We start from the raw sequence: 56,328 nt of genomic DNA on the forward strand, positions 1-56,328 counted from the left end.
GGTGCCCCGCTGGCACATGAAAGCTTACGCCACGCAGGATCTCGCGGTCCGGGTGGTAACTGAAATGCACGTCCTCGAAACGGATATCGGCGGCGGGAGCCTCGTCCAGTCTGGCAGGCAGGGAGATGGCCCCTTCGGAATCGGTAATGTCCGCCTGCTCATCCATCAGGGCGAACATATGTTCCAGATCGACCAGCGAATTGCGTAGCGAGGAATAGACGCTGCCCAGAAAGTTCAGCGGCAGGTAAAGCTGCGTGAGGTAGGTATTGACCAGCACGAAGCGCCCCACCGTCATACGTCCGGTTTCCACATCATGTCCGGCCATGAGCATGACGGTAATCAGGGCGATGGCGATGATCGCGGCCTGACCGAAATTCAGCCCATTGAGTGAAATCTGGGTCCGGACGGCCGCGCGTTCGTAACGGCGCTGGGCGTCCTCATACCGTTTGCGTTCGTGCTCCTCGTTACCGAAATACTTTACCGTCTCATAGTTCAGCAGGCTGTCCAGCGCCTTCCAGCCTGCTTCGCTGCTGATGGCGTTCATCCGGCGGCGCAGCCCGATCCGCCATGATGTGAACTGGATGGTAAACACCACATACGCCGCCACCGCCGCCAGCATCACAACGGCATACCGCCAGTCGAACAGCCGCCAGATCACGACGATGACCATGAGCGCCTCGATCATGGTGGGCACCACGTTGAACACGCCCACGCGCAGCACCGTCTCGATCGCTTCCGTTCCCCGCGCGATCGCCTGCGTGACACCGCCCGACTGGCGATTGAGATGAAACCGCAGCGAGAGCTGGTGCATGTGGGTAAAGCTGCGCATGGCCGCGATCCGGCTGATCCGGTAGCGTAGCGGGGCGAACAGGGCATCACGCAGCTCACCCAGCGCCGCCGCTGCCATGCGCAGAAGCCCGTATCCGACGATCAGCACAAGCGGCATCATCGCCGCCTTCCCCACTACGGGCTGGAGCGCATCAATCACGCGGCTGTAGGCGTAGGGCACGCCGATCGTCGCGATCTTGGCCAGCACGAGCAGGACGCAGACGCACACCACCCGCAGGCGCGTGCGCGGATCGTTTCGGGGCCAGAGATAGGGGAACAGGCCGCGCAGGGTCGCGGCGGCGGAACGCTCCGGCGTGTTGGGCCGGGTCATGTCGGTAGCAGCCATATGCACGGCATGGGGCATGTGCCCGGCATTTTGCAACCCATATTCCCTGCGCCCATAAGTACGGGGGCAGGATTGTCAGCCTACCGGGCAGCCGGTATGCCAGCCATGGCCCAGAGGACAGGGATGGATCATGTCACGCAGCCTTGATGGTTTTTTTCGTCATATCGCCGCCTGCAACACGGCGGTCCTGCCCGGTGGACGGCTGGAATTCCGCCTTGGCGACACGCCTGCGGGATGGGTCAGTCCCGCCCTGCTGCCCGCGCTGCTGCGCCATGGCATGACCGCTGCGGGTGATACCGTCACGCTGGATGATCCCTCCCGCCTGGAACAGGTGGGCGAGGCCATGGCGCGTGAAGGGGTCTATCGCTCCCATCACGAACTGTTCGATGTCTGGACCGATATGGCCCGGCCACCCGTGGCGCGTATCGATCGTGGGGCGCTGCCGCTGTTCGGCCTTATGGCTGCGGGCGTGCACCTTAATGGTGTCGTTCGCCTTGCGGATGGACTGCACCTATGGATCGCGCGACGCTCGATGACCAAGCGGCTTGATCCGGGCAAGCTCGATCATCTGGTGGCAGGCGGCATTCCGGCGGGACATACGGTATGGCAGGCACTGATTAAGGAAGCGGCGGAGGAAGCCAGCCTGCCAGAGGAACTGGTAAGCCGCGCCCGCCCCACAACCGAAATACGCTACGCGCTGGACAGACCCGAAGGGTTGCGCCGCGATGTGCTGCACTGTTTCGAGCTGGAACTGCCCCCTGATTTCGTACCCACCCCCGCGGATGGGGAGGTGGAGGAATTCCGCCTGATCCCGATACAGGAAGCCTTCATGCTGGTGCGCGATACCGATGCGTTCAAGTTCAATGTCAACCTTGTGCTGATCGATCTGTTCCTGCGCACGGGCATGATTGACGCCACCAGTCCGGAAGGCCAGCGCCTGCGCCGTGGCCTGACAGGCTGGTCCACGCCGGAAATGGCCTGATTTTCTGGCCACACACGCAGCCCGCTCCAACCTGGCCCAATCGCGGAAGGACCATGCGATGACCATCCCCCCGACACCCCGCAAGATACCCCGCACCATCACGCAGCTTGGCCGCACCCGGCAGGATGAATATGCGTGGATGAAGGATGACAACTGGCAGAACGTCCTGCGCGATCCCACCCTGCTGCGGGCGGATATTGCTGAACACCTGCATGCGGAAAATGCCTATACGGATTCCATCCTGTCGGGCACGCAGGTGTTGCAGGCGCAGCTTGTGGAAGAAATGAAGGGGCGCATCCAGCAGGATGATACCTATCCCGCCATGCCGCATGGCCCGTTTTTCTACCAGACCGCCTATACGGCCGGTGCGCAGTATCCGGTCTATAAACGCCATCCCGCAGCCCAGCCGCAGGCGGAACAGGTTCTGCTGGATGTCAACGCGGCGGCGCAGGGGCATGAATATTATGCCATCGCCACCGCCGGTCACAGCCCGGACCACGCCCTGTTCGCCCATGCGGAAGATACGCAGGGGTCCGAAATCTACCGCATCCGCATCCGCCGCATCGGGGAGGGAGCCGAAACTCTGCCTCCGGTGGAAAACTGTAGCGGCGCATTCATCTTTTCACCCGACAGCCAGTTCATATTCTGGGTATGGCGTGATGAACATGGCCGCCCTGCCCGTGTCTACCGCCGCAGGATCGGCACACAGGAAGACACCCTTGTTTACGAGGAAGCCGATCCCGGCTTTTTCGTCGGCGTCGACGCCACGCGCAGCGGCGGGTGGATCATCATTTCCAGCGGCAATCACGACACGTCCGAATCCTGGCTGGTGCCGGGGCATGACCCGCTTGCTTCCCCCATCTGCGCAGCCCCGCGCCAGACCGGGCTGATGTACAGCCTGTACCATCAGGGTGAGCGGTTCATCATCCTGACCAATGCCGATGGTGCGTATGATTTCAAGCTCATGACCACACCGGATACGGCACCCGGTCGCGATAACTGGCGTAACCTGATCGACCATGAACCGGGTCGTTACATTACGGATTGCATGGTGTGGTCGGGACATATTGCATGGCGGGAACGCCGCGATGCCAATACGCGCATCGTAACCCGCGACCTGCATGGCGCCACCTGCGCGCTGGAACCCGATGAGGCCGCCTACGACCTGACCTTCGCAGGGGGCTACGAATACGACACCACCGAACTGCGCTACGTCTACCAGTCCCCCACCACCCCACGCGCATGGCATGCACGCGACATGGTTACGGGCAATGACCGGCTGCTCAAGCAGCAGGCCGTGCCTTCGGGTCATGACCCCGCGCAATACCGCTGCTGGCGTCTGATGGCGACCGCCCCGGATGGTGAGCAGGTGCCCGTTACCGTGCTGGGACGACATGATACGCCCATTGATGGATCGGCCCCGCTTCTCCTGTATGGCTACGGCGCTTACGGGCATGCCATCGACCCGGTCTTTTCCACCCGCGTCCTCAGTCTGGTTGACCGGGGATGGTTCTACGCCATCGCCCATATACGCGGCGGATCGGAAAAGGGATGGAACTGGTTCCTTGGTGGCCGTGGCCGCAACAAACCCAATACGTTCAGCGATTTCATCGCCTGTGCGCTCTCCCTGATCGACGCGGGTTTCGGCAGGGCGGGCCGTATCGTGGCGGATGGACGTTCGGCGGGCGGCATGGTGATGGGCGCGATCGCCAACATGCGTCCCGACCTGTTTGCCGGGATCGTGGCTGTCGTGCCGTTTGTGGACGAACTGAACACCATGTCCGATGCCTCCCTGCCGCTGACACCGCCGGAATGGCCCGAATGGGGCAATCCGCTGGAGGATGCGCAGGCCTATGACCTGATCGCCAGCTATGCAGCCTATGAACAGGTCGCCCCACGTGCCTACCCTGCCATACTGGCGATGGGTGGGCTGACCGATCCGCGCGTGACCTACTGGGAACCGGCAAAATGGGTGGCGCGCCTGCGCGACCATAACCGTTCGGACCGCCCTGTCATGTTGCGCACGAACATGGAAGCCGGGCATCGTGGCGCGACAGGACGTTTCGATTCCCTTAAGGAAGCGGCCCTGATTCATGCTTTTTCCCTATGGGCCGTTGAAACGGCCGCCCCGACATAGGATTAATGCCTTCGCGGGTCTGTTCCCGTTCCACCCCGCGCCCGTACAGGCCCCGGCCAGCTTTCCAGAGGAATGACCATGACGGATCCCCACAACGCGGATCAGGATCGTCTCAAGCCCCCCGTGGGGGACAACAGGACCGATCCCGCATCCACGATGCGCATCTTCCGTTCATTCCATGAAACCCAGCGCACCCAACGGATCGCGCGGGCCATACTGGCGCTGTTTTTTGTCCTGCTGGCGCTGTACACGGTGCGGGGCTTCCTGCCATCGCTGATCTGGGGCTGCATCTTCGCCATCGCTTCATGGCCGCTTTACGCCCGCGCGCGACGGCGGTGGCCATCACGCGCCCATCAGATCATGCTGCCGATCGTGTTCACGCTGGTCATCGCGCTGATCTTCATCGGCCCACTGGCCCTGTTCGCGCTTGAGGCCGGACGGGAAGCGGAAGGGGTGTTCAGGCTGCTTAATGACGCGCGCCGTTCCGGCATTCCCGCGCCACAATGGCTTGCCCACCTGCCCTATGGACGGCAGGCCGTGGAAGCATGGTGGAATGACCACCTGAAGGAGCCTGCCGATGTTTCGGTCCTGCTTGGCTCGCTCAATATCGGGCATGGCGTCAAGATGACACAGCAGGTCGGATCGCAGGTGCTGCATCGGGTGCTGCTGTTCGCCTTCGCCATCCTGACCCTGTTTTTCCTGCTCAAGGATGGCGATTCCGTCATCCGTCAGTCGCTTAATGTCTCCCGCCGCGCCTTTGGCAAACGGGGGGAACGGATCGCGCTGCAGATCATCGCCTCCGTCCACGGTTCGGTATCAGGGCTCGTTCTGGTGGGAATCGGTGAAGGGATGCTGATGGGGCTGGCCTACCTGGTTGCGGGTGCGCCCCATCCCTTCCTGTTCGGGGTCGTGACCGCCGTGGCCGCCATGGTACCTTTCTGCGCCATCATCGCCATCGGCGCGGTTGCCCTTCTGCTGCTTATCAATACCGGCGCAATGCTGCCCGCCGTGGCGATCGTGCTGTTTGGTATTGCCGTGATCTTTCTGGCCGACCATCTGGTCCGTCCCGCCCTGATCGGCGGGTCCACGCAGCTTCCCTTCCTCTGGGTGCTGACCGGCATTCTGGGCGGCGCGGAAAGCTGGAGCATTCTGGGGCTGTTCGTCGGGCCTGCCATCATGGCCGTGCTGCACATGCTGTGGCTGAACTGGAGCCGTGCCCGCGAATAGACGACCGGAAGCATTGCAGGCACAAAAAAAGCATCCTTTTTCAAGGATGCTTCGGTAAGCTTTTGCTTGGAATCTTTATCGCAGACAGGGATATCGGGCAGGCGGGATTCGAACCCACGACCCCCAGTCCCCCAGACTGATGCGCTACCAGGCTGCGCTACTGCCCGCCTGTCTGCGATGGGCAGGGTGTAGCAGTCCATCGGGGGGACCGCAAGGCATGTTCTGCCCCAAAACTGAAAAAAACCTGATTAAATCAGGCAGGCACCATTGCGCGCAGGGCCTGCAGTTCCACCAGCACGCCACGCAGGCTTTCACGCAGCATGGTATTTTCCGCCTGCATGCGCTCAAGCTCGATCATGACGATCTGTTCCAGCGGGATTTCGGCCTCGGCAGATTCCTGCCCCTGCGCCGCCGGTGCAGCGTCCTTTCCCGCGGCTACAGTCTCGTCGGCGGCATCGGCGTCCGGCTGCGCGGATACATACGTAACCGTTTCCTCGACGACCACTTCCTCGACGCCTGTTTCCTGATCGGCCACGACCACGGATTCGATATATGCCGGTTCCACAGATGGTGCAGGCGTATCGACGTTTTCCGGGGCAGGCGATACCGCCTGTTCAGAGAAACCTTCATCCGATGCGGCAGCAGCCTGCGGCGCGTCCAGCGCGGCTTCTTCAACGCCCGGCGCGGCACCTGCCAGCACGTCCTGCGCCTCGGCAATCGACAGCTTGCGGACGTACAGCAGATCGGCAATTTCGCGCAGCACCGCAATATCCTGCGGGCGATAATACCGCCGACCGCCCTGACCACGCAGTGGGTTGAGCTGTGGAAACCGGGATTCCCACATGCGCATGACATGCTGGGCCAGCCCGAGTTCCCGGGCGACATCATAGATCGGCAGTCCGTCCATGATACCGGCTACGTCCTGATGTGCCGCGTCCGGCACCTGCGGGTCGTCATCCGCATTCATGCCTCGTCTCCTTCTGCTTCACCCGCTTCAGCGGCCTGCCCGTTAACATGGGCACGAAGTAGCTGGCTGGGGCGAAAGACGAGAACGGAGCGGGGGAGAATCGGCACCTCCACGCCCGTTTTCGGATTACGACCCGTACGCTGTCCCTTCTGCCGGACAGAGAACGTGCCAAATCCGCTTATTTTCAAGCTGTCGCCGGCTTCAAGTGTCCGTGCCATCCGCTCCAGAATATCTTCCAGAATATCGGCGGATTCATGGCGGGACAGGCCGACCTGATCATATATCTGTTCTGCCAGAGTGGCGCGCGTCACGGTGCTCATACGCAAACGTTATGCATGCGCGCCACTATCGTCAATTGAATGTCGTGGGGGGATAGAGGCTTTTATCGACTATTCGTTGCAATTTTGCATCGAAATGACATTACAGCCGCGCCAGCGCCGAACCCCATGTCAGACCACCGCCCAGCGCTTCCATCAGCACAAGGTCGCCTTTCTGGATACGCCCGTCCCGCACGGCCTCGTTCAGGGCAAGCGGGATGGATGCAGCGGAAGTGTTCGCATGCCGGTCCACCGTAACCACCACCCGTTCCGCGGGCAGGGCCAGCTTGCGGGCCACACCATCGATAATGCGCAGGTTGGCCTGATGCGGCACCAGCCATTTGACATCCGCATGGGTCAGATTGTTGGCGGCCAGCGCCTCATCAACCGAAGCGGACAGCTTGCCCACGGCATGCCGGAACACCTCGCGCCCCTGCATGCGCAGGTGGGCGGGCATGTCGTGCCTGCCGGTCGCTCCGTCTACATACAGCAGATCACCATACTGCCCGTCGGAATGCAGATGTGTGGACAGGATGCCCGTGCCCTCACCTGCGTCTTGCGTCGCGGTCAGGAACACCGCACCGGCCCCGTCACCGAACAGCACGCAGGTGCCCCGGTCGGACCAGTCAAGAATGCGTGAATAAACTTCGCTACCGATCACCAGCGCGGAACGGGCCTGTCCACTGCGGATCAGCGAATCGGCCATCGACAGCGCGTAGATGAAACCCGAGCACGCGGCGGCCAGATCGAATCCGAAGCCGGAGGTAGCACCCAGTTCCGCCTGCACACGTACTGCCGTGGAGGGGAAAGCCTGATCCGGCGTGCTGGTGGCGACGATTATGGCGTCAACATCGTCCGGCGTGGCGCCCGCGTAATCCAGCGCCTGCCGTGCGGCCTGCACCGCCATAGACACCGCCGTGTCCCCTTCGCCTGCAACATGACGCTGACCGATACCGGTGCGACCGCGAATCCAGTCATCGGATGTATCGAGCCGGGAGGCCAGTTCATCGTTGGTAACGATCCGCTCAGGCAGATAACCGCCGAACCCGGACAGAAGCGAGCGTTTCGCCGTCATGCCTGTTTTTCCACCAATATCAACTCACATGCACAGGTGGGAACAGACATTGCGACCTGCCCGCCACACCGGATGCTACAGCGTCAGGATGCAGGAACCGCCTGCGGCTGATCGGGACTGGCCTTTACCGTGGTCAGGCTTCCCATACGGGCCAGCCGGTCACGGATGCCATCGTTAAAGCGGTGTGTGACCATGTCGATCGCCACGTCAACGGCTGCGGCGAAACCTTCCGCGTCCGTGCCGCCATGCGACTTGACCACGACACCGTTCAGACCCACGAAAACCGCGCCATTATAGCGCCGCGGATCAAGCCATTCCTTCATACGTTCCAGACCGGGACGCACCAGAAGATAACCGATCCGGCCAAGGAGGCTGGACGTAAAGACCTGCCGCAAAAGGGTAAACGCCATTTTCAGCGCCCCTTCCCCGGTTTTCAGGGCCACATTGCCGGTAAAGCCGTCCGTCACCACCACATCGGTCGTGCCTGCGGTAATGTCGTGCCCTTCCACAAAACCGTGAAACTGTTTGGCCAGCGAACTGCCACGCAGCACTTCGGCGGCCTGACGCAGCCGTTCGTCGCCCTTCAGCTCCTCCGAGCCGACATTGAGCAGGCCGATCGTAGGGGCAGGAAGGCCAAGCACGGCCTTGGCGAAGGCTTCACCCATCACGGCGAATTCGACAAGGTTGCGCCAGTCGCAGGCGACATTGGCCCCGAGATCGAGCATCACCACATCGCCGCGCGTGGTGGGGCTTATGGCCGCCATCGCAGGGCGGGTGATACCGGGAAGGGTTTTGACCACGATCTTGGCCAGCGCCAGCATCGCCCCGCTATTGCCAGCGGATACGACACCCTGCGCCTCGCCCTGGGCTACGGCGTCCATGGCAAGGCGCATGGACGAATCGCGCACGCGCAATGCCGCCGTGGGTTTCATGTCCATGGAAATGGCCGAACCGGCCGGACGGATTGTACAGATGGCGGCCGCACGTGGGTAGCGGCTCAGAAGGTCGGTCAACTTTGCCTCATCCCCGACCAGAAGGATTCTGGCTGAAGGATGTCGGTCTGCCGCAATCGCCAGTCCGGCCACTACAACTTCCGATCCGCCATCCCCGCCCATACCGTCCACGGCAAGGGTGTAGGACCCAGTCTCGGAAAAGGAGGAACCTGTCTCGCTCATGCTCGTCTTGTGCCGGGTAAGAAAGAAACGCGCAAGATACGGGACAGACACATTGGAATGACCGTAACCCGCGCGCAACCCGGCTGGGCGGCATCATGACCGCCCGCCGGCGTGATCCGCATGGATCGCGCCGTTACCGGGTAATGACGCCAGTGGCGCGTTCGTATCAGGCGCGGACCGCCGTCTTCAGCGCCTTGCCTGCGGACGCGACTTCGCGGCCGTCATAATGTCCGCAGTGGCTGCAGACGTGGTGCGGACGCTTCAGTTCGCCGCAGTTCGAGCATTCCGCGTGCGCCGGAACAGTCAGCGCAGCATGGCTGCGACGCATGCCACGACGGGACGGCGAGGTTTTTCTCTTGGGTACAGCCATGGGCCCGGGCCCCTCCGATCTGGATCACAACCGGCAGGCACACCCTCGTGGCGTTACACCGGTCAGTTATCAATAATTGAGGGGGGCGCTCTAGCAGACCCTTAAGCCTTACGCAAGACATGATGCGCAGACAGTCTGCCGGGCGCCCCCGCTTCTGCCCCTTCCTTTGCGTCAGTTCTGCTTTTTTTTCAACTCGGCCAGAGCCGAAAAAGGCTGCCTGCGCACGGTTTCTTCCGGCTCGCCTTCTTCAACGGCCATAAATTCCTCCGGAATCGCACTCCCCGGCTTGTGGGGATAGGGATCAAGGGCGAGAGAAAGTTCTTCCGTCGCCAGTTCACCCAGATCGATGCTGTCGCGCTCATAAGGAACTTCATCGACGGAAAAGGGGTCGATCTCGTCATCCTCACGGAAGCGTTCCGACGGAATGCAGCGCACGGTGAACGATTCCGCCAGCACATCCTCGAACGGTTCCAGGCTTACGACGCATTCCTGGGTCACATGCGCGGTCAGCCAGCCTTCTGCCAGTACCTCCCCATCGCGCCCCGGCGCCAGCCGGTAGCGGCACGACAGGTTGCGCAGGGCCGGAATTCCCAGCCGTTTCGCCAGCCTGCGGCATTCATCATCCGAAGCCTCGATCACGGTTTCCATGCCGCGGACGGGGATGCGCCCCACGGCAACCGGGCGGGAAAATTCAGCATCCATGTGTCTTGCTCCTGCGCGTGTGTTCACGGGCCATGCCCGCATGCGGTTGTGGGGGAAATATTGTCCTGCATCCGTGTTTTTCCACCGGCAGGGCGATCTGCGATTGACTTCATTTTCCCAATCGGGCACCGGAAGACGAACCGCATCATGCGCCATGCCCTTATTGCAGGATATTTTCCCGACCATGAGGTCACCCAAGGACAACCAGCCCCGCTCCCGTTCATTACGCCTGTTTTCATGCGCTGTCATCGGGGCTGGGATCGGACTGTCGGGCTGTGCGCTCTTCAAGCCGGGGGTCGTGCAGCGTGGTTCGCTGGTTGAAGCGGATGACTACAACAAGCTCAAGACCGGCGTCACCACGCGATCGGACGTGATGGATGCCCTTGGCTCCCCCACCGCCCATGCCACGTTTGATGACAATACCTGGGTCTATGCGTCCATGACGCAGGTGCTCGCCCCCATCAGCTTTCCGCGCGTGCGCAGGCAGGACGCCGTGGTCCTGACCTTCGATCAGGACGGCATCCTGCGCAATCTGCGCGTGCTGCACAAAAATGACGCCCGTTACGTCAGCATGGCATCGGGGCGCACGCCAACGCCGGGCACCAAGATCAACATCATGCAGCAGATCCTGGGCAACGTGGGCCGCTACAACCCGCTAAGCCAGATGAGCAGCACCTATGGCGGCAGCACAGGCCCGATGAACAGCATGAATGGCGGTCCGGGCCATGGTGGTGCGGGCAACAGCCTGCCCTGACGTAGCGACGCGCTGGCGGCCTATTCCGGCAGCACGATCCTGACCCGCGCCCCGCCCAGCGGGCCTGCTTCCAGCCCGATATGCCCACCATGGGCGTGAATGATGTCACGCGCGATGGCAAGACCGAGGCCCGTTCCGCCCTCCTCCCCGCTTTCAAAGGGACGGAATACGCTTTCGCGCCGGGATTCCTCCACCCCGCAGCCATCATCATCGACATACAGGACAACCTGCCTGCGCCCGCGTTCGGCCGACAGTTCGATGCGGTCTGCGTGCCTGCGCGCGTTTTCGATCACATTGCTCAATACACGCCGCAGGGCGTTACTGCGCCCCGTGATGGTCAGTTCCGATGGCCTGACCGCACGGATGGCGACATGCGCGCCCACACGGCGCATGGCGGTCACGATCTCCTCGAACATGTCCTCAACACGGATGACGGTGGGGATTTCCGCCCCCTCCCCCCGCGCGAAGGACAGGTAGCCTTCGATCATGTGTTCCATTTCCACGATATCGCCAATCATGTCGGCAATATCGGGCTGAAGGCTCTCCGCCCGGACCATGCCCGTACGTGGGAACATGGCCAGTGAGAGCCGCAGGCGTGTAAGCGGCGTGCGCAGGTCATGCGACACGCCCGCCAGAACGGTCGTGCGCTGTTCCACAAAGCGGTTGATCCGGTCACGCATACGATTGAAGGAAATGGCGGCCTTGCGGATTTCCTGCGCGCCATCGGGCACGATGGGCACCGTATCCCGCCCCAGCCCGAACAGTTCAGCCGCCCGGGCCAGCCGCCTTATGGCGCGGACCTGATTACGCATGAATACCGCCGCGATCAGGAACAGCAGCAGCGCACTGCCTGATGCCCACGCCACGAACAGCCATACCGGAGCCACGTCCAGCCTTTTACGCGGAGCCACGACCTGCAGCACGCCTTCGGGCAGTTGTACAAGAATTACCAGACGCCGATGGGGCTGCTTCCAATCCACAAAAGTCGGCCAGCGCACTGTGCCGCGCAGGTCACGCACCAGATCGTCGTCAATCGGCCCCAGGACGTGGTTGGTGCCGCTTCGTTGCAGGCTTTCGCCTTCACGCAACGTCATGATCAGGCCCGCGCGCCTGCCCACGTCATCAAGAATCCACCGCCGGTCGGCAGGCGACGGATAGCGTTCGAGCATGTCCAGTGTCAGTGAAATGGTGGTTGCCATGTCCCCTGACAGCCGGCGCGAGACGATCTGGAGATAATTGCCGTAAAACAGTTCCAGCGAGATACCCTGCGTCACCAGCAGCGGGATGAAGCCGATCAGCAGCATGCGCCCCAGCAGGGAACGCGGCAGGATACGCCGGACCAGACGTTCATGCAGCCTGCGCCACCGGCCGGGCGGGGGTGTATTCTCGGTGCTGTGGGGGAACTCCATGGCCAAGGCTGTACTCTCCGGACACAAAAAAACCGGCTCCTTTGCGGAAGCCGGCTTTTTCGCGGGTCAGACCCGAATCCCGATAACGGTCAGGCTTAGAAGCCTTCACGCTCCAGACGCTTGCGCTCCATCTTGCGGGCGCGACGCACGGCTTCGGCAGCCTCACGCGCCTTGCGCTCGGACGGCTTTTCGTAATGACGGCGCAGCTTCATTTCGCGGAAGATGCCTTCACGCTGCATTTTTTTCTTGAGGGCCTTGAGGGCCTGATCAACATTGTTGTCACGAACGAGAACCTGCACTGGGTCATCAACTCCTGATCGGCCATCCGGTATGGGCGGCGCATGAAACTGAAACTTGGGGAACATCCGCCCGAGGCTATTCCCTTCGTGCGATTCCCAAACGGGCCGCACCTATATCACACTCACTTCCCGCAACACAAATCATTCCCGCACGCGGCGGCAATGAATTTCACGCTCCGTTTTGGGCGGGAAGGCTGTCATACACATCCGGTCATAAACATCAAAGGCGTTACCCCGTCATGACGCTGCTCAAGATCGCCCGTATGGGCCATCCCGTTCTGCTCCAGCACGCACAGCCCGTGCCTGTCCCGTCCTCCCCCGCCATCCGCACGCTGGTGGCGGACATGATCGACACCATGCTGGATGCGGGCGGCGTGGGACTGGCCGCCCCGCAGGTCCATCACAGCCTGCGCCTGTTCGTGTATCACCTGCCCGCCAGCCGCGCGACCGGGCCGGATGAAACGCCGCTGCCGCCTTCCGCCCTGATCAACCCGGTGCTGGAGCCGGTGGACGATGAAATGGTGGACCGGATGGAGGGCTGCCTGTCCATTCCGGACCTGCGGGGGTGGGTGCCGCGCTACCAGCGCATCGCCTATCGCGGGCTGGATGCCGACGGGCAGGAAATTCATGGCATTGCATCGGGCTTTTTGGCCAATGTATTCCAGCATGAATATGATCATCTGAATGGTATCCTGTACCCCATGCGCATGACCGACCTGGGCCGGATGGGATTCGATACGGAAATGACGCGTTACGGAGAACCCGCATGAATCTTTCAGTCCTGCTCGCCGCCGCAACGTCGTCGCTGGTGCCGCCCGACCTCCCCCACTCACCGCAAAGTGATTCGCTGCTGCGCCGGTTTCTGGCGGACCCGCGCGCGGGCAGCCAGCCATGGACCATCACCCTGCTGAAACAGTGCGTGGATGAAAACGCGGATATCCTTTTCCCCGATGGCATGGCGCAGGTGGCCGAAGCCTGTTTCGACATGATGGACCGGGAAATGCTGGCGGCCACCAACAGCTTCCGCAGCCGCAAGATCAGCCGGCGGGTGCGTGCGGCCATCATGTTCCGGCTGGAACACGCAGCCCCACACCGCGCCGCCATACGGCAGGCTCTGGCCACACTGCTGGTCCCCACACATGGCCGTATCCTTGCGCGGACACTGGGGCGAATCGTGAACGCGATATGGCAGGCAGCGGGCGATACATCCACCGGCTTCACATATGTGACCAAACGCATCACGCTCAGCGGTGTCTATATCTCCACGCTCCTGTTCTGGCTTACGCGCGGAGGCAATCCGGCTTCGGTTGAGGCATTCCTCGACCGTCGCCTGGCCGAGGTCGGACGTATCACACGCCTGCGCAACCGCCTGACCGGTCGCATCGCCTGAACCGGTTCCTGACGTGACGGCGCCTTCCCGCCCGCCATCCCCTACCCGTCCCACGCAGGCGGGTGCGGGGGTGGAACTCCTGTTCCTGCGTGATGAGGACATGCGGCAGGCACAGGATCTGCTGATGGTGGCCTGCCGCGCCTTTACAGGGGTGATCGATTCGGCCCTGCAGGAATACGGGCTGGGACATGCGCATCACCGCATCATGCAGGCCGTGGCGCTCCAACCGGGCATAGCCGTGGGCGCGTTGCTGGACGTTCTGGGCATTACCAAACAGAGCATGAGCCGCGCGCTGGGCGAACTTCTGGCCATGGGCGCGCTGCGGCAGGAAACCGCGCCGGAGGACAGGCGCAAACGCAGGCTTTACCTCAGCCCGCATGGGGCGGAGATTGAAAGCCACCTGTTTTCCCTGCAGCGTGAAGTGCTGTTACGCGTATACCGCAAGGCGGGTGGCAAGGCGGTTGATGGCTTTCGCCGCGTCATGCGTGGCCTGATAGACGAATCGGATATGCCCGGCGTATCCACCGATTCCTTTTCTTCTCCCGACCGGAGTTCCCGATGATCCAGACAGCGTGCGACACATCCCTGCCCCATGACAGCATGATCGTGGATGCGCATGTGGTGGTGGTTGATGATGATCCACGCCTGCGTCGCCTGCTGCAACGGTATCTGAGCGAACAGGGGTTTCGTGTCAGCGCCGCCTCCTCCGCGCAGGAAGCACGGCAGGTTCTGGGCTTCATGCAGCCTGACGCGCTTGTGCTCGACATCACTATGCCGGGGGAAAACGGGCTGGAACTGACGCGCGAACTGCGGCGCGAGAATCTGGATTTCCCCATCCTGCTGCTGACCGCGCGTGGTGAACCGGAAGACAGGATCATCGGGCTGGAAGCAGGCGCTGATGATTATCTGGCCAAACCGTTCGAGCCGCGTGAACTGCTGCTGCGGCTGAAGGCGCATCTGCGCCGTTTCGTGCCGCCCGCACCCAGCAGCAACCTGCGTATCGTGCGGCTGGGAGATCTGGAATTCGATCCGGTGCGTGGCCTGTTATCCAGTGCGGGCAATGTCGTCCATCTGACGGGCGGCGAATCGGCATTACTGTCCGTTCTGGCACGGCATCCGAACGAGATCCTGTCCCGCACGGACATCGCCACAACGCTGGATATGGAAGAAATTGGCGAACGCGCTGTGGACGTGCAGGTGACGCGGCTGCGTCGCCGGATCGAACCCGACCCGCGCGAACCCCGCTTCCTGCAGACAGTCCGGGGCAAGGGCTACGTCCTGAAGCCCGGCCTGTAAAAACACAATGGGCTGGCACGGTATTCCGTGCCAGCCCGTTTCATTTCCACCTTGTGGCAGGAAGCCGTGTCAGGCCGCGTTCAGGCGTTCAAGTTCCGCGACTACCGCCGTACCCATGCCTGCCGTATTCACTTCCGTCCGACCGGCACTCATGATGTCGGGCGTGCGCAGCCCCTTGTCCAGCACGCTGGAGACGGCCGTCTCGATCATGGCCGCATCTTCCTGCATGTCGAAGGAATAACGCAGCAGCATCGCAAACGACAGGATCTGCGCCAGCGGGTTGGCCTTGCCCTGCCCCGCGATATCCGGCGCGCTGCCGTGGATCGGTTCATACAGCGCAGGCATGCGCCCGTCTTCGCCCCGCGCGCCCAGCGTTGCCGACGGCAGCATGCCAAGGCTGCCCGTCAGCATGGACGCAAGGTCGGACAGCAGGTCGCCAAACAGGTTGCCCGTCACGATCACGTCGAACTGGCGCGGGTTACGCACCATCTGCATGGCGCAGTTATCGGCCAGCATATGGGTCAGTTCCACATCCGCGTATTCACGGGCATGCAGGTCGGTCACGACTTCCTTCCACAGCAGGCCGCTTTCCATCACGTTGCACTTCTCGACCGAACACACGCGGTTGTCGCGCTTGCGGGCCAGATCGAAGGCGACGCGGGCCACACGCTCGATTTCCGCCGTGGTGTAGACTTCAGTGTTGATCCCGCGACGCGAACCATCCGGCAGGGTCTCGATCCCGCGCGGCGTACCGAAATAGATGCCGCCCACCGTTTCGCGCACGATCATGATGTCCAGTCCACGCACGACATCGGGCTTGAGCGTGCTAGCATCAACCAGCGAATCGAACACCTTGGCGGGGCGCAGGTTGGCGAACAGGCCCAGTTCCTGCCGCAGCTTGAGAATCGCGATCTCCGGCCTGCGGTCAAACCCGGCGGATGCCCATTTCGGGTCCCCCACCGAACCGAACAGCACCGCATCCGCCGCACGCGCCGCGTCGATGACTTCCTGCGTGATGGGCTGGCCATGCACCGCAAGCGACGCGCCGCCCACGACATCCTCACTCACATCGAAACGGATGCCACGCGCCTGCGCCATCCAGTCCATGATGCGCCGGACTTCGTGCATGATTTCAGGGCCGATGCCATCTCCGGGCAGGATCAGGAGCTTCTTGGGTGCGGACATGACGTTTCCCATCCGAATAATCTGTCTGTTAATTGATCAGTCCCGTATACGGGCGGCCACGGCCACCCGGTCCCTTAATCAAGGACGATACCGGGAATCCATGGCTGTGCCTGCGCACGGCGTTTTTCAAAGGTCTCGATAGACTGTTCATGCTGCAGGGTCTGGCCGATATCATCCAGCCCTTCCAGCAGCAGGTGCTTGCGCAGCGGATCAACATCAAACGGCACTTCGCTGCCATCAGGACGGACAACCACCTGACGCGGCAGGTCAATCGTGATCCGGGCATTGCCGCCCATGCGGGCGTCTTCCATCAGTTCCTCGCACACCGCGCGCGGCAGCACGATGGGAAGGATGCCGTTCTTGAAACAGTTGTTATGGAAAATATCGGCAAAGGACGGCGCGATCACGCAGCGGATGCCAAAATCCAGCAGCGCCCATGGCGCGTGTTCACGCGACGAACCACAGCCCAGATTATCAAGGGTAATCAGGATTTCCGACTTGCGATACGGCTCCTGATTCAGCACGAAATCCGGGTTTTCCGATCCATCGGGCAGATAGCGCATGCTGTCGAACGCATGCTCGCCCAGTCCCGAACGCTTGGTCGTCTTGAGAAAGCGCGCCGGAATGATCTTGTCGGTATCGATATTCTCTTCGGGCAGAGGCGCCGCGATACCGGTCAGAACCGTGAATTTATCCATGTCAGATCAGCTCCCGCACATCGGTCAGGCACCCGGTCACGGCTGCCGCCGCGGCCATGGCGGGCGAGAGCAGATGCGTCCGTCCACCGGGGCCCTGCCTGCCCTCAAAATTACGATTGGATGTGGCCGCGCAACGCTGCCCCGGCGTCAGCCGGTCGGGATTCATGCCAAGGCACATCGAACATCCCGCCTCACGCCATTCAAATCCGGCATCGAGGAAGATCTTATCCAGCCCTTCTTCTTCCGCCTGCGCCTTCACGATGCCCGAACCGGGCACGATCATCGCACGCACGCCCTCGGCCACCTTGCGACCCGACGCGATTACCGCCGCGGCACGCAGGTCCTCGATCCGGCTGTTGGTGCATGACCCGATGAACACGACATCGACAGGCGTGCCCGCGATCTTCTGGCCGGCCTCAAGCCCCATATAGTCCAGCATGCGCTGCATCTGCGCGCGACGTGACGGATCGGCTTCCGCCGCCGGATCGGGCACGTTCCCGGTGACTGAAATGACCGTTTCAGGGCTGGTGCCCCAGGTCAGGACCGGCGTGATGTCCTCGGCCCGCAGTTCGACCACGCGGTCGTAATGCGCGCCTTCGTCGGCAGCCAGCGTCTTCCAGTAGGCGACCGCCTCATCAAACGCTTCACCCTTCGGTGCGAAGGGACGGCCACGCACATATTCAAACGTGGTTTCGTCGGGCGCCACCAGACCCGCGCGCGCACCGGCCTCAATGGACATGTTGCACACCGTCATGCGGCCCGCCATGTCGAGGTCGCGGATGGCGGAACCCGCGAATTCGATCACATGCCCCGTACCGCCCGCAGTGCCGATGTGCCCGATGATGGCGAGCATGATGTCCTTGGCGGTCACGCCGGGGCCAACCTGCCCCTCGACCACCACCTTCATGTTCTTCGCAGGCTTCTGCAGGATGGTCTGGGTCGCCATCACATGTTCGACTTCGGACGTGCCGATACCGAATGCCAGCGCCCCCAGCGCGCCATGGGTGGATGTATGGCTGTCACCGCACACGATGGTCATGCCCGGCAGGGAAATGCCCTGCTCCGGTCCGACCACATGCACGATCCCCTGCCGCGCGGACAGCAGCGGGAAATACGGTACGCCGAATTCCTTCACGTTGCGCTCCAGCGTTTCGATCTGGTTGCGGCTGTCGGCTTCGGCAATCGGCAGGGTCCGGTCGGATGTGGGAACATTATGATCCACAACCGCAATCGTCGCCTCGGGGTGACGCAGCCTGCGGCCGCTCAGGCGCAATCCCTCGAATGCCTGCGGACTTGTGACCTCGTGCAGGAGATGACGGTCGATATAAAGAATGGCCGTCCTGTCCGGGAGCGTTTCGACCACATGGCTGTCCCATATCTTGTCGAACAATGTACGCGGGGCCATTCTATTTTCCTCTCCCGGACGGAAACAGGCCGCCATCACGCACGCGATACGCACGCAACAGGCAGCCGCAAATTCTCAGGCAAAAAGCTTCGCCCGCTTCCGCCATAAGGCATGAAACGGGCGAAGGGTCGGCATATTACTCGGCAGCGGCGGTCGCGGCGGGTGCTGCAACCTCACGCTTGCGCTCGGCGATACGGGCGGACTTGCCGCGACGGCCGCGCAGGTAATACAGCTTCGCGCGACGGACAACGCCACGACGCACGACGTGGATTTCCGCGATGGTGGGGGAATACAGCGGGAACACACGCTCCACGCCTTCACCGTTGGAAATCTTGCGCACGGTGAAGTTGCTGTTCAGGCCCTTGTTGGAGCGTGCGATCACAACGCCCTCATAGGCCTGAACGCGCTTGCGGGTGCCTTCGACAACCTCGACGCCAACGCGCACGGTGTCACCCGGCGCGAATTCCGGCACCGCGCGGATAGCTGTCAGGCGGGCGATCTCTTCCGCCTCATACTTCTGGATAATGTTCATGATCCGGTCCTCGTTCGATAGGATTTCATGTTCAGTTCAGCCGGTCCGCATCGGCACGGATGCCTGCGACCCGGGGAATGTCTTGACCTGCGCCCGCCTGATAGGCGGCCCACAGATCCGGCCGACGCGCCTGCGTCACCGTCTCGGATGCCGCGCGGCGCCACCGGGCGATCGCGGCATGATGACCGGACAGCAGGACCTCGGGCACGTCGCGCCCGTCCCATTGTGCCGGCTTGGTATAAAGCGGATATTCAAGCAGACCGTCGGCAAAGCTTTCCTCGACCGCACTTTCGCCCGATCCCATCACGCCCGGCAGCAGCCGCACGCAGGCATCCAGCAGCACCGTCGCCGCCACTTCCCCGCCCGACAGGATATAATCCCCGATCGAGACCTGTTCCGCGCCGGAGGCTTCGAGCACGCGCTCATCCACCCCTTCATAGCGACCGCACAGCACCACAACACCCGGACCCGCCGCATAACGACGGATATCCGCCTGTTTCAGCGGTCGTCCGCGTGGCGTAGGATACACCAGCGGCCGCCCGGCCAGATCGATACCGGCAATGGCCGCCGCCACGACATCGGGACGCATGACCATGCCAGCCCCGCCGCCGAATGGCGTATCGTCCACTACCCGATGCCGTCCCAGCCCGTATTCACGCATGTCGCGCGCATCCAGCGACCAGATGCCACGTTCCAGCGCGCGCCCGGCCAGCGACTGCCCCAGCGTACCGGGAAACATGTCGGGAAACAGCGTCAGCGCCGTCGCCTGCCATGTCATGTCGCGTCTCCGTGCGTATCGGTGCCCGGAAAACATTCGACCGGAACCTCGATCTCATCAGGCAGGCAGACGACGATATGTCCCGCCCGCACATTCACCACCGGCACGCAGGCCCGGGTGAACGGCAGCAGGAGATTGCCTCCCGCCCCATCGATTTCGAGACTGGTGCCCGCACCGTAATCATGCACGGCGGCCACGCGGCCGATCACCCGCTCCGTTCCCTGCTCGCGCACGTCCAGCCCGACCAGATCGGCGAAATAGAATTCGTCCTCATCGGGTTCGGGCAGGCTGGTGCGCGGCACGTACAGCTTGCGGTTGACCATCTGCTGCGCGGCTTCGCGGCTATCAATGGCGTTGCCTGCCGCGTCATGCAGCCGGGCGATGCCGTTGCCATGCCACGACAGCCGCCACGGGCGACCCAGATCATCAACCAGCCCGTCATAGCCGGACAGGTCTTCCGCCACGGCGGTATAGCTGTGCACGTGCACAAGCCCCCGCACGCCATGCGGACGACCCACCACACCCATCAGGACATGATCGCGGTTCATGGGATGACTGCCCTGCCTTTCCTGCCTGTCTACCGTTACCGCGACTTAGGCTGCCGCAGCGGCAGCAGCGGCGGCACGTTCCTGCGCACGCTTCTTGGGCGCGGACTTCTTGGGCTGCTCGTTCCAGGTCGGCTTCGGCGCCAGACCGGCATTGCCCAGGAAGCGGGCGACACGGTCGGTCGGCTGCGCGCCGTTGGACAGCCAGTGGGTGATGCGCTCGGCAACCAGACGCACGCGCTCGGCATGGTCAGACGGCAGCATCGGGTTGTAGGAACCAACGCGCTCGATGAAGCGGCCATCACGCGGGGAACGGCTGTCAGCCACGACGATGTGGTAGTACGGACGCTTCTTCGCACCGGCGCGGGCGAGACGGATCTTGAGGCTCATTAAGACTTCTCCAGACAGTAAAAAGACAAAAGAAAAACGGGAACGACGTTCAGGGTCAGCCGAAAGGCGGACGCCCGCCGCCGCCGGGGGGACGCCCCCCCTTTGGCATGAGTGCGGACAGACCCTGACGCATCAGTCCCTTCACTCCCAACTTGCTGAACCGCTTCATCATGGAGGCCATCGCGTCATACTGTTTGAGCAGACGGTTGATCTCCTGCACGGTCGTACCGGACCCGGCGGCGATGCGCTTCTTGCGCGACGCCTTGATGATGGAGGGCTGACGCCGCTCCGCCCGGGTCATGGATGAAATGATGGCCTGATGACGGGTCAGGACGGAGGTATCAAGCTCCTTGTCCCCCAGCGCATCCTTCAGCTTGCCCATGCCCGGCAGCATGCCGAGGATACCGGAAATGGACCCCATCTTGTTGATCTGGCGGATCTGGGCCGCGTAATCGTCCAGATCGAACTTGCCCTGCATCATCTTGAGGGCAAGCTTTTCGCTCTCCTCATGATCCAGGGTATCGGCAGCTTTTTCCACCAGCCCGGCGATATCGCCCAGACCAAGGATACGGCCTGCAACACGCTCGGGGTGGAATTCTTCCAGCGCGTCAAGCTTTTCGCCCGACCCGGTCAGCTTGATCGGTGCGCCGGTAATCGCACGCATGGACAGGGCCGCGCCACCACGGGCATCGCCATCCATACGGGTCATGACGACACCGGTAACGCCAACGGCCTCGTTAAACGCCTTGGCGGTATTGACCGCGTCCTGCCCGGTCATCGCATCGACCACCAGCAGCGTTTCCGCCGGGCTGGTTTCGGCGCGGATGGCGCGGACCTCGTCCATCAGGGCTTCGTCGATGGACAGACGACCGGCGGTATCGAGGATGACGATGTCATATCCCTCGCGCCGCCCGACTTCCATCGCGCGCTGCGCGATCTCGACCGGGGTCTGGCCCGCGATGATGGGCAGCGAGGCGACACCCGCGCGCTCGGCAAGCTGGGCGAGCTGCAACTGGGCGGCGGGGCGCTGCGTGTCAAGGCTGGCCAGCAGGACCTTCTTGCGCTCACGCTGCGCCAGACGGCGGGCGATCTTGCCCGATGTGGTGGTCTTGCCCGATCCCTGCAAACCGACCATCAGGATCGGCACCGGCGGGACGGCGTTCAGGTTGAGCGGAACCGCGCCCGCGCCACCCAGCGCGTCGATCAGCGCGTCATTGACGATCTTGGCGACAGCCTGACCGGGAGAGATGCTGTCCAGCACCTCGTGCCCTACGGCGCGTTCACGGACCTTGTTGACGAAATCCTTGACGACAGGCAGCGCCACGTCGGCGTCCAGCATGGCCAGACGCACTTCGCGCATGGCTTCCGTAACATCTGCTTCCGACAGCGCCCCGCGCTTGGCGAGACCATCGAACACACCGGAAAGCTTGCCTGAGAGCGTCTCGAACAACGTTTTTCCCCAAAAGAGGACGCGTCACTGCGCGAACCCTCGCGAAGTGACGTGCCTGATTGTCGGGCGGATTTATCCCGCGCACCCTGCCCTGTCAAGCATTGTGCGCTTTTCCCATGAAAAACGGCTGCCCGGACGTACCGGACAGCCGTATCGACCCTGACCGCGCGGGGCGGCGGAAGGGTGGTTACTTACTTCTTGTCATCTTCCGGCGGCGGCGGCGCGGTCAGGGCGCGCAACTGCTCGTGCAGGCTGTCAACCTTCTCCTCGGTCTCACGGATCTGGTTAAGCTGGTCCGCCGTCAGGATATCGTGGATACGGATCGCGGTCTGCAGATGTGCGGCTTCATGCTGCTGGTGCAGGGTCGCGATCTGCTGCTGCAGGCTTTCGATACGGGCCTGATCGACCTTGCCCGGCGTCGCCAGCAGTTCCTGGATCTGCTTGTGGAGCTGGTGTTCCTGTTCCATGTCCGCATGGAAGTCAGGATGCTCGTCCTTCAGGATCGCCTGAAGCTTCTTATGCTGCGCGGAAGTCAGCTGCACATTTGCGAGGAACGGCATGCCCATGCCGCCAAACCCACCCGGACCACCGGGCATGCAGCCCCCGTGCGGGGGGGCGTGGTGTGCGGCAAGAGCCTGCCCGGACAGGCCCGCCAGACCACCGATCAGGGTGGCGGTCAGAATCATTTTCTTCATCATGGGAACCAAGTCTACTCCTGTTATAACTTGTTCTCTACCCTGCCTGCCACGGAGTGGCCATGCAAGGTCTACAATCACAACGCTACAACAGCCGATGCGTTCAATGTGGGCAAACTTGCTACAAAATGTAAGGAGCAGCCATGCCCGCCCGTTATCCGAATCGCCCGGTAATATAGTCCTGCGTCCGCTTTTCGCGCGGCGCGGTGAACATGCGGTCGGCACCATCCACTTCCACCACTTCGCCCATATAGAAAAAGGCCACCTGATCGGCACAGCGCGCGGCCTGCTGCAAATTGTGGGTGACGATGGCGATGGTGAAATCGGCCTTCAGTTCATCGAGCAGTTCCTCGATCCGCGCGGTCGAGACCGGATCAAGCGCACTGGTGGGTTCATCCAGCAGCACCACTTCGGGTCGGGTAGCGATGGTGCGCGCGATACACAGGCGCTGCTGCTGGCCACCGGACAGCGCGGCAGCCGAATCATGCAGCCTGTCGCGCACCTCCGGCCACAGGGCGACACGACGCAGCACGTCTTCCACCCGGCCATCCATAGCGGCGCGGTCAAGGCGTTCATGCAGGCGGACACCAAAGGCGATGTTGTCGTAAATCGACATGGGAAACGGCGTGGGCTTCTGGAACACCATGCCAACGCGTGAACGCAGCACGTTCAGGTTTACCCTGGGGCCAAGGATGTTGCAGCCATCGAAAATGACTTCCCCCGTCGCCCGCTGGCCGGGGTAGAGATCGTACATCCGGTTCAGCACGCGCAGCAGGGTGGACTTGCCACATCCCGAAGGCCCGATCATGCCCGTCACCTGCCCCTGCGGGAAATCGATGGAAATATTCTTCAGCGCATGATTCGCGCCGTAATAGAAATCCAGATTGCGCACGGAAATCGCTGCTGGCGCCGGGTTCTTTTCCACGACTGTCATATTCACTTCCTGTTACGTCCCAGCCCCAGCCGCACGGTTATGTTGATCATGAGAATACCCGCCGTGATCAGCAGCGCACCCGTCCATGCAAGGGCGGTCCAGTCTGCATAGGCCGCGCCGGCATACTGGTAAATGGTCACGGGCAGGCTGGCCATGGGGGCCGCGGGTGATACCGACCAGTTCATGTTCCCCAGCGAGGTGAACAGAAGCGGCGCCGTCTCACCCGATACGCGGGCCAGCGCCAGCAGGATGCCGGTGGCCACGCCGTCGCGCGCGGCGCGCAGGCATACGAAAAGGATGACCCGCCAGCGGGGCGCGCCCAGTGCGATCGCAGCCTCCCGCATCGAAAGGGGCACAAGGCGCAGCATGTCCTCGGTCGTGCGCACCACGACCGGCACCACCAGAATGGACAGGGCCAGCGCCCCGGCCAGACCCGAGAAGTGGCCAGTCGGCACCACCACGACCATGTAAATGAACAGTCCCACCAGAATGGACGGGGCGGAAAGCAGCAGGTCGGATACGAAACGGACAAGGTTGATCAGCCGCCCATCCGTGGATGTGAACTCGGCAAGGTATATCCCGACCAGCAGCCCCACCGGGGCACCGATCAGCACCGCAAGCCCCGTCTGGATCAGGCTGCCGACGATGGCGTTGGCAAGACCACCCGCCTGCCCCGGCGGCAGGGTCACATGCACGAAAGTCACCCAGCGCAGGCCACCGATCCCGTTGCGTATCAGCACGAACAGGATGGAAAACAGCATGAGCAGCACCAGCGCGGTCGCCGCCCAGCACAGGCCCGTCGCAATCCGGTCCACCATGCGCCTGCGCATGTCCGACAGGGTATTGCCCTGCCAGCGCCCCGATGAACAGCAATCCGTATCCATAAGCACGGTGGTCGCCGCCACGCTCTCCTGACCCGCCATGGTTCAGCCTGCCGCCCGCGTGCGCAGCAGCAGCCGCGAACAGACCAGCGTCGCAAGGGAAATCAGCATGAGAAGGAAGCCCACAGCCATCAGGGATGAAAATTTAAGACTGCCCACCGCGCTTTCGGGAAATTCAAGCGCGATCAGGGATGCGATCGTATTGCCGGGGGAAAACAGCGACCAGCCGATATGATTGGCGTTGCCGATGACGAAGGTGATGGCCATCGTCTCCCCCAGCGCACGCCCCAGACCCAGCATGATGCCCCCCACCACGGATGTGCGCGACCACGGCAGGATGATGCGCCGCACGACTTCCCATCGGGTCATGCCCAGCCCGTATGCGCTTTCCTTCAGCACGGCGGGCATGGACAGGAAGACATCCCGCATCACGGCGGAAATGAACGGGGTAATCATGACCGCAAGGATCATGCCGCCGGTAAGAAAACCGGTCCCGTAAGGCGCACCGTGAAAAAGCTGGCCAATTCCCGGCACATGCCCCAGCGTATGATTGGCAAACGGTTCGACATAATGGGCCATGAACGGCACCAGCACCGCGAAGCCCCACATGCCGAAAATAATGGATGGCACCGCCGCCAGAAGCTGGATCAGCGTACCGATCACCCCGGAAATACGCGGAGAGGCGATTTCCGTCAGCCATACCGCAATGCCAAAAGCCAGCGGCACGGCCAGTGCTATGGCCAGCAGCGATGTCACCAGCGTTCCGAACATCGGGGCGGCCGCGCCGAAATGCTGGGTTACGGGATTCCATGCCTTGTCCAGCACGAAACCCAGGCCAAACCGGGCAAACGCGCCCCGCGCGCCCCACGCCATGACCGCCACCATACCACCCAGACCCAGCAGGATCAGGACCGCGGCGCAACGGACAATGGTGGCGAATACGGCATCCCCATTACCCTTGACCGCCCCCGTCAGGGCTGAAGGGGACGTTGCAGACCGATCCATACAGAAGACCTCCGTGGCGCACACGCATCACAGTTCACAACATTCGCGCCCGCAGGCACACCGGAATGCCCGGACCAATACTGGACCGCATGCCGGTTCTGCAACCGTCATGAGCACCTGTTGGCCAAGTTTGCATCAGATCGTTGTATTTTTACGCAAACCTGCCGCCATCACATCCGGTCATTTCCGCGCGGCGAGCAGCAGGTCGCGCAGCAGGCCACGCCCGGCATCAATGGACATGCGCTCAAGGACAAGGGCGTTGGGCTGCACGCCCGGCGGCCCGATACGACGCGCCACCGTCATGCCGCGCGTGAACGTGCCCCGACATTCCACATCCACATGCGCCAGATGGCCGCCAAACAGGCCCGGCGCCAGCAGCGCAAGCAGGGGTGCTGCCGCACGTAGTGAAAGATCGACCCCGTTGCCGCCGCCACGGCCCATGCGGGCGGCGGCCAGCAGCGCATGCACATGACCCGCGACCGAAGCGGGCGCAGCCCCCATTGGGGCAAGCTGTTCCATCCATACCGCATCCGCGTTCAGTCGGCTGGTGCAGTCCAGCGGGATCAGGGTCAGGGGCACACCTGCCGTCATGACGGTGGCCGCGGCTTCCGGATCGGCGGCGATGTTGCGTTCGGCAACTGGTGTCGCATCCCCTGGCGAATACAAGGCCCCGCCGCTTGCGATCACCCCATGCAGATGCGCGCAGATATCAGGTGCCTGCACCATCGCCAGCGCCAGCGTGGTCAACGGGCCGGTGCAGCATACCGTCACGCCATCTGGCGGACAGGCACGGATGGCCTGCACCAGATACTGCGCGGCCAGACCCGGCTCACCCTGCGGCACCGACTTTACCGCCCCGCCCGCATGCACCAGCGGTCCCGGACAGCCAGCATGAATACCCACATCCGCAAGACCGTGCCGGTCCAGCAGGTCGCGTGCCTGCGTCATCGCGGCTTCCACTCCTGCGGCTTCCCCGCTGAACAGCACCTGCACCACCCGCACATGATCGGGAACCTGCACGGCAGCCAGCAGGGCCGCCATAGCCTGCGCGCCGGGTGTCAGATCAAGAATGATGGGGCGGGTCATGGGCATCCTGTCCTGCATGGGTTGCACGGTTCGTTGGTGGTGACGTGTTACAACATTTCAGTCAACATCGACATGCGGGCGCTGCCAGTACAGCGCATGGGCCAGCACCCTGTCCACCAGCCACCACAGCAGCACCGTCATGACCGCCAGCACGCCAAGGGCCGCGAACATGAGGTCTGTCTGGAAACGGGTATTGGCCGTCTGCATGAGGAACCCCAGCCCGGAGGACGCCCCCACCCATTCCCCCACGACCGCCCCGATCGGCGCAATGGCCGTCGCCATGCGCACACCGGATGCAAAGGACGGCAGGGCCGCAGGCAGGCGTATATGCAGCAGCACCCGCAGGCGCGTGCCCCCCATGGTGCGCGCAAGGTCCATCCACCCCGGTTCGGTCTGGCGCAGGCCATCGCCCAGTGTGGAGGTTACGGGAAAGAAGATGACCAGAACCGCCATCACCACTTTCGACGCCATGCCGAATCCGAACCACAGCACCAGCAGCGGTGCGAGCGCAAAAACAGGCACCGCCTGACTGAGCAGAACCATCGGCATGACCCATCGCCGCAGCGGCGCCCACAGCGCCATGCCGATCGCCAGTGCGCTACCTGCCCCTATCCCCAGCAGCAGACCCAGCAGGGTTTCCTCCAGCGTGGTCAGTGCGGCGGGGCCAAGCTGCCCGCTCTGGGTCCACAGCGCATGGACCACCGCATCGGGGCCAGGCAGCATATAGGGCGGGATATGCCCCCAGCGCGCCAGTCCCCACCACACGGCGGCAAGCCCCGCCAGCGTAACAAGCGGACGGATGACCCGCCCGGCATGCGACAGCATGATGGCCGTCATTGCAGCATCCGCCGCAACAGCCGCGACTGCGCGGACAGAACGGCGGGATCGTCCACGGCGCGTGGCACCGTCCCGGGGGGCACTGTCATTTCTTCTATCGTGGCGGGATAACCGCTCATCAGCAGCATGGTATCGGCAAGCCTGCACGCTTCCAGCGGATCGTGGGTAATCAGCACGACCGTGCGCCGGGCCAGCATATGGGCGGCCAGATCCTGCATCCGCGCCCGCGTGATGCTGTCGAGTGCCGAAAACGGCTCGTCCATCAGCACCACGGGACGATCTTCATATAGGACACGCGCCAGCGCAGCACGTTGCCGCATGCCACCGGACAGGGTGGCAGGCAGTGCGCCCGCATGTGCCGAAAGCCCCACGCTTTCGAGCAGATGGGCCATACGGGCGCGATCAGGCGCATCCCCGCGCAGTCGTGCGCCGAGCATGACATTATCGGCAATACTGGCCCATGGCAGCAGCAGGTCCTGCTGGCCCATCCATGCAACGCGGCCAGCCAGCGGCAGGCCATCATCTGCCACGACGTGGCCATAACCCGGCTTTTCCAGACCGCCCAGCATGCGCAGCAGCGAAGTTTTGCCTACCCCGCTGGCCCCGAGCAGCACGGTAATGCCACCCGCACCGATACGCAGGTCCAGATTGCGGAAAAGGGGCGCGCTGCCAAAATCCAGCCCCACGCCTTCAAGGCGGATGGCGGGCGGCGCAGACATCACTTCCCGCGTTTGGGATAGGGAATGCCCAGCGCGTCACGCGCGGCGGTGGCCAGACGGTCCACACGCTCGTTATTTTCATCGCCGGAATGGCCGCGCACCCATTTCCATTCGACCTGATGCTTCGCGCTGATATCCAGCAGCCTGCGCCACAGATCCATGTTGGCCACCGGATCGCCCGAAGCATTGCGCCAGTTGCGGCGGACCCAGCCCGTGCTCCAGCGCATGATGCCGTTGCGGACATATTCGCTGTCGGTATGCAGCACGACGCGGCAGGGACGCCTGAGTGCTTCCAGCGCTTCAGCCGCGGCGGTCAGTTCCATGCGGTTATTGGTGGTTTCTGCCTCACCGCCCGAAAGCTCGCGCTCCTGCCCGCGAAAACACAGCAGCGCGCCCCAGCCGCCGGGGCCGGGATTGGGCTTGCAGCCGCCATCGGTCCATATCTCGACCAGGTCGGTCCCGGTAGACGGATTTTCCACCTCAACCGCGCCCCCGGTTACGATGTCGTCACTCATGGCAGGAACCTTTCACCCATGCGGGCGGCACAGAATTCCATGCGCACCAGATAATCCAGCGGGTCCTTGCGCGTAACCAGCGCATCGGATGGCGTGTTGATCCAGTCATACAGCCGCGTCAGGGTGAAGCGGATGGCAGCCCCCGTGGCCAGCGTACTCAATGCCGCCTCCTCCGCTGCTTCCAGCGGGCGGACATGGCGGTAGCCTTCCACCATTGCTTTCGCATGGTCCGTCATGAACCGCCGGTCTGCATCGAAACACCACGCATTGATGGCAATGGCCAGATCGTAGGCATACCAGTCGGTGCAGGCGAAATAGAAATCGATCAGGCCCGACAGCTTTCCGTCACGAAAAAAAACGTTATCGGGAAACAGGTCAGCATGGATCTGTCCACGCGGCAGGCTGGGGTTATTCCCCACGCCCGGCCACGCGGGCAGCACGCGCGCCAGCACCGTTTCGATTTCCGCCACCAGTCCGGGGCGCACTTCATCGCCCCGCGCCCGGCACGCTTCCAGTAGGCCGGTCCATGACTGCGGCCCCATGGAATTGGGGCGTTCGGCCACGAACCCCTCCCCCAGCAGGTGCAGCCGCGCCATGGCGGCCCCTACCTGGGCGCACATGTCCGTATCGACCTGCCGCGACCACCCACCGGGCAGGAAGGTGGTAATGGCGGCGGGCTTGCCCGACAGGGTGCGCAGGGTCCGGCCCTGCCGGTCCGCCACGGGAAGCGGGCAGGACAGGCCATGCTGGGCCAGATACTGCATAAGCCCCAGAAACCACGGCAGTTCATCAGGGTTCACCCGACGCTCGTACAGCGTCAGGATAAAGGTCGCCTGTGTGGTCTTCAGCAGGAAATTGCTGTTTTCCACCCCTTCGGCAATGCCGTGGCAGGAAACGGGCCTGCCGATGTCATAGCCCTCCAGAAACGCGGCAAGCGCTTCTTCGGGCACTTCGGTATAGACAGCCATGCGGTGATACGGATCAGCCCAGCGGCGCCGGCAGGCGGAAGGCCACGTTTTCTTCCTTCACGGTGATTTCCTCGATCTCAAGCGTGAAACGCTTGGCAAGGGCCGCGACCATTTCCTGCACCAGCGATTCCGGCGCGGAGGCACCAGCCGTAATCCCCAGCGTGCCAACACCATCCAGCGCCGACCAGTCCAGCGCATTCAGGCGCGGCACCAGCAGGGCACGCGGCGCACCGCTGCGTTCGGCCACTTCACGCAGGCGCTGCGAATTGGACGAGTTGGGCGAGCCGATCACGATCACCAGATCACAGCCCGGCGCGATCGCCTTGACGGCTTCCTGCCGGTTGGTCGTGGCGTAGCAGATGTCCTCACGCCGCGGGCCTTCGATCAGGGGGAAGCGGTCGCGCAGGATGTCAACGATTTCCGCCGTGTCATCGACCGACAGCGTGGTCTGGGTAATGAAAGCCAGCCGCGAGGGATCGGCGGGCTGGACCGTGCGCGCTTCTTCCGCATCATTGATCAGCGTAACGGCACCCGCGGGAAGCTGGCCCATCGTGCCGACGACCTCCGGATGGCCGGCATGGCCGATCATCAGGATATGGCGGCTTTCGGGACCACCATCGGCGAAGTGGCGTTCGGCCTCCCGGTGGACCTTGGATACCAGCGGGCAGGTTGCATCCAGATACAGCAGGTTGCGGCGTTCGGCCTCGGCGGGCACGGTCTTGGGCACGCCATGGGCGGAAAAGACAACCTGACCATCGGCGGGCACTTCATCGAGTTCCTCGACGAAGATCGCGCCCTGCGCCTCAAGCGCCTCGACCACGGTGCGGTTATGCACGATCTCATGGCGGACATAAACGGGCGCGCCATAGCGGCGGATCGCCTCTTCCACCACGCGGATGGCGCGATCGACACCCGCACAGAAGCCGCGCGGGCCTGCGAGCAGTACTTTCAGGACACGGGGCAGTGTCTCGGCGGGGGCTGTTGTATCGGGTGTATGAATCATCTGGTCGGGCATGGTGTTCCCCAAACGTCCGGCGAGCGGTATAGGATACGGACCGCGATCTGCTAGAGTTCCGGCGCCGGTATCCCGTGCGATGGTCCGGCCCTACGCAAACCGTGGCAATGACGCAAGCCATTTTCCCGTTGACCCTAACGTATTCTGCCGTGCCTGTCCTCCCCCCGTTACCCTGTCGCGTGCATGTCGTGCCTGTATCACACCCGACGGGGCGGGATTCTGTTCACACCTGACCAACCCGGAATAGCCGCATGATTCCTGCCCATCCGCTATCACGCCTGCGCCGCATGGCCCTGACATTCTGTACGGTGCCCATGCTTGCGCTGGTTGGCGCGTGCTCGAACGCCAGCGATTCGATTGATTTCGCGCCGGCCTGCCCCGTTGTGGAAGTCCCCAGCGAGGCCGCCGACTATTATCAGTATGCGGGCAACGACCATGACGTGACGCACCTTGTGGCGCGGGCCAGCCTGACGCGCGTGGTGGGATCGTGCGAGGCAGGCGCCCAGCGCAACGTGATGACGAACATGAAGATCGGCCTGCATGTGGAACGCGGCCCGGCATCGAAGGCGGAATTCGTCAACATCCCGTATTTCGTCGCGGTCGTGTTCAATGGGGAGATCAAGAGCAAGAAGGAATTCGTGGCCTACGTCTCCTTTGAAGACGGGCGCATGCAGGACCTGACCCATACCCGGAACATTCCCATCACCCTGCCCGTATCGCGGCATATCCACAGCGACCAGTATCATATCGAGATCGGCTTCCAGTTGACCAAGGCGCAGCTTGACTTCAACCGCGCCCATCTGGTCATGCCCACCTTCCGCAAGATGTAAGGCTGCCCCTTGGCCGATTACCCATCACCCGTGCGGGAACTGACATGGCGCGGCATCGTGATCGGTGCGCTCATTACGGTCGTTTTCACCGCATCGAACATCTATCTTGGCCTGCGCATCGGCCTGACGGTCGCCACGTCCATCCCCGCCGCCGTCATTTCCATGGCGGTGCTGCGGATACTGGGCGGCGGCACGATCCTTGAAAACAATCTGGTCCAGACACAGGCCTCTGCCGCAGGCACGCTGGCATGCGTGTTCGCAAGCCTGCCCGCGCTGGTCATGGCGGGCGTATGGCAGCATTTTCCCTTCATCCAGACGGCGGTACTGACGGCGGCGGGGGGTATGACCGGCGTGCTGTTCACCATACCGTTGCGCCGGGTCATGCTGGACGACCCGGCCCTGCCCTTCCCTGAAGGCGTTGCCGCAGCCGAAATCCTGCGTGCGGGCGCCAGCCATGAAAACCGTGGCAGCGTACGTGCCCTGGTACAGGGTGGGATTCTGGCGGCGGTGCTGACGTTCACATCCACCGGCCTGCGCCTGCTGGGCGACGGGATCACGGCTACGGCCACATGGGGGATGACCGCATTCCGGCTGTCGGTCGGATTTTCGCCCGCCCTGCTGGGGGCGGGCTATCTGGTCGGGCTGGAAGGCGGGATGGCGATGCTGCTGGGCGCATTGCTGACGTGGGAAGTATCCATTCCGGTCATGTCCCATCTCCTGCCCCATCCCGCCGGGATGGATGCGGGCAGTTTCGCTGCCCAGATATGGAAGGACAAGGCCCGCTTCATCGGGGCGGGGCTGATCGGCGTTGCAGCCATATGGACCGTGCTGCGCATGGGCCGCCCGCTTATGCTGAGCGCGCGCGCCCTGCTGGTGCGTCGTGCCACAGGTACCCACGTGCCGCGCACCGAAACCGACCTGTCCCCACGCGCCATACGTGCCGTGGCCGGGATCGTGCTGGTCCTGATCGGCGGCATGTTCCTCGCCTTCTCCACCGGGCGTGTCGGCCCGCTGCCCGCACTGGCCGCCACGGTGGCGGGTGTTGCATGGTGCGCCGGGCTGGGGCTGTTCGTGGCGGCCGCCTGTGGATACATGGCCGGGCTGGTGGGGTCATCATCTTCCCCCATTTCCGGGGTGGTCATTCTGGCTGCGATCGGAATGTCCAGCCTGTTCGTGCTGCTGCGCGCCACGGGACTGTTCGCCGGGGTGGACGGGCAGCATTTCGCCATCGCCTTCTGCCTTTATGCCCTGACTGCCGTTACCGCATCCGCCGCCATCGCCAATGACAACCTTCAGGATCTCAAGACCGGAAGGCTGGTCGGCGCGACGCCATGGAAGCAGGAAGCCGCCCTGCTGATCGGCTGCATAAGCGGGGCCATTGTCATTCCGCCCGTGCTGAATGTGCTGTACCAGACATACGGTTTCGTTGGCGCGATGCCGCATGCGGGAATGGACGCATCACAGGCGCTGGCCGCCCCGCAACCCGCACTGATCCTGATGATTACATCCGGCATTTTCCTTCATCAGCTTGACTGGACCATGCTGCTGATCGGGGCGGGAGCCGGTGGCGTGCTGATCGGCATTGACGCAGCCCTGCGCCGCGCGGGCCGTGGTGCGCTGCCGCCGCTGGCGGTGGGCATCGGCATTTATCTGCCCATGAACATTTCCATGACGCTGGCCGTCGGGGCGATCCTGGGACACATCGTCACACGCCTGAACGCGGGCGCATCCAGCCACCGGGGCACCATGATCGCATCGGGGCTGATCGTGGGGGAAAGCCTGATGGGAGTGGCGCTGGCGTGCCTTTCTGCGCTGAGCGGGCGGGACAGTCCGCTGTCGCTACTGCCGCCGGGCACATCCGCGCTGCTGGTCAACCTTGCCGGTCTGGCTGCATTCGGCGCGCTGTGCGTATGGTTCTGCGCGACACAGCTCCGGTCTTCCCACAGATAACAGATAGCGGACAGGGCATGGACGAGCAGCCGCCTTCCATGGCACCCTGCCCGCATGCTCCGCCATTTTGACAGTCTGGATTTCCCCCGTCCCACGCGCGACGCCCTTGCCCTGCGGTTTGGTCAGGTCTCCACCCTGCTGGATCAGGGGGCCGTAGCGGATGCGGCGCATCTGTTCGATACGATCCGCCGCGATTACGAAAGCTGGTCAGCACTTGTGGATCTGCGCTTCGCGCAGGATACGACCAGCCCGACAGCCAAAGCCGAACGTGACCATGCCGATGCCCTGACCCCCTACGTAACGGCGCATGAGGTGGCACTCAAACGCAGGCTGCTGGAATATCCCGATCCCGTTGCGGTAGCGCAGGAGATTACGCCGCACACGCTGGAACTGTGGCGCACGGACATCACCACCTTCGATCCCCGCATTACCGGCGCACTGGAAGAAGAAGCCCGCCTGAGCGGCACCTATACCGCGCTGCTGGCGGGTGCGAAGCTGGAGATTGGCGACGAACAGGTCAACCTGTCCGGCCTTGCCCCCTATGCCGAAAGCACCGACCGGGCCGTCCGGCGCGAAGCGGAGCAGGTACGCTGGACATTCTTTGAACGCAACGCCCCACAACTGGACGACCTGTTCGACCAGATGGTCCGGCTGCGCCATGGCATGGCCGAAACGCTGGGCTATGATTCCTATATCCCACTGGCCTACCGCCGCATGCGCCGGGTGGATTACGGCCCGACGGATGTCGCGCGTTTTCGCAATGACGTGCTGACCCATGTGGTGCCGCTGGTGCATGACATCCTGCGCAGGCGGTGCGAGACGATGGGGTGGGAAGTCCTGTATTCATGGGATGAGCCCCTGATCGACCCGCACGGCAATCCGCGCCCGGCGGGTGGGCATGACCTGCTGCTGAACCGTGCCCAGACCCTGTTCGAGTGCATGGATGGCGATCTTGGTCCCTTTTTCCGGCAGATGCGCGAGGGCGGCTATCTTGATCTGGTCAACCGGCCGGGCAAGGCGGGTGGCGGGTTCTGCACATCCTTCCCCACCGTGGGGATGCCGTTCATCTTCGCCAACTTCAACGGCACGCAGCACGACATAAACGTGTTCACCCACGAAATGGGGCATGCCTACCAGAACTGGAAAAGTCGCAGCCTGCCCGCCGTGGACCTGCTGTGGCCGACCATGGACGCCGCCGAGATCAATTCCATGGCGCTGGAATTCCTGACATGGCCGCATATCGACCTGATGGTGGAACCGGGTCAGGGCGAGCGTTACAGGCAGATGCACCTGATCTCCTCGCTGTCATTCCTGCCTTATGGCGTCTGTGTCGATCACTTCCAGCATGAGGTCTACGCCCGCCCCACCATGACCCCGGCCGAGCGGCATGAAGTCTGGCGCACACTTGAACGGCGCTACCTGCCATGGCGCAATTATGGCGGCCTGCCCCACCCCACAGCGGGTGGCCGGTGGCAGGCGCAGGGCCATATCTACCGCTCACCCTTCTATTATATCGACTACGCGCTGGCGCTGTGCTGCGCGATGCAGTTCTGGATACGCAGCCGCACCGACCCACAGGGCGCGATGGCGGCCTATGTCGACCTGTGCGCGCAGGGTGGCGCGCAACCTTTTACCCGGCTGGTGCGTTCTGCCGGGCTTCAGTCGCCGTTCCAGCCGGGCACGCTGGCCGATGTGGTCCGTACCGCACGCGGCATCCTGAACACCTGACATTCCGCCCTGTCCATTACCGCAAGGGGAGACCATGTCCACACACGCAGGTCCCACACCCTCCGTCGCCCGCACGCTATACAAGACACTGGCCGTTCTTGCGCTGACCGCCCTGTTCCTGCTCAGCCTGCGGTTCAGCGCAACCGTGGCGGGCCTGGTCGACCACATCGCCGGGACGGGCATGTGGCTGGCCGTCTACCGGCTGGCGGGCGCCAATGACGCCACCACACAGGAACAGATGATCGTGATGGCGGCGGCGCTGGTCTGCTGCCTGCTGGCCATTGCGGTGGTGGAGGTGGCCGACCGGCTGTTCAGCCGCCTGCGCCCGCAATCATGATGGGTCGCGCTGCCAGAAAAAGGTCAGCTCATGTTTGTTGTGCCACAGATGCAGCACATGACCACCCGGAATGGCGGCGAAGGCTTCCGCCGTTTCATGATCAGTCTCGCCCTGAAATTTGATGGTCATGACGATCCGGCCGGCGCGTCCCGATGCGATCCACCGCCGCGCCAGCGCCAGCAGCCGCGCGGGATAGGCAATGATATCCGAAAACAGCCAGTCCACCGGCGCGCAGCTTTCCGGGTCAAGGCCGAACGCACTTTCATACCGGCAGGTTACATTGGGCAGGCTGGCGACATTATCCGCCAGCGGTGAGCGGTCGATGGCCGTAACCTGCGCCCCGGAACCTGCGGCAACCCATGTCCATCCGCCCGGACAGGCCCCGAGATCAAGACAGGTCTCCCCCGCCACCGGCCAGCGACCAAGCCGCAGCAGGGCTTCCCATAGCTTGAGATAGGCCCGCGACGGCGGATCGGTGCGGTTTTCAACGAACGGAACCTCACCATTCACGAAAGGCGAGGTTTTTGTCCGCGACAGCAGCAGCCGATCAGCGCAAAGCAGCGTCCATGCCCCCAGATGGGCTGTCGGCGCGGCAGCGGGAAACGTAAAGGGTTTGGGGCGTAGCGGCGGCAGGGCATCCGTTATCAGGGCGCTGCGACGATGCAGCATGGGCACGTATCCCGCCCAGTTGCGCTGGATCGCCCGCATGATGCGCGCCGCCCCCTTGATGGAGGGGACATCGTGCATTTCCGGCTCACGCCACGTCTCCAGTGCCCACAGGCTGTTTACCGGCGGCACGGCGGACAACGCCAGACGCCCATGCCAGCACAGATCGCCAGCCCCCTTGCGCTGGAGCTCCTGCTCCAGCACCGATTCAAAATCCGGCGGCGCCAGATAGGCGCTACGAACCGGCCATGGCGGCAATGTCGCTTCCACCTGCGTCACGACCGCAGCACTCCCACAGCCAGCAGCAGCCACGCCAGCATCAGCATTGTCCCGCCCGTAGGCGCGATCGGACCGGGATGGATGCCCCAGAAAGCCGTAAGCGACACCCCCACACTGAACAGCAGCGTACCCGCCGCCATAAGGCTGCCCGATAGCGAAATCAGCACCCGGCAGCCCTGCTGGATCATGAGAACGGAAATACCGATAATGGCAAGGGCGTGCCACATCTGCATCTGGATTGCCTGACGCGCCATGTCACGTCCGCCCTCGGCAAAGAAATGATCGGGCAGATGAGTGGTCAGCGCGCCCCCCATAACACCAGAAAATGCAGCCAGCGCCGCAAAACACAAAAGAAACCGGACAACAGTAGGCATTCGGGGCATCCGCAAAACATGATGACAAGCCGCACGGAACGCGGGCGGCCACACACTAGCCCCAGCACCGCCCCATCGTATAGGTCAGCCAGACGGAACCCGCCCATGCATGCGCGCGCATGACGTTTCATCCATACGGCAGGCATGGGCGGGTCCGTCAGGTTCTGATACAACTACAGAATTTCTAAATACTTACCAATTTATGAAAATATGTATAATTTTATGTTTATTATTAATTATACACACGGAAAATAAAAACAATAAATATAAATAAACACGCAAAACCATTGATGTATAATATTTTTACTTTATATGGAGAATTTTAATCCATAATTATTGTAATCCCTGCACTTGTTCTCAAAATCATGAGCGATTCCAACGCGCGCACGCCCTTCATTCAAGATCGGGATCGCCTTTGTAAGGCTTCAGGAAACTGATAAACTGCCGATGCGATCAGTAAAACAGACTGAATGTTACACGTCAGGAAGCCGACAATATGAAAAAATCCGCCGTATGGTTCCTCTGTGCGTCTGTTACCCTTCTTCCCGCTACCGGCATGGCTGCCCCCGCGCCAGAACCGGCAGCCACGCCTGAACCCCTGACTGAATCCGATACGACCTTTTCCGAGAATGTTTCCGCACTGAACGGTTTTGAAATCACCATTTCAAAGCTGGGCGCAAAGCAGGCCAAACGGCGCAAAATTCAGGAAATGGCTGAAGATGCCCTGAAAATGCATACAGCCAACCAGAAAGCCCTCCTCGCCCTGACCCGCAAGCACGGGCTTACGCTGCATGAGGAAATGAGTCCGGACGAGCAGCAGATTGCCGATACCCTCAAAACCGAAAGCGGCGCCAAATTCGAACGGGACTTCCTGGATATCGAGGCACAGGCCACAAGCGACGCGCTGGCCATGTTCCAGAACGAAGCGGAATCCGCTTCCGACCCTGACCTGAAAGCCTACGCATCCAGCACGGCGGACACCCTCCAGACCCATCTGGCCGATACCATGAAACTGGGCGCCAGCAAGCCGAGCCGCTGAGCATCCTCCCGCCTCACTCGCCACTTCATACAGGCTAAAGACATGAGCATCCGCATTGACCAGATCGTGACACGCGGCGGCGATACGGGCCAGACCTCGCTAGGCAATGGGGAGCGGGTTGCAAAGGACTCGATCCGGATCGAAGCCCTTGGCGCACTTGATGAAGCCAATGCCGTAATCGGCCTGCTGCGCGCCACCCTGCCCGCGGGACGCAATGCGCGGTTCATCGCCTGGGTGCAGGGACTGCTGTTTGATGTGGGCGGCGCGATATGCATTCCCGCCAACCCGCCACGCGCCCTGCCCCACGCTGCCGCAGCCCTGCAGGCGATGGAAGACGAAGTCGCAGTCCTGCGCGCGCAGGTGCCTCCCTTACGCAGTTTCATCCTGCCCGGTGGCACCACGGCGGCGGCCCACGCCCATCTTGCACGCACGGTCATCCGCCGTGCGGAACGGCGGCTGACCACCCTTGCACGACAGGAAGATATCGGGACGGATATTCCAGCATGCATGAACAGGCTGTCCGACTACCTGTTCGTGCTGGGCCGTCACCTGAACAATAACGGGATGGATGACCTGACATGGACACCTGCCTCCCCGCCACCCGGAACGGACTGACGGGCTACATCCGTTTTACGCAGGCAGTTGGGCCAGATGGGCGCAGGCCTGTTCAGCCAGATGTTCCTGCGGGGCGGTAACGTCGAGCGCCATCACCACTTCCTCATGCATGTCCGGCTCTTCCAGCGTCTCGAACTGGCTGTCGAGCATGGTTGCGGGCATGAAGTGGCCGGTACGCTGCTGCAGGCGCGGCGCGATGTCTTCCTTGCTACCCTTGAGGTAGACAAAACACACATCCTGACTGCCGTTGGCGATACGCTCACGGTATTCCCGCTTCAGGGATGAACACGTCACGATGCCGCACTGCCGCTGGGCGCCCCATGCCTTGACCTGATCCGCGATCCGGTCAAGCCAGGGCGCGCGGTCCGCATCCGTCAACGGGATGCCACGGCTCATGAGATCTATGTTGTTTTCCGTGTGCAGGTCGTCGCCTTCGATGACCGGCCAGCCCAGACGCTCGGCAATAAGGTGGGCGACCGTGCTCTTGCCACAGCCGGACACCCCCATGACGATCAGTACACAGGGACGCCCTGCCTGCCTGAGCCTGCGTGAGAGGGAAACCGTATCCATATTCTGACTAACGTCACACATTCCGTATCTGCCGGATATTATCGGGGAAAATCATCGGCCCTTATCTGGACCACGGGACAGGTCTAATGCAAGTGCCGGTCATGACCATGCCTGCCAATACAGAGCGTGCCACTTCCGTCATTACAAAGGGAGTGAAAATATTTTCAACCACAACGGGCAAATCTATTTATCGTTCCCGGATGCGACAGGATACGCACAGATAGTTTATTTAAAAAAATATTATGTAACAACAACTGGAGCATCCGATTATTGTAATCTTATTTATACCCTTGCGTTCCCTTATGAAAATGAATTATACAAACAGAATTACCAAAAAACGGGCACCATTGGAATATCGGCATTAGGAATAGTTTCCTAAAATGCGATTTCAGTCACATTCTTCATGGTGCATTGAGTTATCGAGAGTTCCGCTGTGTCATCTTATAACGATTTTCTTTCCTTCCCGAAGGAAGAAGACCAGAATTCCCACCGAGAAGAAGTAAACGAATCCGCATTCCGGCAGGCGCTTGAGCGACTGGGCAAAGGCAAGCCCGCGCCCCGCAATGCGGGCGGCGGCAACAAACCCGCCCAGGCCAAGCAGCGTCCCCCGCGCCAGGCCGACCCCACGCAGCGCCGCCGCAAGTTCGTGCAGGATGGCGAAGTCCGGGTCGAACACCAGTCGCTGGTAACGGGCCGCGCCACGCCGCGTGTCATGCATGCCCAGCAGGAAGACCGGAGCGAAACCGACCATCTGCGCCACAAGGTCCAGTTTGAGCTTAAGCTGCGCGAACAGGCGGAACTGCGCCTGTCGGAAGCGCAGGCCCAGATCCGTTCCCTGACCACCCGCATCGGCCATGCCGATGTCATCGCCGCCGAACACAAGGAAAAGCTGGCGACCCGTGATGCGGAAATGCTGGCCCTGCGCGCCGAACTGTACACGGCACGCGAAGAAATCGCCCAGTTGCGTGAAGAACTGAGCCGCCAGAAAAGCCGGCAGCGCACCGCAGAGGCACGCCCGGCACCCACCCCGGCTCCAGCCCCCGCCATGACGCAGGAAACCGAACAGGACGAGCCGGAACCCGTCAAATGGTGGCTGCGCTAACACCCTGCCTTTCGACACAGCCGGTACCCAGCGCATATGGACAGTAATCAACCGCGACAGAACGCGGCGGCACGCCAGCGGCAGGTCGGCCTCGTCATTGTCGCGGCCTGCACCAGCGCCAGTCTGGCAATAGAAATACTGCTACCGCTGGTCAGCGGGCTGGTAAACCTGCTGCGTGACATACTGGGCGTACTGATCCTGCCCTTTTCCTTCATGTTCGGACTGGGCAACCCGGTGGGACAGTCCCCCGCATTGCTGCGCCTGCTGTCCGACATGGGCATGCAGACACAGATGCATCCGTGGCGGCTGATCGCGGCCGCCGTGCTGGAACTGGTGGCAGTTTTCCTGTTTGTCATTGCTGAACGGCTGGGCGGCCGCGCCGGCTACATGGGGGCCTGCCTTGCCTCTGTCGGGGCCATCATCCTGTCCGGCCTGCCGCTGGGCACACCGCTCCTGCCCGCCATCGTGACGGAGGGGGTCTTCCTGCTCTGCCCCCCCACGCCCGACCCGGACTAGGCTTGCCCGCTTATCCGGTCAGCCCGTCAACCAGCCGCGCAATCCGTGCGCAGGCTTCCGTGAGGATATCATCACTGGTGGCATAGGACAGGCGCAGATAAGGCCCCTGCCCGAAGGCGCTGCCATGCACCAGGGCCACATGCTGCTCGTCCAGCAGGGCGATGGCAAAATCCTCATCCGTTTTCAGCAACTGTCCCCCAGCAGTCGTGCGCCCCATGCAGGCCGCAAGACCCGGATAGGCATAAAACGCCCCGTGCGGCATGGCACAGGTCAGCCCCGGTATGTTCCGCAGGGTGGACACAACCAGCTTGCGCCGACGGTCATATACCGCGCACATCTGCGCGATAATATCCGGCGGTCCGTCAAGGGCGGCGGCGGCGGCGGCCTGGCTTATGGAACAGATCCCTGATGTCGCACTGCCCTGAATGGCCGTCATGGCGCGGATAAGGGGTACGGGACCACCCACGTAACCCACGCGCCAGCCTGTCATGGCATAGGCCTTCGACACGCCGTTAAGTGTCAGGATACGGCCCTTCAGGTCGGGGGCAACGGCGGCAAGCGAGACGTGGCGCTGACCGTCATAGATCAGGTGTTCATATATTTCGTCCGACAGCACATGGACATGCGGATGCCGCCGCAGCACCTCGGCTATGGCTTCAAGATCCGCCCGCCCCATCGTGCCACCGGTTGGATTGTTGGGGAAGTTGAGAACAAGCCATTTTGTGCGCGGAGTGATCGCGGCCTCAAGGACCGCCGCCGTCAGCCGGAAACCATCGGCTTCGTGGCAGTCGGCATAGACCGGCGTACCCCCGAATATCTGCACGATCAGCGGATAGCTGACCCAGTATGGCCGGGGAATGACCACTTCATCCCCCGGCTGCACGGTCGCCATGAAGGCATTGAAAATGACCTGCTTGCCGCCATTGGACACCATAATTTCGGCAGGCGCGTATTCCAGCGCGTTTTCGCGCGCGAATTTGCGGGCAATCGCTGCCTTGAGCGCGGGCGTGCCATCCACGGGCGGATATTTTGTCTGCCCGTCGAGCGCCGCACGGTGGGCAGCCTCGATCACGGCGGCAGGGGTCGCGAAATCCGGTTCTCCCAAGGCGAGGGAGAGCACTTTCTCCCCCTGTGCGCGTAGGGTGCGCGCGCGCTGCGCCATGGCGATGGTTGCCGGCACGCCCAGACGGTCCATACGCTGCGCGAACAGCGGATGGGCGGTGTCCCCGCCCTTGTCCATCACGCCCATTCTAGCGCAGCGCCGCGCAGAAGCGCTGGATACGCAGGCAGGCTTCCTTCAGGCTTTCGGTATCGGTGGCGTATGAAATACGGAAATGCCCCGCGAACATGAACGCGCTGCCATGCACGGCGGCCACGCCTTCCTCATCCAGAAGGGCGGTCACGAAGGCCTCGTCCGTATCGATCAGCGTGCCGCCAGCACTGGTCTTGCCCATACAGCCAACCATTGAGGGGAATACATAAAACGCCCCTTCCGGCACGGCACAGTGCAGGCCCTTCGCCCCGTTCAGCATGCCGACGACAAGATCCCGCCGCGCCTGATAGGTCGCAACCATGGTGGCGATGAAGTCCTGCGGCCCCGTCAGCGCCTCGACAGCGGCAGCCTGGCTGATCGAACCGGGACCGGATGTGGACTGGCTCTGCAATTTGTTCATTGCACGGGTCAGTTGCACCGGGGCTGCGGAATAGCCGATACGCCAGCCCGTCATGGCATAGGCCTTGGACACGCCGTTCATGGTCACGGTCCGGTCGCGCAGTCGCGGTTCGACCTCCACCACCGTGGGGGCGCGGAAGCCGTCATAAACCAGCTTGTTGTAGATATCGTCCGTCAGGATCCACACCTGCGGATGGCGCAGCAGCACATCGCACAGGCCGCGCATTTCCTCGGCGGAATAAGCGGCGCCTGTCGGGTTGTTGGGGGAGTTGAGCAGGAGCCATTTCGTGCGCGGCGTGATGGCGGCTTCCAGTTCGGCAGGCTGGAGCTTGAAGCCGTTTTCCGCGCTGCACGGCACGATGACCGGCGTGCCTTCGGCCAGCGATACGATATCGGGATACGACACCCAGCATGGTGCCGGAATGATGGCTTCATCACCCGGATTGATGGTCGCCACCATGGCGTTATAGATGATCTGCTTGCCGCCGTTGGAAACGATCACCTCGTCCCATGTGTAATCCAGCCCGCTATCGGCACGGAAACGTTCGGCAATGGCCCGGCGCAGCGCGGGTGTCCCGGCCACATCGGTATATTTGGTCTCACCCGCCGCAATGGCGCGTATGGCCGCCTGCTTGATCGTATCCGGCGTGTCGAAATCCGGCTCACCGGCGGAAAGGCTGATAATATCCTTCCCTGCCGCCTTGAGCGCACGCGCCTTGGTTGAAATGGCGATCGTCTGGCTGGGGCTGATCCGGTCCAGCCGGGCGGCGGTGAGATCCATGATATCGAGATCCATAAACAGTGAAAGACATCCGGCACGATGCCGGGCAACGGACGCGTAGCCTAGTGCGAACCCGGTGCGGAGGAAACAGCAGATATGTGATCCGGCGTCCCGGCTGCGGCGCATACCTGCGCCGGTGTCCAGCCCGCCGCGCGCATGGCGCGGACGGATACCGCCCCGTCACGCTTGGCCAGCCGCCTGCCACTGGCATCGCACAACAGCGGGTGATGGCGGTAACGCGGCGCGGGCCACCCCATGATGTGCTGCAGCAGGCGGTGCAGCGCCGTGGCCGCCATCAGGTCCGCCCCGCGCGTGACAAGTGTTATCCCCTGCAGCGCATCATCATGGGTGACACACAGATGATAGGAAGCAGGCACGTCCTTGCGCGCCAGCACCACATCCCCAAAGTGCTGCGGCTGGCAGGGCTGTGGGCCACGGCCCATTTCATGCCATGTCAGGGCGGTCGCACCGGGCCATTGCAGGGCGCGCGTCATATCCAGCCGCAGGGCATAAGGCATGCCTGCCGCCAGCAGTTCGGCACGGCGGCCCGGGTCCATGTGGCGGCAGGTGCCGGGATAGACCATGGTGCCATCGGGCGCACGGTGCGGCGCGCTGGCGGCTTCCGCAATATCGCGCCGCGTACAGAAACAGGGATAAAGCAGCCCGTTCGCGTCCAGCGCATCCAGCACGCGGCGATAGTCATCCATATGCAGGGACTGACGCCGCACGGGCTGCGGCCATGACAGGCCAAGCCAATCCAGATCCGCATACAGGTCCGCAATGAACTCGGGCCGACACCGTACCGTGTCGATATCTTCCACCCGCAGCACGAAGCGACCACCCGACTCCGTAGCCGCACGCCAACCCGCCAGAGCGGATGCGACATGGCCAAGGTGCAGATGGCCCGTGGGACTGGGGGCAAAACGGGTAATTTCTGTCATTATTCAATCAATAACAGGCGTGTAGGGAAAAATTGTTCCTGTTGCGCGTTCCAGAAGCACGATGACGGGAACCATACGGCCGTTCCGCCATGTCTTGCCACACCATGCGGGGTCTGCAATAGATTCAACAGTTACCTGACGACGACGCACATCACAGGCGTTCGCTTCGGAACATAGCAGAGTACGCCTGCGTATCGTGCGGCGGCATTCGGAAAGGAATGCGTCCGTGCCCTGTGACAGTCAATACTTGCCTGCCCTGGTCCTGAATGCCGATTTCAGGCCACTGTCCTATTTCCCGCTTTCCCTGTGGTCATGGCAGGATGCCATCCGCGCCGTCTGGCTGGACCGCGTATCGGTACTGAGTGAATACGACACCGTCGTCCGCTCCCCTACCCGGAGCCTGCGCCTGCCCAGCGTGATTGCGCTAAAGGACTATATTCCCGCCGCACGCAAGCCTGCCTTCACCCGCTTCAATGTCTTCCTGCGCGACAACTTTTCCTGCCAGTACTGCAATACCCGCTTCCCCACACAGGAACTGACATTCGACCACGTCATTCCACGCAGCAAGGGCGGACGTACAAGCTGGGAAAACGTCGTGACCGCATGCAGCCCGTGCAACCTGATCAAGGGATCGTACATGCCACACCAGATCCGCATGTATCCCAGCCGCACCCCTGCACGCCCTTCCAGCCGCAGATTGCAGGAAAACGGACGGGCTTTCCCGCCGAACTATCTGCATGAAAGCTGGCGCGACTATCTTTACTGGGATACCGAACTGGAAAACTGACGCCGCCCGTTCGCGGCGCACACGCTATTTTGTGTAGCTGTAATCGTATTCATCCGCCAGCTTCTGAAGGTCCGGCGCGCCGCGCAGGTTAAGCGGCAGCGGGTGGGCCGGATGCTTCTTCGACCCGAAGATGAAGTTGTGGTCGCTCATACGCTGGCAGGTATTGGCGGCAATGGGAAAACTGAGCTGCACGGCGGAACCCATCTGCTGGCGCAGACACTTTACATCGCTGTCATAAGGCATACGCCCGATTTCGGCGGTGCATCCGCCCAGCACAACCAGACCGCATGCCACCAGCCCGAGCCGAGCGGACAGTTTTTCCACAATGTTCAGCTTCATTTCGACCCCGTCGCTTAAGCGGTGCCGACACTGCCACGAAAGTGCGGTCCGCGATAGGGGACAAGACGACACTGCCGTCGCTGCATCGCCCTGAATGCATAGGTGCCCTACCCTGAGTGCCGGGCATGAAAAAGAAGCATGCCAGACAGGAAATACCATGCAGGATGCATAGGTATTATCTGACTGCATAGGTGATATTACCGTGAACTGGATGACAGATGGCGGTTATATTGTCACCCTCACTCGTTATTCTGATTTTTTTTAAATCGAGTGCGATATATAAGAATTACAAATACATGCTCGCATGGCTGTAAATTTGTTCCATGATTGCGTATGCCTGTCGCCCCTGTCCCCATCGATGCCTGAGGTAAAAGAATGAGATTACTGGCCGTCCATCCAAGCTCACTCATGTACACGAAGGTCTTCCTGCGTCTTGAACCGCTGGGGCTTGAACTGGTTGCCGGTGCCGCGCGCAACAAGGGACATGAGGTAGACATCATCGACCTGCAGGTCGAAAAACATGCCGATTACTGGGAACGGATCGAAAAATTCCGCCCCCATGCCGTCTGCTTTTCCGGCAATTATCTGGCAAACGTTCCTGAAATCATCGACCTGTGCAAGGAAACGCGCCGACGCCTGCCCAACGTGCTGCTGTTCCTTGGCGGTCACTCCATCTCGTTCATCGCACGCGACGTGCTGGCGCTGTCGGATGGCGCGGTCAACTGCGTCCTCAAGGGCGAAGGGGATGCGACGGTCGGCCTGCTGCTCGAGGCATGGGAACAGGGCAAGGACCTGACAACGGTGCCCGGCGTGGTGACGATGGACGGCGAAGGCCCGCCGCCGATCTTTGTCGAATCCCTTGATGAGGTCCGTCCCGCACGTGACCTGCTGCGTCACCGCCGCAAATACTTCATCGGCACGCTCGATCCCGCCGCTTCCATCGAATTCGCCCGCGGCTGCCCGTGGGACTGCACGTTCTGTAGTGCATGGACCTTCTACGGCCGCTCCTACCGCACCGCGAGCGCCAAGGTGATCGGGGAGGAACTGCAGGAAATCAAGGAACCCGGCATCTTCATCGTGGATGACGTGGCCTTTGTGCATGCCGAACACGGCCTTGCCATCGCCGAGGAGGTGAAGCGCCGCAACATCAAGAAGGAATATTACCTTGAAACCCGCGCGGACGTTCTGCTGCGCAACAAGGAAGTATTCGCGGTCTGGAAAGAAATCGGGCTGAGCTACATCTTCATCGGGCTGGAAGCGGTGGATGCCGAAGGGCTGAAGCGTTTCCGCAAGCGCGTGTCGATGGACCGCAATTTCGAGGCGCTGGACTACGCCCGGTCACTGGACCTGATCGTTGCGATCAACCTGATTGCCGATCCGTCGTGGGACCGCGAACGCTTCGAGGTCATTCGCCAGTGGTGCTTGGAAATTCCCGATATCGTGAACATTTCCGTCACGACTCCCTACCCCGGCACCGAAATCTGGGAAAGCGAGTCCCGCAAGCTGACGACACGCGACTACCGCCTGTTCGACATCCAGCATGCCGTTATGCCCACCACCCTGCCGCTTCGTGAATTCTACGAGGAACTGGTCAAGACCCAGCAGATCCTGAACAACAAGCATCTGGGGTGGAGCGCGATCAAGGACACGCTGGGTATCGCCCTGCGTCTGGCGCTGCGTGGACAGACCAACTTCCTGACCATGATCTGGAAGTTCAATTCGGTCTTCAATCCCGACCTGCAGATGGCGGACCACGCGCAGAAGCCGGAATACGAAATGCCACTCAAGCCCCAAGGCAGCGACCAGAAGATTGATCGCAAGACACTGTATGTGCATGGGCCTGCCGGTCGCAAATCGCGCAAGCTGGACGATGACACTGAAAAGTTTGTCGATGAAACCCGCATGAGTACGGTTGACTGACGGACTGCCTGCAAAACCATATTGACGACCACGAAAAGGGCCGGCGCCATGCGCACCGGCCCTTTTCCTTTGCAGGAGCCACATAACGGGAATCGGCAGGACCGGGCATGTATGGCCAATACCCCGAAGAAATTGAGTATGCCGGGTTCACCGTCATTGCGGACAATACCTCAGGAGACGGTTTTTCGGAGGGAGTCGCCTACAACCGACGACGAACCTTTACCACCTTCCCCGCCCTGCCCCGCGTTATATCATGTCATAGCGCGACAGTTGCATGCGCTTCTCCCTAGACCATTGTGTTGTCAGGTGGAGACATATCCTGAGTTTTTGAGGAGTGAACCCATACATTTCCATGCCGCCTCAACGGATCGCCCTGCCGCCTTGCGCAGCAGGTTTGGCGAATACCTGTTCGATCGGACTGAGGTCGAACTGTAAGGGCGGCAGAAAGATCATCCTCGCGCTGACGGTACGGGTTACCTTGCGAGCAGCATCGCCCTTGTGACTGCCGAAACTGTTTCCAGCATGACGACACCTCCAACCCTGAACGTTGGAAGCAGAAACTGCTCGATACGGGCCTGGAAGCTACGCCCATTGATTGCGGCCCCCGTCGAAAACCGCAGGGTGCGGTGACCCGGCCATGACGCAGTGCTGCGAGAAAGGTTCAAGGCGTCACCCGCACGGACCGACGCCCCATTATGTAAAATGGTTGATCGCCTCCCCCTGAAAGGAATGCAACCCGTGATTATGTTGGAACGAGCAGCCTGAAATGCCGTGGTATGATTTCGTGCCCTATGGGCAACGGAAACACTGGACTGAAGGTGTGGCAGGCTTTTTTCATCCTATATCCCGCCACTCGCACTAGGCCACATCCTCTCCTCCCTGCCGGGAATTACGAGAGCGCCAAAACGATTGCCGGTCTGTCGTATTCATATTCATATTCACATGCCACGAAACACTTCGATCAGGCGGGAACAGCCTATACCAACCCCGCCATGGACCTGATCTGCTGCGATTTGCAGCTTCCATCTTACCATCAGGACCAGACAGGACACCCATAACGAAACAGCGCCAACGCAAATGGCCGTCCACAATGCTGGTGGCAGAAAGTGGAATCAGGGCCTTCTCCTGCCTAACGGGCTGTTTTTATTAACATCAGGAGCGATAATAAAATACATCCGTGAACGAGACTCTACGCACCTTCTCCTTCTTACACACGTTTTCGGCGCAGACAGGGAGCGGGACAGCAAGCCACTGACTGACCACCACCATATGGACGAACGGGGATACACGCCGCAGCCTCGGCCTGAGGAGTTTCCTCTGTCGGTCACGTCTACAGGGAACACCCGTTACCCATCGTCCCCAGCCCCGCGATACGGGATATTTGCGGGGCTTCCTTGCGCGTAAACCGTTTTTGCGTTGCCCGGTCACATGCGCACATTATGATTGGCAACACAGAAAAAAAGGTAGCCAGATAATGGAAACGTTAACACTGCACATAAGCGGCATGACCTGCGATGGCTGCGTCGCCAACGTGGTGCGCGCGCTGGAAGGCGTGGAGGGCGTGGCGATGGCTGATGTCTCGCTGGAACAGGGCACCGCCCGTGTCACCTTCGATGGCCGCAGCACCAATCCTGCCGACCTGATCTCGGCGGTTGAAGATGCGGGATTTGACGTCTCCCCATAAGGCAGACGTGGTGGGCAGGCCATCGGTGCCTGCCCCACCCTTGACCTGATTATTCCACCGGCAGTGCGGCGGCGGCCTTGCGAATGGCCTTCGCCATGGCTTCCACGCCATTGCCCCGGTTGGTGGACAATGCCTGCACCAGCCCAAGATCGCGCAGGAATTTCGGGTCCGTATTCAGGATTTCATCGCGGCTGCGACCGGAATAAACCCGCAGCAGCAGCGCCACCAGACCGGATACGATGGCCGCATCCGATGTCCCGGCCAGATACAGGACGCCATCCTTTGGCTGGACTTCCATCCAGACCTGGCTCTGACATCCCGGCACGCGATGGGCGTCATCCTGCCATTCGGCGGGAAAAGGCGGCAGCTTGCGGCCCAGTTCGATAATATACTGGTAACGCTGCATCCAGTCATCGAACAGGGCCAGTTCATCACCGATCTCGGCAATGGCATCTGCGGCGGTATCGTCCTCTGGCTTCACGAAGGGGTCGGTCATCATCTTTCCTGTTACGCGCGGCCCGGTTGGGCGGATATCGGTCAACGTGCAAAAGGCCGCGCCTTCAGGCACGGCCCCTGCGCAGGCTCCAGTCTCGGCCTGTTACAGGATAAAGCGGCTCAGATCACCCTTGCGGGCCAGCGGAGCCACCTTTTCCTGCACATCGGCGGCGGTAATCTCCACATTCTGTCCGGCGCGGTCGGCGGCGGTGAAGGATACATCTTCCAGCAGGCGTTCCAGAACGGTAGCGAGACGCCGTGCGCCAATATTCTCCACCCGTTCATTGATATCAGCCGCCAGTTCCGCCAGTGCCCCGATCGCATCATCGGTAAAGGTCAGGGTAAGCTGTTCCGTCCCCAGCAGGGCGATATACTGCTGCAGCAGGGAGTGTTCGGGCTCCGTCAGGATACGGCGCAGGTCATCGCGCGTAAGCGACGCAAGTTCCACGCGGATCGGCAACCGCCCCTGCAGTTCGGGCAGCAGGTCGGACGGCTTGGCGATATGGAACGCCCCTGATGCAATGAACAGGATATGATCCGTGCGCACCGGCCCATATTTGGTGGAAACGGTTGTCCCTTCGATCAGCGGCAGCAGATCGCGCTGCACCCCTTCACGCGAGACATCGCCACCACGCGCGCCCCCTTCCGCAGAACGGGCGCAGACCTTGTCGATTTCATCAAGGAACACGATGCCATGATCCTGCGCGTGGACCACCGCCTCACGCGTCAGGGCGTCGGTGTCGAGCATCTTGTCCGCTTCCTGCCGGATCAGGGCGATGCGCGCGGCTGCCACCGTCATGCGCCGCTGCTGCGGCATGCGGTTCATGAAGCCCTTCATCATGTCGGAAAAGTTGATGACGGTGCCCGGCGTCATGTTCGGCATGTCCGCCTGCGCGGGGTTTCCGCCCTCGGCGATCGAGATCTCGACTTCCTTGTTTTCAAGCTCCCCATTACGCAGCATACGCCGGAACTTGTTCTTTGTATCGGCCGAGGCGCCTTCGCCCACCAAGGCATCAAGCAGGATATTTTCAGCAGCCAGTTCGGCTTTCGCTTCCACATCCTTGCGCCGCAGGTCGCGCAGCATGTTGATCGAAACCTCGACCAGATCACGCACGATGCTTTCCACGTCGCGCCCGACATAGCCGACTTCGGTAAACTTGGTGGCCTCGACCTTCAGGAACGGGGCCTGCGCCAGCTTGGCCAGACGGCGTGCGATCTCGGTCTTGCCGCAGCCCGTCGGACCGATCATGAGGATATTTTTGGGCACGACCTCGTCACGCATCGCATCGGTAAGCTGCGCACGGCGCCACCGGTTACGCAACGCGATGGCCACGGCGCGCTTCGCATCGCCCTGCCCGATAATGTAGCGGTCGAGTTCGGATACGATCTCACGCGGGGAATGATTGGGAATGTCCATTACGCCGCTCCATCCTGCGCGTCCGCACCCAGTGTTTCCACAATGACGGAATGGTTGGTGTAGACACAGATATCACCTGCGATCTTCATGGACCGCCGTGCGATATCAACCGCTGACAGCCCATCAACCCCCAGCAGGGCACGCGCGGCGGACAGGGCGTAATTGCCGCCCGAACCGATGGCGATGATCCCGTCTTCCGGCTCCAGCACGTCGCCATTACCGGTCAGGGTATAGGAATGTTCGGCATCAGCCACCGCCATCATCGCCTCAAGCCGGCGCAGGTAGCGGTCCGTCCGCCAGTCCTTGGCCAGTTCCACGCAGGCGCGTTCAAGCTGGTTGGGATAGCGTTCAAGCTTGTTTTCCAACCGTTCGAGCAGGGTAAAGGCATCAGCGGTCGCGCCTGCGAAACCTGCCAGTATCTGCCCGGTGGGACCGATGCGGCGGACCTTACGGGCGTTACCCTTGATGACGGTGGCGCCCAGCGTCACCTGTCCATCGCCGGCCATGGCCACCTGGCCTTCACGCCGGACACACAGAATGGTCGTACCATGCCACCCGACCGGGTCATGGGGAGATGAATGATGATCTTGCATGGTAATAGAGATAAAACCTTCTTCCGCCAGCACAAGGGGGCAGCACGGACATCACCCCCTGCCCTGCTATGCCCCCTGCGGGGCACGGTTCATGATACGGTCGATATGGGTGGCCAGGTCCGCGCGGGTGAAGGGCTTGTGCATGACATCGGCGCTACCGGCGGGCAGCGCACCCGCATTGGCATAGCCGGTCAGGTACAGAACCCGCAGGCCCGGTCGTAGCGCCTGAAGGCGATGCGCCGTTTCCAGTCCGCCCATGCCCGGCATCATCACATCCATGATGACCAGATCAACCGGTTCCAGCCCCTGTTCCATGGCCTGCACGGCGGCGGCACCACTGCCGTATTCCACCACGTCATGCCCGCGCGCGCGCAGGAAACCCGCCGTCACCGCCCGCACGCCCGGTTCATCATCCACCACCATGACATGCAGCGGCCGCCCGGTCGTGGCTCCACCCGTTGCGGTGGGCGTGCCCGCACCCGCAGGCAAGGCTTCCACCGCGCCCGCAGGCACCGGCAGGCACAGGTCAACGCGCGTCCCCTCGCCCGGCCTGCTGCGGACCTGCACCTCGCCACCCACATGCCGGATGAAACCATAGATCATCGACAGGCCCAGCCCGGTGCCGCGCCCCACATCCTTGGTGGTGAAAAAAGGCTCGAACACGCGGGCCAGCGTTTCGGGCGACATGCCAATACCCTGATCCGTAACCGAGACCATGACATAATCGCCCGGCACCAGATTGGTGCCCGCCACGATTTCCTTCACCCGCTTCAACGCCGTGGATACCCGGATCATGCCGCCTTCGGGCATGGCGTCCACAGCGTTGATGCACAGGTTGAGCACCGCCAGTTCAAGCTGGCCGGCATCGGTATTGACCGGCGGCAACCCGCCTTCGGACGCGCCCGTATCGACCACGATGGTACAGGGCACCCCACCACCCTTGCCCTGCCGGGATATGACGGTCTGGGCCAGCAGGTCGTTCATGCCATGCAGCAGGGCATTGACGTCCACCGGTTCCAGACTCAGGTCACGCGGGCGGCTGAAATTGAGCAGCCGTCGCGTAAGGGACGCACCGCGCTGTGCCGCGGCGGAGGCATTGTCCAGCAGCCGCGCCATCGGCCCCGTTTCCGGCCCCATGTCGCGCACCAGTTCAAGCGAACCCAGCACGGCGGTCAGCAGGTTGTTGAAATCATGCGCGATGCCACCGGCCAGTGTTCCCAGCGCCTGCATCTTTTCCGCCTGCCGCAGCCGGGCGGCCATTTCCTGCTGGCGGGTCACGTCACGATTGATGACGACGGAACACGCCGTGCCATCACCCAGCGCCCCCAGCACGACGCGGGTGATTTCCCGCCACCGGCCCTGCGCGCCACCACGGATATGGGCAGGCAGTTCGAGGGTTTCCTCATCCCGTCCTTCGGTATGCAGGCGTTCTTCCGCCGCCTGGATAACCGGCAGCAGTTCCGCGTCACACAGTTCCGCTTCCGTCCGGCCCAGACAGGATGCGATGTCGCGGCCATAGAAATCGGCGGCCTGCTGGTTGATGCGGATGAAGCGTCCCTGCGCGTCCTTGAAGCCCAGACCGGAACGCAGGTTGTCCAGCAGCCCGTGCAGCAGCCTGCGTTCGGTGCGCAGTTCACGTTCCAGCCGGTGGTAGTCCGCCGCCTGCACGATCATGGCGCGCAGGGCGTCGGGGTCCCATGGCTTGTGCGAATAGAACGAGATACGCCCCTGATTCAGGGCCGCCGCCACGGCGCCGATATCGGCATAGCCCGTCAGCAGGATCGCCTGCGCATCACATTTTTCACGCGCGCGGGCCAGCATCACGTCCCCGCCCATTTCGGGCATGCGCTGGTCGGATACGATCACGTCCACATCATTGCGGGTGGACAGGATCTCCAGCGCCCTGGCGGGGGATGTGGTGGACACGACGGTAAAGGCGTCTTCCAGCAGGTCGGTCAGGGCGACAAGGATTTCCGCCTCGTCATCCACCAGCAGGACGACAGGACGCGCCTGTACCGTGGAATCGGTATTCATTGATCTGCACCTCCGTGCTGCGGGGGTTCATTGCGCGCCAGGTATCCGGCCCCTGCGGGGGACTGGGCCGGTGGCAGGCTTTCACCACCCGGCCCCGCGTTCCACGGCACGGAAATGGTAAAGCGCGCGCCACCCTGCGGGGCCGTGCCGACCGACAGGCTGCCATGATGGGCCTGCACCACGCTGTAGGCTATGGCCAGCCCCAGCCCGGTTCCGGCCCCCACCGGCTTGGTTGTAAAAAACGGCTCGAAAATACGTTCCTGCACATCGGGCGGAATACCGGGGCCGCTATCGGTGATGACAAAGACGTAGCTGTCCTGTCCCTCCCCGTTATGCGTCAGGAATGTATGGATATCGATTTCCCCTTCCGCGATGCCGCTTCTTGTCGACATATCATCAGGCTGGGCCGCAAGAATTGCATCCGCCGCATTGCTGATAATATTCATGATGACCTGATTGAGCAGCGCCGCCTGACAGTACAGTCGTTCCGGCGCTTCATACCGCCGCCTGACCACGATCCCGCTGCCCAGTTTCTGGGTCAGCAGCGCCATCACCGTTTCCAGTGCTTCCGGCACGTCGATCAACTGGAACAGCCCTTCATCCAGCCGGGAAAATTTGCGCAGGTTCAGCACGAGGTTCTGGATACGCCGCAACCCCATGTTCATGGACCCCACCCGGTCGCGGCATTTGGTCAGGACGGTCTCGCGCGCCTCATGCGCGGGGTCAGTGCATGCGGCTTCCATCCCCAGCACGCGATCCAGCCCCCTGGCCACGGTATCCTTGTGGGCAAGGATGAAGGCCAGCGGGTTGTTGATTTCATGTGCAATACCCGCCACCAGTTCACCCAGCGAGGCCATCTTGGCGGTCTGCACCAGCTTGGCCTGTGTCTCGATCAGCTTGTGGTTGGCATCGGCCAGTTCACGGTTGGCCTGTTCCAGCGCTTCGGCCAGCGATGCCTTGGATGCGATGGCGGCGGCTTCCGCGCGCGCGCTCTTGACCGCGATTTCACGCGCCTGACGTTCCGTCTCGATCCGGCGCACGTCATCCTGCAGCAGCTTGCGCCGCACCAGAACGCGGATACGCAACGCCAGCGCGGCAGGCCCCACATCGCGTGAGACGAGATCATCTATCCCCGCCTCGAACACACGGGCCGCGAATTCCCGTGCATCGGGGCGCGCCGCGCCATCCACACCCAGTATGCGCAGCGGCACATTGCCCGACAGCAGATCCTCCTGCCGCCATTCATCCAGCCTGCGACAGACTTCAAGCCCGTCGAATTCCCGGCATGCAAGGTCGATCACCACACAGTCGGGCACATGTTCCGGGTCATGCAGCACGGACGGGTCCAGCAGGGCGGGATCATGACACAGGGTCACGATATGCCCGTCACGCCGCAACTGCCCGATCAGTTCGGGCACCGCCTGCTGCCGCGCGGGTTCGGGTGCGATCACCATGATACGCGCGCGGCGGAAGACCCGCTCCGGCCGCAGTGTGGGGGTATGGGCTGCGTGTTCGCGCAGCAGCGCGCGGATACGAAAGACGATCAGCGCCGGATCGGATGATTTGGGGATATACGCATCCGCCCCGCTTTCCAGTCCCTCGCGCTCAAGCCCCGGCTCGATCCCTTCGGTCAGGATCAGGACAGGGATCGTGCGCGTTACGGCATTCATGCGAAGCTGGCGGGCAAGCTGGCCGCCATTCATGCCGGGGAGGTGATAGTCCGCGATCACCAGACCGGGCAGACCCTCATCAAGGGTATCCAGCGCCGCCTCCCCGCTGGCCACGCGATGGACGTGAAAGCCGTGACCTTCCAGCATGCGGCGGATGCGCAGGGCCTGCGTGTCCGAATCCTCGACCAGCAGCAGCGTGTCGGGGTGATCCTCTCCGTTCGTCAGGGGCATCAGCGTGCGGTCATCCTTTCAGGGGGCTGTCGGCAAGGGTCTGGCCACCGGCCATAATCCTCATGATATGGGGGCTGATCTCATGCACCGGCAGGCTGATGCAGGCCGCACCCGCGCGTTCCGCCGCACCGGGCATGCCATGGATGACCGCCGTGCTGCGGTCTTCCACCACCGTATAGCCGCCGCGGGCGCGGATGCGGCCCAGCCCTTCCACGCCGTCTTCCCCCATGCCGGTCAGCAGCACGCCCAGACCATCGGAGCCAAAGACCTGTGCCACGGAAGAAAACAGCACGTCCGCCGAAGGGCGCTGCCCCTGTACGCGGGCGCCATCATGCAGCACGATCTCGCCGCGCGTGCCCAGCGTCATGTGCTGGTCGCCCGGCGCCACCAGAACGCGACCGCGTTCCAGTGGCATCCCGTGCCGCGCCAGCGTGACCGGCAGGGCCACCTGCTGGTCCAGCCATTGCGCGAACCCTTCCATGAAGGCGTGGCCCATATGCTGCACCAGCACGACCGGCAGCCCGAAATCGGCGGGCAGGTCGCCCAGTACGCGCGCAAAGGCGGTCGGCCCGCCGGTAGAGGCGGCAAGGGCAAGAATCCGCGGGCGGATATCAAGCGGGCGCGTCCACATGCCCTTATGCCGGAAGGGTTCGGCCTGTAGCAGCCTGCGCCGGATGACCGGCACCTGGCTCATGATATAAAGCTGGGTCGCGATCGCATGCGCCCCCGTTCCCCCTGCGGCGCCGCACAGGCCCTGCGGTTTCTCGATCACCGCCAGTGCCCCAGACCGCAGTGCGTTCATGGATATCCGCGTGGCTTCCCCACCCACCGTATCGCTGACAATGA

59 protein-coding genes and 1 tRNA gene (2 of these 60 cut by a window edge) are annotated in these 56,328 nt (G+C 62.3%); 19 read left to right on the forward strand and 41 right to left on the reverse strand.

The annotated features are described in order from the left end of the window. Positions 1–1,192, reverse strand: the 5' portion of a protein-coding gene (locus KSAC_RS05470; RefSeq protein ID WP_132304625.1) for an ABCB family ABC transporter ATP-binding protein/permease. Its footprint begins 650 nt before the window's first position; the window shows 1,192 of its 1,842 coding nt (coding positions 1–1,192); its start codon is at positions 1,190–1,192; its stop codon lies off the left edge, out of view. Between the two features lie 112 nt (positions 1,193–1,304). Between KSAC_RS05470 and KSAC_RS05475 the strand changes: the two genes are divergently transcribed. The 3 genes from KSAC_RS05475 (at position 1,305) to KSAC_RS05485 (ending at position 5,520) form a co-directional block, all read left to right on the forward strand. Further along, positions 1,305–2,156 carry an NUDIX hydrolase gene (locus KSAC_RS05475; RefSeq protein WP_132304627.1) on the forward strand — a complete coding sequence of 284 codons (852 nt, stop codon included), beginning with the start codon at positions 1,305–1,307 and terminating at the stop codon, positions 2,154–2,156. A 58-nt stretch (positions 2,157–2,214) separates the two neighbouring features. After that, complete coding sequence (locus KSAC_RS05480; protein WP_132304629.1) at positions 2,215–4,293, forward strand: S9 family peptidase; 2,079 nt, start codon at positions 2,215–2,217, stop codon at positions 4,291–4,293. A gap of 72 nt (positions 4,294–4,365) precedes the next feature. Beyond that, positions 4,366–5,520 carry an AI-2E family transporter gene (locus tag KSAC_RS05485; protein WP_118962999.1) on the forward strand — a complete coding sequence of 385 codons (1,155 nt, stop codon included), beginning with the start codon at positions 4,366–4,368 and terminating at the stop codon, positions 5,518–5,520. Positions 5,521–5,613: 93 nt separating this feature from the next. Here KSAC_RS05485 and KSAC_RS05490 read toward each other — a convergent pair. The 7 genes from KSAC_RS05490 to KSAC_RS05520 form a co-directional block, all read right to left on the reverse strand. Beyond that, positions 5,614–5,687 (reverse strand) — tRNA-Pro (locus KSAC_RS05490). A gap of 86 nt (positions 5,688–5,773) precedes the next feature. Further along, entirely contained in the window at positions 5,774–6,487 is a 714-nt protein-coding gene (locus tag KSAC_RS05495) for a MerR family transcriptional regulator (RefSeq protein WP_132304631.1), read from the reverse strand. Continuing rightward, complete coding sequence (locus KSAC_RS05500; RefSeq protein ID WP_102323292.1) at positions 6,484–6,807, reverse strand: integration host factor subunit alpha; 324 nt, start codon at positions 6,805–6,807, stop codon at positions 6,484–6,486. The genes KSAC_RS05495 and KSAC_RS05500 overlap by 4 nt, the downstream gene beginning before the upstream one ends. Before the next feature lie 100 nt (positions 6,808–6,907). Beyond that, the gene (locus KSAC_RS05505; protein WP_118962997.1) at positions 6,908–7,879 is read right to left on the reverse strand and encodes a beta-ketoacyl-ACP synthase III; all 972 of its coding nucleotides are present in this window, start codon (positions 7,877–7,879) and stop codon (positions 6,908–6,910) included. An 83-nt stretch (positions 7,880–7,962) separates the two neighbouring features. Next, the gene (gene plsX, locus KSAC_RS05510; protein ID WP_132304633.1) at positions 7,963–9,054 is read right to left on the reverse strand and encodes a phosphate acyltransferase PlsX; all 1,092 of its coding nucleotides are present in this window, start codon (positions 9,052–9,054) and stop codon (positions 7,963–7,965) included. 166 nt (positions 9,055–9,220) lie between these two features. After that, a complete protein-coding gene (rpmF, locus tag KSAC_RS05515; protein ID WP_102323290.1) occupies positions 9,221–9,424 on the reverse strand; it encodes a 50S ribosomal protein L32 in 204 nt (67 codons plus the stop codon). Between the two features lie 171 nt (positions 9,425–9,595). Beyond that, complete coding sequence (locus KSAC_RS05520) at positions 9,596–10,126, reverse strand: YceD family protein (RefSeq protein WP_102323289.1); 531 nt, start codon at positions 10,124–10,126, stop codon at positions 9,596–9,598. 184 nt (positions 10,127–10,310) lie between these two features. On the opposite strand from KSAC_RS05520, the gene KSAC_RS05525 reads away from it, so the two are divergent. Continuing rightward, a complete protein-coding gene (locus KSAC_RS05525; protein ID WP_102323288.1) occupies positions 10,311–10,880 on the forward strand; it encodes an outer membrane protein assembly factor BamE in 570 nt (189 codons plus the stop codon). Between the two features lie 20 nt (positions 10,881–10,900). Here KSAC_RS05525 and KSAC_RS05530 read toward each other — a convergent pair whose 3' ends face one another. Further along, positions 10,901–12,289 (reverse strand): sensor histidine kinase, encoded by a 1,389-nt coding sequence (locus KSAC_RS05530; RefSeq protein ID WP_132306132.1) that lies wholly within the window; start codon positions 12,287–12,289, stop codon positions 10,901–10,903. Positions 12,290–12,384: 95 nt separating this feature from the next. Continuing rightward, on the reverse strand, positions 12,385–12,588 hold the full coding sequence (gene rpsU, locus KSAC_RS05535; protein ID WP_010506446.1) for a 30S ribosomal protein S21: 204 nt from the start codon (positions 12,586–12,588) through the stop codon (positions 12,385–12,387). A 239-nt stretch (positions 12,589–12,827) separates the two neighbouring features. On the opposite strand from rpsU, the gene def reads away from it, so the two are divergent. Genes def through KSAC_RS05555 form a run of 4 tightly spaced genes read left to right on the forward strand, consistent with a single transcriptional unit; the run spans position 12,828 to position 15,274 of the window. After that, positions 12,828–13,358 (forward strand): peptide deformylase, encoded by a 531-nt coding sequence (def, locus tag KSAC_RS05540; protein WP_132304635.1) that lies wholly within the window; start codon positions 12,828–12,830, stop codon positions 13,356–13,358. Continuing rightward, positions 13,355–13,978 (forward strand): COQ9 family protein, encoded by a 624-nt coding sequence (locus KSAC_RS05545; RefSeq protein WP_132304637.1) that lies wholly within the window; start codon positions 13,355–13,357, stop codon positions 13,976–13,978. Before def ends, KSAC_RS05545 begins: the two co-directional genes overlap by 4 nt. Before the next feature lie 13 nt (positions 13,979–13,991). Further along, positions 13,992–14,540 (forward strand): MarR family winged helix-turn-helix transcriptional regulator, encoded by a 549-nt coding sequence (locus tag KSAC_RS05550; protein WP_243705321.1) that lies wholly within the window; start codon positions 13,992–13,994, stop codon positions 14,538–14,540. Beyond that, the gene (locus tag KSAC_RS05555) at positions 14,537–15,274 is read left to right on the forward strand and encodes a response regulator (RefSeq protein ID WP_102323283.1); all 738 of its coding nucleotides are present in this window, start codon (positions 14,537–14,539) and stop codon (positions 15,272–15,274) included. The genes KSAC_RS05550 and KSAC_RS05555 overlap by 4 nt, the downstream gene beginning before the upstream one ends. Positions 15,275–15,343: 69 nt before the next feature. On the opposite strand, the gene leuB is transcribed toward KSAC_RS05555, so the two are convergent. The 18 genes from leuB to ispH all read right to left on the reverse strand — a co-directional run bounded on the left by leuB (position 15,344) and on the right by ispH (position 30,900). Beyond that, positions 15,344–16,459 carry a 3-isopropylmalate dehydrogenase gene (gene leuB, locus KSAC_RS05560; protein WP_110546736.1) on the reverse strand — a complete coding sequence of 372 codons (1,116 nt, stop codon included), beginning with the start codon at positions 16,457–16,459 and terminating at the stop codon, positions 15,344–15,346. A gap of 74 nt (positions 16,460–16,533) precedes the next feature. After that, on the reverse strand, positions 16,534–17,157 hold the full coding sequence (gene leuD, locus KSAC_RS05565) for a 3-isopropylmalate dehydratase small subunit (RefSeq protein ID WP_132304639.1): 624 nt from the start codon (positions 17,155–17,157) through the stop codon (positions 16,534–16,536). Between the two features lies 1 nt (position 17,158). After that, on the reverse strand, positions 17,159–18,562 hold the full coding sequence (gene leuC / locus KSAC_RS05570) for a 3-isopropylmalate dehydratase large subunit (RefSeq protein ID WP_132304641.1): 1,404 nt from the start codon (positions 18,560–18,562) through the stop codon (positions 17,159–17,161). A 136-nt stretch (positions 18,563–18,698) separates the two neighbouring features. After that, complete coding sequence (gene rplS, locus KSAC_RS05575; RefSeq protein ID WP_102323280.1) at positions 18,699–19,094, reverse strand: 50S ribosomal protein L19; 396 nt, start codon at positions 19,092–19,094, stop codon at positions 18,699–18,701. 31 nt (positions 19,095–19,125) lie between these two features. Further along, positions 19,126–19,872 carry a tRNA (guanosine(37)-N1)-methyltransferase TrmD gene (trmD, locus tag KSAC_RS05580; protein WP_102323279.1) on the reverse strand — a complete coding sequence of 249 codons (747 nt, stop codon included), beginning with the start codon at positions 19,870–19,872 and terminating at the stop codon, positions 19,126–19,128. After that, positions 19,869–20,420 carry a ribosome maturation factor RimM gene (gene rimM / locus KSAC_RS05585; RefSeq protein ID WP_118962992.1) on the reverse strand — a complete coding sequence of 184 codons (552 nt, stop codon included), beginning with the start codon at positions 20,418–20,420 and terminating at the stop codon, positions 19,869–19,871. The genes trmD and rimM overlap by 4 nt, the downstream gene beginning before the upstream one ends. 45 nt (positions 20,421–20,465) lie before the next feature. Continuing rightward, the gene (rpsP, locus tag KSAC_RS05590; RefSeq protein WP_102323277.1) at positions 20,466–20,807 is read right to left on the reverse strand and encodes a 30S ribosomal protein S16; all 342 of its coding nucleotides are present in this window, start codon (positions 20,805–20,807) and stop codon (positions 20,466–20,468) included. A gap of 55 nt (positions 20,808–20,862) precedes the next feature. After that, a complete protein-coding gene (ffh, locus tag KSAC_RS05595) occupies positions 20,863–22,257 on the reverse strand; it encodes a signal recognition particle protein (RefSeq protein ID WP_102324153.1) in 1,395 nt (464 codons plus the stop codon). Positions 22,258–22,448: 191 nt separating this feature from the next. Further along, positions 22,449–22,955 (reverse strand): Spy/CpxP family protein refolding chaperone, encoded by a 507-nt coding sequence (locus tag KSAC_RS05600; protein ID WP_110546409.1) that lies wholly within the window; start codon positions 22,953–22,955, stop codon positions 22,449–22,451. Positions 22,956–23,106: 151 nt separating this feature from the next. Continuing rightward, positions 23,107–23,886, reverse strand: a complete 780-nt coding sequence (pstB, locus tag KSAC_RS05605; RefSeq protein ID WP_102323275.1) for a phosphate ABC transporter ATP-binding protein PstB — start codon at positions 23,884–23,886, stop codon at positions 23,107–23,109. Between the two features lie 2 nt (positions 23,887–23,888). Then, positions 23,889–24,770 carry a phosphate ABC transporter permease PstA gene (gene pstA / locus KSAC_RS05610; RefSeq protein ID WP_371207317.1) on the reverse strand — a complete coding sequence of 294 codons (882 nt, stop codon included), beginning with the start codon at positions 24,768–24,770 and terminating at the stop codon, positions 23,889–23,891. A gap of 42 nt (positions 24,771–24,812) precedes the next feature. Further along, positions 24,813–25,772, reverse strand: coding sequence for a phosphate ABC transporter permease subunit PstC (pstC, locus tag KSAC_RS05615; protein WP_132304643.1), 960 nt, complete (start codon positions 25,770–25,772; stop codon positions 24,813–24,815). Positions 25,773–25,952: 180 nt separating this feature from the next. Beyond that, entirely contained in the window at positions 25,953–26,858 is a 906-nt protein-coding gene (locus tag KSAC_RS05620) for a nucleoside hydrolase (protein WP_132304645.1), read from the reverse strand. Positions 26,859–26,915: 57 nt separating this feature from the next. Further along, entirely contained in the window at positions 26,916–27,695 is a 780-nt protein-coding gene (locus tag KSAC_RS05625; protein ID WP_207918774.1) for an ABC transporter permease, read from the reverse strand. Continuing rightward, positions 27,692–28,417 carry an ABC transporter ATP-binding protein gene (locus tag KSAC_RS05630; protein WP_132304647.1) on the reverse strand — a complete coding sequence of 242 codons (726 nt, stop codon included), beginning with the start codon at positions 28,415–28,417 and terminating at the stop codon, positions 27,692–27,694. The genes KSAC_RS05625 and KSAC_RS05630 overlap by 4 nt, the downstream gene beginning before the upstream one ends. After that, on the reverse strand, positions 28,414–28,929 hold the full coding sequence (gene rnhA / locus KSAC_RS05635) for a ribonuclease HI (RefSeq protein WP_174234106.1): 516 nt from the start codon (positions 28,927–28,929) through the stop codon (positions 28,414–28,416). Before rnhA ends, KSAC_RS05630 begins: the two co-directional genes overlap by 4 nt. Further along, the gene (locus tag KSAC_RS05640) at positions 28,926–29,897 is read right to left on the reverse strand and encodes a homoserine kinase (protein WP_118962988.1); all 972 of its coding nucleotides are present in this window, start codon (positions 29,895–29,897) and stop codon (positions 28,926–28,928) included. The genes rnhA and KSAC_RS05640 overlap by 4 nt, the downstream gene beginning before the upstream one ends. A 13-nt stretch (positions 29,898–29,910) precedes the next feature. Then, positions 29,911–30,900 (reverse strand): 4-hydroxy-3-methylbut-2-enyl diphosphate reductase, encoded by a 990-nt coding sequence (gene ispH, locus KSAC_RS05645; protein ID WP_243705354.1) that lies wholly within the window; start codon positions 30,898–30,900, stop codon positions 29,911–29,913. 263 nt (positions 30,901–31,163) lie between these two features. On the opposite strand from ispH, the gene KSAC_RS05650 reads away from it, so the two are divergent. The 4 genes from KSAC_RS05650 to KSAC_RS05665 are packed head-to-tail and all read left to right on the forward strand — an operon-like array spanning position 31,164 to position 35,757. After that, positions 31,164–31,742 (forward strand): hypothetical protein, encoded by a 579-nt coding sequence (locus tag KSAC_RS05650; protein ID WP_132304649.1) that lies wholly within the window; start codon positions 31,164–31,166, stop codon positions 31,740–31,742. Between the two features lie 9 nt (positions 31,743–31,751). After that, entirely contained in the window at positions 31,752–33,692 is a 1,941-nt protein-coding gene (locus tag KSAC_RS05655; protein WP_132304651.1) for an OPT family oligopeptide transporter, read from the forward strand. 54 nt (positions 33,693–33,746) lie between these two features. Continuing rightward, positions 33,747–35,420: a M3 family oligoendopeptidase gene (locus KSAC_RS05660; RefSeq protein ID WP_132304653.1), complete on the forward strand. Its 1,674-nt coding sequence runs from the start codon at positions 33,747–33,749 to the stop codon at positions 35,418–35,420. Positions 35,421–35,454: 34 nt separating this feature from the next. After that, on the forward strand, positions 35,455–35,757 hold the full coding sequence (locus KSAC_RS05665) for a hypothetical protein (protein ID WP_110546422.1): 303 nt from the start codon (positions 35,455–35,457) through the stop codon (positions 35,755–35,757). Here the strand turns inward: KSAC_RS05665 and KSAC_RS05670 are convergent. Together KSAC_RS05670 and KSAC_RS05675 are read right to left on the reverse strand one after the other, a co-directional pair. Then, positions 35,752–36,702 (reverse strand): SAM-dependent methyltransferase, encoded by a 951-nt coding sequence (locus KSAC_RS05670; protein ID WP_102323263.1) that lies wholly within the window; start codon positions 36,700–36,702, stop codon positions 35,752–35,754. The genes KSAC_RS05665 and KSAC_RS05670 overlap by 6 nt on opposite strands. After that, on the reverse strand, positions 36,699–37,076 hold the full coding sequence (locus tag KSAC_RS05675) for a DUF423 domain-containing protein (RefSeq protein ID WP_102323262.1): 378 nt from the start codon (positions 37,074–37,076) through the stop codon (positions 36,699–36,701). Before KSAC_RS05675 ends, KSAC_RS05670 begins: the two co-directional genes overlap by 4 nt. 496 nt (positions 37,077–37,572) lie before the next feature. On the opposite strand from KSAC_RS05675, the gene KSAC_RS05680 reads away from it, so the two are divergent. Both KSAC_RS05680 and KSAC_RS05685 read left to right on the forward strand, forming a co-directional pair. Next, the gene (locus tag KSAC_RS05680) at positions 37,573–38,115 is read left to right on the forward strand and encodes a DUF4142 domain-containing protein (protein WP_102323261.1); all 543 of its coding nucleotides are present in this window, start codon (positions 37,573–37,575) and stop codon (positions 38,113–38,115) included. A gap of 42 nt (positions 38,116–38,157) precedes the next feature. After that, positions 38,158–38,730: a cob(I)yrinic acid a,c-diamide adenosyltransferase gene (locus KSAC_RS05685; protein WP_132304655.1), complete on the forward strand. Its 573-nt coding sequence runs from the start codon at positions 38,158–38,160 to the stop codon at positions 38,728–38,730. A gap of 15 nt (positions 38,731–38,745) precedes the next feature. Here KSAC_RS05685 and KSAC_RS05690 read toward each other — a convergent pair whose 3' ends face one another. Next, on the reverse strand, positions 38,746–39,321 hold the full coding sequence (locus KSAC_RS05690; RefSeq protein WP_102323259.1) for a gluconokinase: 576 nt from the start codon (positions 39,319–39,321) through the stop codon (positions 38,746–38,748). A 412-nt stretch (positions 39,322–39,733) separates the two neighbouring features. On the opposite strand from KSAC_RS05690, the gene KSAC_RS05695 reads away from it, so the two are divergent. After that, positions 39,734–40,402 (forward strand): hypothetical protein, encoded by a 669-nt coding sequence (locus tag KSAC_RS05695; protein WP_110546430.1) that lies wholly within the window; start codon positions 39,734–39,736, stop codon positions 40,400–40,402. 36 nt (positions 40,403–40,438) lie between these two features. After that, on the forward strand, positions 40,439–40,918 hold the full coding sequence (locus tag KSAC_RS05700; RefSeq protein WP_132304657.1) for a hypothetical protein: 480 nt from the start codon (positions 40,439–40,441) through the stop codon (positions 40,916–40,918). 10 nt (positions 40,919–40,928) lie between these two features. Here KSAC_RS05700 and KSAC_RS05705 read toward each other — a convergent pair whose 3' ends face one another. The 3 genes from KSAC_RS05705 to gluQRS form a co-directional block, all read right to left on the reverse strand. Then, on the reverse strand, positions 40,929–42,158 hold the full coding sequence (locus KSAC_RS05705; RefSeq protein ID WP_132304659.1) for a pyridoxal phosphate-dependent aminotransferase: 1,230 nt from the start codon (positions 42,156–42,158) through the stop codon (positions 40,929–40,931). Positions 42,159–42,168: 10 nt separating this feature from the next. After that, positions 42,169–43,371 (reverse strand): pyridoxal phosphate-dependent aminotransferase, encoded by a 1,203-nt coding sequence (locus KSAC_RS05710; protein WP_165927289.1) that lies wholly within the window; start codon positions 43,369–43,371, stop codon positions 42,169–42,171. A gap of 62 nt (positions 43,372–43,433) precedes the next feature. After that, entirely contained in the window at positions 43,434–44,312 is an 879-nt protein-coding gene (gene gluQRS / locus KSAC_RS05715) for a tRNA glutamyl-Q(34) synthetase GluQRS (protein WP_102323256.1), read from the reverse strand. 226 nt (positions 44,313–44,538) lie between these two features. Between gluQRS and KSAC_RS05720 the strand changes: the two genes are divergently transcribed. Continuing rightward, positions 44,539–45,099 (forward strand): HNH endonuclease, encoded by a 561-nt coding sequence (locus tag KSAC_RS05720; RefSeq protein ID WP_110546438.1) that lies wholly within the window; start codon positions 44,539–44,541, stop codon positions 45,097–45,099. 24 nt (positions 45,100–45,123) lie between these two features. On the opposite strand, the gene KSAC_RS05725 is transcribed toward KSAC_RS05720, so the two are convergent. Then, positions 45,124–45,438 (reverse strand): hypothetical protein, encoded by a 315-nt coding sequence (locus tag KSAC_RS05725; protein ID WP_132304661.1) that lies wholly within the window; start codon positions 45,436–45,438, stop codon positions 45,124–45,126. A 375-nt stretch (positions 45,439–45,813) separates the two neighbouring features. Between KSAC_RS05725 and hpnR the strand changes: the two genes are divergently transcribed. Next, entirely contained in the window at positions 45,814–47,358 is a 1,545-nt protein-coding gene (gene hpnR / locus KSAC_RS05730; RefSeq protein WP_102323253.1) for a hopanoid C-3 methylase HpnR, read from the forward strand. A gap of 1,474 nt (positions 47,359–48,832) precedes the next feature. Continuing rightward, complete coding sequence (locus KSAC_RS05735) at positions 48,833–49,042, forward strand: heavy-metal-associated domain-containing protein (RefSeq protein ID WP_102323252.1); 210 nt, start codon at positions 48,833–48,835, stop codon at positions 49,040–49,042. A 49-nt stretch (positions 49,043–49,091) separates the two neighbouring features. Here KSAC_RS05735 and KSAC_RS05740 read toward each other — a convergent pair whose 3' ends face one another. From KSAC_RS05740 to cheB, 6 genes are all read right to left on the reverse strand, one after another. Beyond that, on the reverse strand, positions 49,092–49,538 hold the full coding sequence (locus tag KSAC_RS05740; RefSeq protein WP_174234152.1) for a SufE family protein: 447 nt from the start codon (positions 49,536–49,538) through the stop codon (positions 49,092–49,094). A 102-nt stretch (positions 49,539–49,640) separates the two neighbouring features. Further along, a complete protein-coding gene (gene hslU, locus KSAC_RS05745) occupies positions 49,641–50,954 on the reverse strand; it encodes an ATP-dependent protease ATPase subunit HslU (protein WP_132304663.1) in 1,314 nt (437 codons plus the stop codon). Continuing rightward, entirely contained in the window at positions 50,954–51,547 is a 594-nt protein-coding gene (gene hslV / locus KSAC_RS05750) for an ATP-dependent protease subunit HslV (RefSeq protein WP_102324150.1), read from the reverse strand. The genes hslU and hslV overlap by 1 nt, the downstream gene beginning before the upstream one ends. A 66-nt stretch (positions 51,548–51,613) precedes the next feature. Further along, positions 51,614–53,581: a response regulator gene (locus tag KSAC_RS05755; RefSeq protein ID WP_132304665.1), complete on the reverse strand. Its 1,968-nt coding sequence runs from the start codon at positions 53,579–53,581 to the stop codon at positions 51,614–51,616. Further along, a complete protein-coding gene (locus KSAC_RS05760; RefSeq protein WP_243705322.1) occupies positions 53,578–55,482 on the reverse strand; it encodes a response regulator in 1,905 nt (634 codons plus the stop codon). The genes KSAC_RS05755 and KSAC_RS05760 overlap by 4 nt, the downstream gene beginning before the upstream one ends. 10 nt (positions 55,483–55,492) lie before the next feature. Then, on the reverse strand, positions 55,493–56,328 hold the 3' portion of the coding sequence (gene cheB, locus KSAC_RS05765; protein ID WP_102323248.1) for a chemotaxis-specific protein-glutamate methyltransferase CheB. It continues 256 nt past the right edge of the window; the window shows 836 of its 1,092 coding nt (coding positions 257–1,092); its start codon lies off the right edge, out of view; it ends in the stop codon at positions 55,493–55,495.

Origin of the sequence: Komagataeibacter saccharivorans (assembly GCF_004348195.1) — a bacterium.
Taxonomy (GTDB): Bacteria; Pseudomonadota; Alphaproteobacteria; order Acetobacterales; family Acetobacteraceae; genus Komagataeibacter; species Komagataeibacter saccharivorans.

Bases quoted from the DNA above. Each gene is read 5' to 3' on its own strand.
- pstA (WP_371207317.1), bottom strand. From the start codon at position 24,770: ATGGATACGGATTGCTGTTCATCGGGGCGCTGGCAGGGCAATACCCTG.
- KSAC_RS05660 (WP_132304653.1), top strand. From the start codon at position 33,747: ATGCTCCGCCATTTTGACAGTCTGGATTTCCCCCGTCCCACGCGCGAC.
- pstC (WP_132304643.1), bottom strand. From the start codon at position 25,772: ATGGATCGGTCTGCAACGTCCCCTTCAGCCCTGACGGGGGCGGTCAAG.
- KSAC_RS05710 (WP_165927289.1), bottom strand. From the start codon at position 43,371: ATGGATCTCACCGCCGCCCGGCTGGACCGGATCAGCCCCAGCCAGACG.
- trmD (WP_102323279.1), bottom strand. From the start codon at position 19,872: ATGACATGGCAGGCGACGGCGCTGACGCTGTTTCCCGACATGTTTCCC.
- KSAC_RS05520 (WP_102323289.1), bottom strand. From the start codon at position 10,126: ATGGATGCTGAATTTTCCCGCCCGGTTGCCGTGGGGCGCATCCCCGTC.
- KSAC_RS05700 (WP_132304657.1), top strand. From the start codon at position 40,439: ATGGACAGTAATCAACCGCGACAGAACGCGGCGGCACGCCAGCGGCAG.
- KSAC_RS05525 (WP_102323288.1), top strand. From the start codon at position 10,311: ATGAGGTCACCCAAGGACAACCAGCCCCGCTCCCGTTCATTACGCCTG.
- plsX (WP_132304633.1), bottom strand. From the start codon at position 9,054: ATGAGCGAGACAGGTTCCTCCTTTTCCGAGACTGGGTCCTACACCCTT.
- KSAC_RS05650 (WP_132304649.1), top strand. From the start codon at position 31,164: ATGATTCCTGCCCATCCGCTATCACGCCTGCGCCGCATGGCCCTGACA.
- KSAC_RS05485 (WP_118962999.1), top strand. From the start codon at position 4,366: ATGACCATGACGGATCCCCACAACGCGGATCAGGATCGTCTCAAGCCC.
- KSAC_RS05755 (WP_132304665.1), bottom strand. From the start codon at position 53,581: ATGAATACCGATTCCACGGTACAGGCGCGTCCTGTCGTCCTGCTGGTG.
- hslU (WP_132304663.1), bottom strand. From the start codon at position 50,954: ATGGACATTCCCAATCATTCCCCGCGTGAGATCGTATCCGAACTCGAC.
- hpnR (WP_102323253.1), top strand. From the start codon at position 45,814: ATGAGATTACTGGCCGTCCATCCAAGCTCACTCATGTACACGAAGGTC.
- KSAC_RS05760 (WP_243705322.1), bottom strand. From the start codon at position 55,482: ATGCCCCTGACGAACGGAGAGGATCACCCCGACACGCTGCTGCTGGTC.
- rplS (WP_102323280.1), bottom strand. From the start codon at position 19,094: ATGAACATTATCCAGAAGTATGAGGCGGAAGAGATCGCCCGCCTGACA.
- KSAC_RS05685 (WP_132304655.1), top strand. From the start codon at position 38,158: ATGAGCATCCGCATTGACCAGATCGTGACACGCGGCGGCGATACGGGC.
- rimM (WP_118962992.1), bottom strand. From the start codon at position 20,420: ATGAACCGCGATCATGTCCTGATGGGTGTGGTGGGTCGTCCGCATGGC.
- KSAC_RS05680 (WP_102323261.1), top strand. From the start codon at position 37,573: ATGAAAAAATCCGCCGTATGGTTCCTCTGTGCGTCTGTTACCCTTCTT.
- KSAC_RS05620 (WP_132304645.1), bottom strand. From the start codon at position 26,858: ATGACCCGCCCCATCATTCTTGATCTGACACCCGGCGCGCAGGCTATG.
- leuC (WP_132304641.1), bottom strand. From the start codon at position 18,562: ATGGCCCCGCGTACATTGTTCGACAAGATATGGGACAGCCATGTGGTC.
- KSAC_RS05475 (WP_132304627.1), top strand. From the start codon at position 1,305: ATGTCACGCAGCCTTGATGGTTTTTTTCGTCATATCGCCGCCTGCAAC.
- KSAC_RS05675 (WP_102323262.1), bottom strand. From the start codon at position 37,076: ATGCCTACTGTTGTCCGGTTTCTTTTGTGTTTTGCGGCGCTGGCTGCA.
- hslV (WP_102324150.1), bottom strand. From the start codon at position 51,547: ATGCAAGATCATCATTCATCTCCCCATGACCCGGTCGGGTGGCATGGT.
- leuD (WP_132304639.1), bottom strand. From the start codon at position 17,157: ATGGATAAATTCACGGTTCTGACCGGTATCGCGGCGCCTCTGCCCGAA.
- leuB (WP_110546736.1), bottom strand. From the start codon at position 16,459: ATGTCCGCACCCAAGAAGCTCCTGATCCTGCCCGGAGATGGCATCGGC.
- KSAC_RS05705 (WP_132304659.1), bottom strand. From the start codon at position 42,158: ATGGACAAGGGCGGGGACACCGCCCATCCGCTGTTCGCGCAGCGTATG.
- KSAC_RS05545 (WP_132304637.1), top strand. From the start codon at position 13,355: ATGAATCTTTCAGTCCTGCTCGCCGCCGCAACGTCGTCGCTGGTGCCG.
- KSAC_RS05735 (WP_102323252.1), top strand. From the start codon at position 48,833: ATGGAAACGTTAACACTGCACATAAGCGGCATGACCTGCGATGGCTGC.
- gluQRS (WP_102323256.1), bottom strand. From the start codon at position 44,312: ATGACAGAAATTACCCGTTTTGCCCCCAGTCCCACGGGCCATCTGCAC.
- def (WP_132304635.1), top strand. From the start codon at position 12,828: ATGACGCTGCTCAAGATCGCCCGTATGGGCCATCCCGTTCTGCTCCAG.
- KSAC_RS05625 (WP_207918774.1), bottom strand. From the start codon at position 27,695: ATGACGGCCATCATGCTGTCGCATGCCGGGCGGGTCATCCGTCCGCTT.
- rpsP (WP_102323277.1), bottom strand. From the start codon at position 20,807: ATGAGCCTCAAGATCCGTCTCGCCCGCGCCGGTGCGAAGAAGCGTCCG.
- KSAC_RS05495 (WP_132304631.1), bottom strand. From the start codon at position 6,487: ATGAATGCGGATGACGACCCGCAGGTGCCGGACGCGGCACATCAGGAC.
- pstB (WP_102323275.1), bottom strand. From the start codon at position 23,886: ATGACAGTCGTGGAAAAGAACCCGGCGCCAGCAGCGATTTCCGTGCGC.
- KSAC_RS05640 (WP_118962988.1), bottom strand. From the start codon at position 29,897: ATGGCTGTCTATACCGAAGTGCCCGAAGAAGCGCTTGCCGCGTTTCTG.
- ispH (WP_243705354.1), bottom strand. From the start codon at position 30,900: ATGATTCATACACCCGATACAACAGCCCCCGCCGAGACACTGCCCCGT.
- KSAC_RS05665 (WP_110546422.1), top strand. From the start codon at position 35,455: ATGTCCACACACGCAGGTCCCACACCCTCCGTCGCCCGCACGCTATAC.
- KSAC_RS05505 (WP_118962997.1), bottom strand. From the start codon at position 7,879: ATGACGGCGAAACGCTCGCTTCTGTCCGGGTTCGGCGGTTATCTGCCT.
- KSAC_RS05480 (WP_132304629.1), top strand. From the start codon at position 2,215: ATGACCATCCCCCCGACACCCCGCAAGATACCCCGCACCATCACGCAG.
- rpmF (WP_102323290.1), bottom strand. From the start codon at position 9,424: ATGGCTGTACCCAAGAGAAAAACCTCGCCGTCCCGTCGTGGCATGCGT.
- KSAC_RS05530 (WP_132306132.1), bottom strand. From the start codon at position 12,289: ATGGAGTTCCCCCACAGCACCGAGAATACACCCCCGCCCGGCCGGTGG.
- KSAC_RS05690 (WP_102323259.1), bottom strand. From the start codon at position 39,321: ATGTGTGACGTTAGTCAGAATATGGATACGGTTTCCCTCTCACGCAGG.
- KSAC_RS05740 (WP_174234152.1), bottom strand. From the start codon at position 49,538: ATGACCGACCCCTTCGTGAAGCCAGAGGACGATACCGCCGCAGATGCC.
- KSAC_RS05555 (WP_102323283.1), top strand. From the start codon at position 14,537: ATGATCCAGACAGCGTGCGACACATCCCTGCCCCATGACAGCATGATC.
- rnhA (WP_174234106.1), bottom strand. From the start codon at position 28,929: ATGAGTGACGACATCGTAACCGGGGGCGCGGTTGAGGTGGAAAATCCG.
- KSAC_RS05500 (WP_102323292.1), bottom strand. From the start codon at position 6,807: ATGAGCACCGTGACGCGCGCCACTCTGGCAGAACAGATATATGATCAG.
- KSAC_RS05600 (WP_110546409.1), bottom strand. From the start codon at position 22,955: ATGATGAAGAAAATGATTCTGACCGCCACCCTGATCGGTGGTCTGGCG.
- KSAC_RS05725 (WP_132304661.1), bottom strand. From the start codon at position 45,438: ATGAAGCTGAACATTGTGGAAAAACTGTCCGCTCGGCTCGGGCTGGTG.